Consider the following 57,671-nt stretch of genomic DNA (forward strand, 5'->3'; position numbering starts at 1 on the left):
ATGTACAAAGAATTCAGCAATTGCACCCATTTTTGTACCGATTGCTTTACTCTCTAAAAATTCAAGTGCTCTTTTTTTCACTGTCTCTACATTACTTCCACTTGCACCTTCGCAAATATTAACAAAATGTTCATTAATAAAATCGATAAGTTCAAGACTATATTCTTTCACATCTACTACATGTATTTCAAAATAATTATCTATAACCTTCTTTGAATGGAATAGAATGGACTTTTCACTCATCTTTAATTCACACCTTAAATTATAGGACTTTATTATTGATTACAAACTAATATGTTTTATAACCCTTTCTTAATTAATTTCTACATAATTGATAATTTTTCCTTTTTAGAAAGAAAATTCATGTAATTTATTACTATTTACGGGCCTAAATGTGTAACTAATCTTCCTGAAAATAAATTTAATATTTTTTAGTAGTTTAATCGTATATAGTTATTTTCGTTTCACAGTAGGTAATATTAACTTTTAACTATATATTTCCCAGGATATTACTTGCATTGTTAATGCCCAGTGCTGTACTGAAGAAGAATGAAACATTAACACTGCACACAAGATGAGTGGTGGTTAATGGGGACCGATGGGTGGCAGGGTTAGAAGCTGTCCAGAGCGGTACGAGGATGAAGTACCCATTGCTGTCCTGAAAATTCAGAAAAATACAGCATTAATAAACGTTTACTATATTTTCAGGTTATTAGTTGAACGGAATCGACAAAGTACCTTTTAACCCGACGATTTTATGTGAAATTAAACGTCCTGGACAGCTGAAATTTACCTTGTCTTAAAGAAATATAAAAGGATAGAAAACACAAAAATTAAATAAATGAAGAGGTAGCCCAAACCTCTTCACCATAAATAATATAGAGTTCTCTTCTAAAAGTGTTGTGAAATAACTAGCTGATCTTTTAAATTATACGATATTTCTTGTGTAGATTTGGCCAAAATAGGTGCACTAGGAAAATCATCCTCAGAAAAATTTATCGTTGGATAATAATGATTCAAAATAAATCTTATAAATGTGTTAAAACATATGGGCTTAATGGTATTCATCCTTGACTTTGGATGTTGAGTATGAATATGTGCTTTAGGATGATTGGGTGTATCATTGCTTAAATCAAAGTCAACTCTTATTGGGGATCTCATTCTCAAATTTTCTCGATCTTCAATATACAGTTTAACAATTTCAAAAGGAGAAAATTCTCCGTCGTCTTCAAAATCAACGTAAACTGGGCACGGCCACCAAAGTAAATTTTGAGAAATTAATTTATTATGTTCAAATGTAAACGAAAATCGTATTATGGAGTAATCATTCATTAGTATATGATAAGCTCCATGCTCTAATAGAGTAAGGTATTGAGAAATCTTTAAAAAAGCATTACTACTTACCTCTCTTCCACCTTTATGGTTAAACCATGATAATATTGTTTTATCCATTCCTTGATCATAATCCACTTTAACTGGATTATAGAATTTTATTAATTTTAGATTTAGTAGAACCTCGAGAGAATTTTCAATTTGTTCTTTTATAGATAAGACGTTTTTATTCACTGTCTTCCTCAATGTCTTTTCTAGACTTTAATGTATTTATCAATGCTTCAAGTTCAGGAACTGTACTAGGATCTACTATACCTTTTTCAACTAACTCAATAATTTCAGAAAGGTTAAGCGCAGCTTGGTTAATTATTTTCTTCTCTTCTTCTGACCTATCTCCATGAATCAACTGCATTCGTTCTAACTCCTCAAGAGTCGGTATTTTAAATACTAATTTATAATCGCGATGAATACATTTATTAACTTCGCTTTCAATAATTTTCATATTATTTCCTACTCCACAAATCTTTACCCAAGCTCTCGAACGTGTTATGGCTGTAAAAAGAGTATTTCTTAATTTAATCATTTCGGTCCCAGTTGCACAGTGTTCAGAGTTAACAATATATACTTTTGGAGCTTCGTTACCTTTTGCACGAAAAATATTAGCGCAAGTCACGATATCATCTACTCTAAATGTGTCTCTATCTGTGGTAACACCTGCTAGAAGTGACTCTATGTTTTTAGCTAAGAGATATTTTCTAAAATCCATATACTCACTTCTCGAATAATATGCATCGGGAAAAATAACGAGAATATCATCATAATCTAACTCTTCATTCTGAATATCATTTTCGATTTGTTGTGCAACCCAATAGTATTGTTCCTGAACGTTGCTAAAAGATTTAACTTCTATTGCTTCAGAGGCCCCTACTAGTTCATCAAAATAACTCGGTGACGATTCATCTTTTCTTTTTAACGACACTTCTTTCCCATATTCCAACAATCCAGAAACTTTTCTATATCCAATATCATCCCATAACTTTAAATCTTTAAAAAGTTGCACTAAGCCACCAGTCCGATAAATACCAAATCCTAAAGCATGAGCAAGAGTTAAAGTCCATCTGGAATTTCTATAACATATTGGTAAGACAATATCTTGTTGTGCACTATTTTCTGCACTATCTAAAGTTACTAACGGCGCACCTTGTTTATCTACACCAAATAATTCCTTTACTTCAGGCATACCATCATTTGTTAAGTTTTGCAATTCATCATAGGCAAACACAATTCTTTTTGGGTCTTTTGTAATTCTATAACAAATTTTAAAGAAGCTTTTTGGCATATCCTGAGCCTCATCTATCAGGACTGCATCATAATATGGAGTATATGTGTCATTCATACTCTGAAGCAACTCATTACAAATACCTTCAAAAGAACCCTCTCTACCGTATTTAGTTTTTGCTGCATTAAAGGTGACAGGCACCATATTTAATGTCCTAGATGTTACGGAATAAACCCCCTCCTCATTTGCTGTCCCCCAGGCATGTAATATATGTAATTTTTTAAAATTGGGTTCATGTCCTAAATATTCAAAAGAGAAGTTTCTTATCATATTGCGAAATTGTTGTCCAAGTGCACGAGTATAAAATGTAACAGCAATTTCCCATTCTGGATGCTGCGCGTGAAGATATGCTGCTTTTAAAGCTAAAACTACTGTTTTACCAGACCCAGCTAAACCTCTTACTCGTTGAGGGCCTTCCGGAACTTCAAAAGCAGCTTTCTTTTGCCATTGATCAAGATTTGCGATTTCTTTCTCAATTATTTTAATTTTATGACCTAATGAATTCTCCTTAGTAACATTTTCTCTCTCTTTCTTAGGCTTCATTGTGGAAACTTTTTGTAATGCTTCTTGTAATCTTGCATATAGGTTAGAGTCAAAACCATCTAAACGATCAATTACGTCTTTAATGTTAGTTGAATCTGCAAATAAATACTCATTTCCGTCTCTAGAGCTCGGAATTTCTGTTGCATCTTTTAATGGAAAGAATGTAATTACGTTAGGCTCGAATGCAAGCCTTCTACCTCTCCTTAGAGAATTATATTGCATTAATGTACTTTCTAATTGGAAAAACATCTGATCATATTGATCATATACTTCTTCTTTATCATGCGTTGCAAAAATAAAAGCAATTAATCCAAACTGTTCAGAAACTAACATAGCATCTACAGTAATAACTTTTGAATCAGCAGCTTTTAGTAAATACCCTAAGAAAAGTGTTCCATTTATATTACTTTCATTTAAATCTTCTATTAACAAGTCCGTAGCCTGTCTATTGCGTACAATACCTCTGACTATATCTAACTCCATACAATAAGCTCCTTCCATTGGATAAAATTTAAGTACTACTTTTCTTTTAACTCATTCAATTTTAATTATATCTAAATTTTTATTGGTGAGGTATTTTATTTTATGGTTATAATAACATAAATAAATCTATTGATAGCCATATCTGTTTTGCCATGAAATCCCAAACCAATACTTCCTGTTTCAGTTTACAGTGTTAAAAAGGGATAAAAAAAGATCCATAACATGTTCTTATAAAACCTTAATCCACCCGAATATTTCATCCAAATTAATACTGAATTTGCAATCACCGTATATTCAAAGAACCGGATAATAGCAGTGAGTTGAATTATACGCTTTACTGTAACCAAACCTCCATTTCTCCCTAAAAAGCCCCCACTAAAATTCAGACATTTTCAATCATTAATTTCAACTTACTAATTAGACTGCTAAACCCGTCCTTGAATTCTCGTTCGCCCCATATCGTCTGCCAATATCAATTCGCCCTAACCTCCAAATTTAGCCCCACTCATGCTCGAACTTCTTCTTATATGCTATCTTCTAGTACTCCTCAATTACATCCGAACCATTTTAAAACCACCAGACTTACGCATTCTTTAGGGACAGAATCGCAAATAAACCGGTGATGCAACGGTTTGTGACGTTTATTTTCACTTTTTTAATTTTAGTTTTAAATATCACAGTCCCTCCACTGCTCCGTACTCCACCATTTCAAATACGTAATAACATTCTCCATAATTACTCTCTACTATCACCGCCTCTTTTTTTATCCAGTCCCGCAAATCTTAGAATTACAAACATACAAATGGACCGACTGTCCTCCGTTTTTTCAAAACAGCTCAAATACAACGAGGAGACCAAGCCTCTTCCTCTTGGCCTTTAACCTTATACGATTTGATGACGAGCTGGAAATGCCGTAGCCTTTATGCTCCTACTAGAAAGCAACATTTAGGTTTGGCACCCCCGGTCGCATTTACCTAAAAATGAAAAACCCTCGGCCAAGTATCTTTACTTTTATAAATGTGCTCTAATATACCTGTTATTGGAATCTATATAAGATACAGAAAATCTTTATTCTTAACACATGAACCCAAGTGAGAATGAGAAAAATGAATTTACCGAAAAATAAAGAGATATGGATTTTGATTTTACTCCTCCCACTCTTCCACCATCCTGTCAAACTCCCCCTTAAACTTCCTGTTCACCACACCATAGAAATAAGCGATTGGCTTCCTAACCCGCCCTTTTTTCAATGCCCGCACAATCTGCCGAAACCCTGACAAACCTACCTCCAACATAACCTCAGGCTCCTGGTCAAACACTTTCTTATACGCGGCGATTTTCACCATCTTCCAGTATTCCTCAATCACAGCTGCCGAATCATAAAAGCACTTCGCAAGGCTCACGAATTTCTTAGGAACAAATTCACACGTAAATTTGTGATCCAACGGTTCGTTACGTTTATTATCTTTTTCTTTTGTTTTAGTTTTAAAAGAAGAATAAGTTTTATGGTGGTTCAATTGTTCCTGGTTGGGTAGTTCATCGTTCCCATACGTACCAGACACAACAACGTCACTACCATACTCCGCCTTAGTTTCCTCCACAACACCTACACGATAACCCGCCTTTTCTTCCTTCACTTCCACCGCCGACGAAACAACCAACCCCTCCTCTCCCCCATACCGCTGAAACACATACAAATTACTCGACTGGCCGCCCTTCTCCCGCTCCAGCTCAAATACACAGAGCATCCCAATCTCCTTCGCCTTCACAACCATCCGCTTAAACGTTGACCGGGAAATCCCATTGCCAGCGTACTCCTCATGAATCGCCTTCAGAAACGTACCAATCCTCCCGGTCGCAACACCCGTCACCTTCACCGCATAGCGAAGTAGGCGGCTGAGGCCAACCCTCTCCCCCTTCGTAAACCTCTCGCCATACACATCTAGCCAGCACCGCACATGCTCATTAAACTCACTAACACTCCCGAAATGGGAAAACTCGCGGAAACTCTCAACAGAACCAATCTTCATCATGGGACACTTCTCCTTCAAAATGGGGTAAATTGCGGGGCACTTCTTAAAGACCTTACGGGGAAAGATAAAGTGGGAATGAAAATAGAAGGCGGGAGCTTTCTGTAGCCTGGCAATCACACATCTAAACTATGTCAGCTCCCTGCTCTCAGTTAAAGCATCTTCGTGGAACTATGGAGATCCGTAAGTTCAAGACCAAATTTCGTTTTTACATAGCCGGTTTTATACATTTGTTTTACTAAGAGCCATGGGGCAATATCAAGTTCAAGCCGTCGTTCATTTATAAAGGTAATTTGGGATTTATTCGGGTTATCTGGGTGAGGGGTAATACAGAAGATCTGGGAGTAGAAAAGCCAGTGGCAGTCATACTGTTTCGGTGAATGAGTGGGAAATGCGTATATATCCTTCTCACGGTTAACAGGGATCGGCACCTTGCGCCTGATATCCAGCTGGCACATAACCGCCCGCCGCCTACCATTATAATCAGCACCACCGGAAATACAGGCCGACTCAATCAGCTTCATCGGCTTCGCTTTTACATAAATTGTTTTCGAGCCTTCCATCACTACAGACTGATAGTCAATATGGTAAACCGGCAGGATCGCCAAAGTCTGCCCATTAATTCGATAGTTTTCCAGAATAATTTCGTTCATTGAAACAGCTCCTTATTGGTGGGATGGGTAGTGAATGGGAATGTATATGGGTGAAACATGAGGCAAACAAGAGGTTGAAGTTCTAGCAAAGGAGCGGGAGAGGCTTCCCTACTCCTTGTCTATGTTCTTTTTTTCGTTATATAAATCATCCAGCGGCTTAATTATTGTTGTTGGCTTAACATCAAGCCCTTTTGATAAATCATAAAGAGTACTTGTAGTAAAACCGGATCTGCCCTTTTCAATATCAATGAGCTGACGGTAAGTAAAATTTGCGCGAAATGCTAACTCCTCCTGGGAAAAGTCTTTATCATTTCTTAGATTACGAATATGTCTCCCTAAAACTACGTTTATTTCTTCTGCTAATTTATCATCCTTCAACAGCTATGCTCCTTTTTACAAACATTATCTATTCGCAAAAAGGTTTGCACCATGAAGAAAAGTTCACATTTTTACAGTATATGTAAAATAATCTTAGTTTTTTTAAAAATTTTAAAGGAACTATATTGTCTCTTGCAGAATTTCTTCTTTGAAAAATTACGGAAGATCCATTTTTTAAAGCTGTAAAATAAAATAACTCCTGCACTTTCTTGTTTTACTTCTTAAATTAATTTCTTTAAACTAGTGGTTGAGAAAGTAAAAGATATTAATTGTGGGAGGAACAAATGAACAAAGCAGTAAAAGTAGTAGCAGCCATCATAGAAAATGACGAAAATGAAATTTTATGTGCCTTAAGGTCACCTGAAATGAGCATACCAAACATGTGGGAGTTCCCAGGCGGGAAGGTTGAAAAAGACGAAGATATTTATGAAGCATTAAGAAGAGAAATTAAAGAAGAAATGGATTGTGAAATACATACTGAAGAAGTCTTTAATGATAATACTCATGATTATGAAAATTTCACCATCAATTTAATTGCTATTAAGGCAAAATTAGTGAGGGGTACGCCAACGGCTACTGAGCATTCAAAGCTGATTTGGTTCAAACGAGAGAACCTTAAATCTTTAGTCTGGGCACCGGCCGATATACCGGCTGTTGAACAATTAGTTAATGAAAAATAGTCTTCATGAACCTTAATAAAAAAGCCTGCTTCTGATCCGAAAATAATTTATTATCAGATGCACAGCTTATATCGTATATAGTAACGTCGTAAACCTTACTATTACTTGTTAGTGCATTTTCTCATTTCTTCTATTGAAGAACTGAGTATCCCGTTTCATCTTTGGGAGGACAGAGACGGTTCTGTTCTACACCTTCGATTAGATGAAATTTTAGAAGCAGAGAACCGTCACATGCATAATTAAATTTCTTCTTTCGCCATAAATTTAAAATGATTTAATCAAAATAATGTTTTTAGTTCTCCCATAAATTATTCTTTATAAATTCATTTCTTTATTACGAACCACTTCGACCAACATAGCATTATATTCTTTAAAATCCCTTCCATGATGACAACGTCTATGACAATTTGGACATATTGCCCCAACAGATTCAGGGTGGTCAGGTCCACCATCAGACAACCTTCTTAAATGATGAACTTCAAGAAAGGGTTGTCCCTCTTTTGTATAAAAAGGTGCTTCAGTATCACAGGCCTCACAAATGCCCTTTGCCCTTTTTAAAGCATATAACTTAATCGCCTTACTTCTTTTCACAGACTTTGTTACTCTTTCTGTTACTGTGACTTCTTCTTCGGCAGAGTCAACGGCTTTTTTTCTAAGTTCACTTAATGAATCATTATTAATTTCACCATTTATCTCTTCCTCGACTCCTTCTGTTAACTCTTCAGTTCTAACTAATTCAAATACTATCGTCTCTCTCATATGACCTAAACGATCTGTAGAACGCCTATTGTGGTAACCTATGCAAGTCATATTGTCTATAAACTCTACATGGCCTGTCTTTACATATTCAAATAGATAAATATCCTTACCGTTTTCAACATGATCACGAATGGCTTTATTACCTTTATTAAAATTCATATCTCCTTCTTGCCCTTCTCCGGTATAATAAAAAACACCATTATCTTGCCATCCGTCTTTATAACCATATTCTTCACCACTATCTCCAGTGAAAATCATTATAAATGGAAAGCTCCTCGGAGTACTTATACCACTTTGATTTTGTCCACCATATTTCTCATGTATACTTCTTCGTCTGTAAACTTTTCCTGGTTTAAACATTCTTATCTCTCCCTTTTATTTTATTCCAATGATATAACTTAATTTTACTAACAACCATAAATACACGCAGAATTTAAATAAAAACATAAAGCTCTAATTACAAAAAAAATGTCAAATTGTATTTGCTTGTTCTAAAGGCGTAAGCCCACATTTCTTTAAAAATTGAAACGTTTCTTCCAATGGGGGAACTGGTGGTACGAATATAATTAGACCATCTCTTCCCCTGGATAGAAGTACACGATAACTATTTAACCTTAATTGTTTTGTATTTTTTGCACCTTTTGTACTTACCTTTGCTTCCCATACTTCATTTTCTCTAATTAAGTCGGCATCCCAACAAACTATTGGCAAATCAAGCTCTAACCCTTGACAAGAAAACTCTGTAGCAACTTGGTTAAAACTACAACATGAATCCCTAGAGTTTGGTGGTTCATTAAACCACTTACCTTCATGCATCCTTTTTGTTGAATTAAAATCATTGTATACACCAAATGAAGGTAACATTCTACTTTTGGAAGAAGCAAGAAGACCATAACGCTTATACTCTTTACCTTCATACCTATCAACCAAGTACCTTTTAGCATCGTTTAATTCTGTTGTTATGTACATAGGGTATCCTTGCTTTTGAATCTTTTCTGATAGTTGGCAAGCAAAGTTGCTATTGCCATCCAAGACAGCGCCAATCCAGGATTGGACATCTTCTGCTATATGTGTTCTTAAGGAGGCTGATAGGTTTAGTAATGGATTAACTTCATGTTCTACCCCTCTAAATTGATCTACCACATGTTCTGGACAATGTACTTTCCAATTGTTATCTGATTTTATTAACGCATCAAACCACTGTCCTAGGCCGCCTTCTTCCCCTAAATGTATTTCCTGTCCCTCACCAACTAACCCTATTACCACCGACCAATTATTAATTGAATCTGCAGTGGATATAATTAATTCTGGTTCAGATTTGAAAATATTATAACGATTATTTATTCTCTCTTTATCCCATGCTCTTTGAGCTTCATCAAAAATAATAATATTTTCCTTTGGAATTTCACGTTGATGTATTGCATGGTGAGCAACATAGTTTTTTAATGGTTTAACATAAACATCTGATTGTAAGGCATATTGTAATACCTTTACCAATGGACCATTTCCAGACAGAAAAATCGCTTTCTGGTTTTCACTTTCTTCTCTACCATATTCATGTGAGAACTGGAGCCCAACTAATGTTTTTCCTGCACCTGGGACCCCTGTAATTAACACTAAATTCCGCTCGTTTTTTTGTTTGGAATCCTCAGCGATCCTATGTAATTCTTGTAACGTTTGTGGAATACCCGCACTATGTGCCCGTTTAATTTGTGGTAAGTCTTTTTCTATAAAAATTGTTTGTGCTGCTTGAATAATACTTGGTAATGGAGCATACTCCGAGTTGATCCATTCTTTAATATTAATTTGTGGAGTGTTGATCTGAAGAATGTCAAAATATTTATGTAAGTCATTGGGGTTTAACACAAGCATCCTGTTCGCCTTATGTGAACTTCTAGTCATTTTAGTTGGTAATAATACAGAAATAACCTGTTTCGACTGAGAGATTTTATGATAGTGTTGGAGATTTCGTGAGTACTCAAAAAGCTGATCAAGATCAGCTTGAGAATAATTGTGCTTTCGTTTGAACTCTATAACTATAACGGCATCACCAGTAAGAAGGATAACATCTGGCCTTCTCCCCCCTTCTCGCGGGAGTTCATATTCAAATATTAGTCCACAATGTTTCAAGTATCTATTGTTAGTCTTGTTTACTTCCCTCTGTAATACATCATAACAGTCTACCCAAGAATCTTTCTGTTCCTCACTGACAGTAAAGCGTGTATTTCTTTTTAATTCATTTAACCATTCTTTTGCGTCAGCAGATAGAAACTGCTCAATAGTACCTTTCCACGAAACAGACAATGAAAAGCCTCCTCTTTTTCTTCTTATATATATTGTATAATATATGTGATATTTTTGGTAAAATATAGATATAAAATAACACATAGGAGTTATTTATGAATACTTTTATAGTAGGAACAGGAGAAGAACTTCCTGTACTTTTTTGTTCAGACTTGCCTGCAGCATTCTTACATATAATGGTTTTGCTTTAATAAATGTCCTTATGTCCCTTTTTCAGTACGAACACACTAAGCATACTGAACAATTGCCGCCTGATCGATCATTAACTTAAGCAAAATAGTACTTAATTTTATTTGTTTATGTTTAAAAAAGTAATTCTTCTAGAAATTTATAGGTTATCAAGTAATCAATACCCTTTAATTGTAATAATTAGGAGGAAGAAGTATGAGGCAAATGTTATATTACCCTAAAATTATTCTACCTGTCGATTGGATGAAGAAGACGATGTTATATAGTGATAAAATTGCATCTATACACCCAATGAATGTAAGCGGAATTATAAAAGATAAGGAAGAAGAAATGGCCCTAGCTAATATGGAATATCTTGAATCAGAAGGAATATATGAGTATATACGTCCTGAAGATTTAGATTGGAAAATATTCAAAAACCTATTAAAGGATTTACAAAGTATTATGGATCAAGATAATTCTTTAAAATATGCTAGGGAAAATTTTAGGAAACAACATAATATTTATGAAATTTTTAGAAGTAAAATGAGTGAGGATATAACACGTTATTTATTTGAAAATGATCTTGCTAGGATAAACAAAGAAAATTTAAATTCAATCATAGTGGAAGGTAATGTAGGATTGTTGTATATGAGTTTATTAGCCCAACATACAACAAGTGAAAAAAGAGACTATACAACATCAACCAATAAAATTGAATACCAAAATATTCTTTTTGAAAGAAGTGATTCACTCTATAAAGACTATAATTTAAATTTAGTTATTGAGAACTTACCCACACCTTCTTCTACCACTTCTTTAGAGGATATTATAGCGTTTAAGAAAGAAAGAAGAGACGAATTATTATTATTTAGAAGATATATTAACGATTGGGTTGATAAAATTAATTCTAACCCCTCAAATATTAATAGGTATAAGGATGATTATGAGTTACATCTTAAAGATGTTTGTAAGCTAATGGGAGAATATAAAATCCCTATCCAATGGAGCACATTAGAAATAACTATTCCTACTCTTGCTACCTCAATAGCCCATTATGTTAACGAGAATAATTTTGACATTTACTCTCCTATCTCTGCAATATCTTCATTAGGAATTAATTATGTTAGGAGTAAATTTATGAAAGAATCAATTACCAATAAAGATCCGTTAACATATATACAATATTTAAAACAAGAATTATAAACTATATTATGCTATAGCCTTAAATATAGCGGGCACTGCCGGGGCCCTCTATAAAAAATCGGCCTTCTAAAAGTTGTTGACTCTATTTGAAATAAGTATACGTTTAATTGTTAACCCATTTCAATATTATCTTGTATTTTATACACAATGAATTATTAATTATTCAGTATTGCTAATCTATTGATAATCGCTTTTATCTTCTGCAACTTTGATACCTCGATACTCTTTTTTACGATGGCAATAAACGTGCTCTTAGTTTTGGATCACTTGCAAAAACGTAGAGGCCGTTTATTCCTCTCTTCAATAGAACATTAATAGAATTTAAGATGATTTTTTCCTTAATATATTTAGGGTCTTTAAATTCATCTTTACCTCTAAAGGCTTCTGTATCCTTATAATTCTCCGTAATTATTTTCAATTCGTTATTATCCTCATCATAACTTACTGATGGCCCTAATATTACCCCTACATAATTCAAATCAAAACCTTGTATAGTATAAATGGAACCAACTTCGTTTATAGTATCTTTTCTTTAAGCCCAGCTTGTATCTCCCTCGGTAGTATTCCATGGCAATTTATAGTGATCTTCTTCTATGTAGTATGTCTTTCCATCCTTTTTATGAATATAGTCAAAAGTTGATACCATTCTTGCTAAGCCGAATTCCTTATTTTTCTGACGTATTTCCTTATACATTTTAGCGGCAGAATCAAAGATTTTAAATTTAAATTCTTCCTCACTAGGGAGAGGTAAAATCCTTTTTTCAATAAACTGATCTATCCAATGAATCATCTCATGACTTGCACGCATGCGAAGTTGATTTTTTAATACATATTCTTCTGAAGGAGTTCCTTTTAAGATATTATTTAGTTTATCGATATCCCAGTAGCTTTTCATTTTTAATACTTGTTTGTCATCAAATACCAAGATAACAATTTTACTATATTTCATAATTTCTTCAAGATGATTGTTCTCTTCAAAATTATTAAAGCGGTCTGGTTTGGTTAGCAATAAATGAGCTTCGTCTACAAGAACAATATCAGCCTTTTTGTTTGATTTTTTTCGCTTGTTAATAAAAGATGTAGGTTTGTCAAAATTATTCTTTTTAAGTGCTTTTACTTTTCCTGCAATTTTTTGGTATGTTTTTAACATTTCGTTATGGTTTACTAATATATAATTATTATTATTATGAAGATCTGAGGATTTCTCTGTTGCTAGTTCTTTAAGTCGATTAAAGACCGCGCTTAACACCACACTTTTACCTGTACCTGCTTCCCCTTTAATAAGGAAAACAAATGGTTTTTCATCTTTAATACGTGTTTGACAAACGTCAATAATTTTATCTTTTAAATCAATTTGATCAGCTGAAAGCTCTTTAAATGGGGATAATTTAAATATATCTTTATTTTCTATAACTTCTCTTGAGTGCGTCACGTAGTCCTTTAACTTTAACTGATCCCATATTTCATTAAATAACTCTTCATTATAAAACGGTTTTTCGTAATAATTATGGCTAACACTATTTGCTGTTTGGCTCTTATTTTGGAGCTTATAGCGTTCATCAGCTAAAAAATAATTTATAAGTTTAGTTTCAATATTATATGTTGCTGAACGATTGAATTTTTCATGAATGATTAATGTCAATTTATCTAATGATTTTCTTTCTGGATTTTTCAAATGATTTTTCATACGATTTCTAACTGCTACCGTTTCTCCAATATAAACAATAGTATTGCTATTTATAAAATACACTATAGGATAATTAGAATATGGTTGACTATATAGAGAGTCTATTGAGGTCTTATTAAAAGCCATTGATTTTATTTCTAAAGTCTTCAATTTGAAATTACCTTTCATATAAATTTCTTTTACTTTTTCTATTAAAAGAATTTTACCATATTTATGAATCTAATTACATTTTATTCCAATTAATAGAACTTTTTTAAATATAATATATGCGTACATGCACTTTTGATGATCTCTTATATATTACCTATTTATTTATTTTTTCTTACTTCCTTCACCTCTCCGCCTTCTACTATATAAATGTAAACCTTATCTAATATATCCCCTAATGCCTCCTCCTCATATTCAGTAAATTCAAATTGAGGATCATTAGTTAATATAATAAACCGCTCTTCGCCATTAAACCGCTCACTAGAAAAATCAACTAGGCCAAGATTGTTATATTGTTTCACATTCATACGACCATTCGCACGCTCGTATTTTATAATAGCTTCGGTGTAATCACTGGCTATGACTCGCTTACATTTTCCTTGAGATAATATTTGTAATGACAAAATCTTTTTAGGAGGTTTTAAGGACACATTCCTTTGACGATTTACTAATTCTAGTCTTTCTTCTTTCTTATTATCTATTTCAATTAATTTAGAATTCATCTGATTGATAAGGGCAGTGTTTCGATTATCTACATTTTCTTGCTGATAGCTATCTAACCTATTCAACGTTTCTCGATATTGATGATTAAAGGACTTCTCCAGAAAGATATGTAATTTATTTAACTGTGACTCTCTTTTAGATGCAATTTCATCACGGATTTCCATAGCGTTACTAATAATATCATTTAAGAGCTCTTTTTTATTATTTGCGTTTAATTGAGTTACTTCATCTAATAATTGATGATAAAAAATCCAATTAGGATCCAAAGTAATAATGTCACCAGACTTCCTCTGCGCTAAATGAATCAATTGGTTTTCTAAGGTTTTCCCAGTTCCATCAGTAACGCTAATTTCATAGATTTCTACATATATATTTTCAGGTATGTTTGTTGACACTTTATAATGTGACCATGATTGCCCTTTCATTTTTTGATCTATTAATTTCATCGCGGTAATAAAGAGAGGATGACTCTCCGAAATCAAAGGGGTTTGTTCTGTTGCCTTTTTTATTGAGTTTGTAAAATGGTAACTCCCTTCGTGATATTCATTATAATCACCCATTTGTTCACGAATAAATTTAGGCAATCTTTCAATCCGAAAGACTTTTTTATCTTTTGATTTGGCTATCCTTACTTTTTTCTTGTTAAGAACATGAGTTGTGAAGTTTGTGTAAGACATAGGTGGCACACGGTTAACGATTAAGTTTTCCTTTTGTTTCTTTAAAGCTGATAAGTCAAGATCCTCTTCTGCCATTCTTTCTTCCTTAAGTAATTCAAGTAATTTTTCATGTTCGTTTGTAAGTGTCTTATCCATATTTTCAAGAATTTCATCTAATCTTTCTCTCTCGATTATCGCCTTTTGCATTATTTCTGCTAAACTGTCGTAATTATCTTCTATAATTTCCCCCATAAAATCATAAACTAGGTCACTTCCTAAATCTGTACGCATCTGTTCAATTTTATCGAGAAGTTTAGCCATGACACTACCTTCCCTTGTATTCTTAGCTACTAGATTAAACACAAATACTTCGTTCATTTGACCAATTCTATGAATGCGCCCCATACGCTGTTCTAACTTATTTGGATTCCAGGGAATATCATAATTTATCATTTGATTACAGAATTGAAGATTAATAGATTCTCCTCCAGCGTCGGTAGCCAGCATAATTTGGCAATTATTTCGAAACAACTCAACTTGTTGCCGACGTTTTTCCATAGAAGAACCACCTATAATTTTTGCAACAATACTAACCCTTTTTAATAGTTTCTCTTCTAGATAATTTAATGTGTCTATTGACTCTGTAAATATAATGATTTTTTCATTCTGTTGAAGGAGTCCATTAAGACCGAATAGTGTTTCTTCTAATTCTTGATATTTCTTCTCGACTTCATAAAATTTTATATGTTCGGCTTGTTTGATAAGTCCTTTTAAAACAAGAATTTCTTTCTTTAATTCTTTTAAATTTATCTCATCTGTAGATAGTTCAAGCTTTCTTTCCACTTCTTCCTGATATTCGTTGCCCTCTTCTAAATAATGCTCTGTTTCTATCCTTTTCAATTTATTTAAATACCTTTTACGTTCTGTCTCTGTTTGTTTATATAAACTAACTAAACGTGCATACCTTCTTTTTAATGATAAATAAATTGCATCAAGAGATGAACTTAATCTTCTTTGTAGGAGCATCATTGCGAATGCTGTACTTTCGCTTCCATTATTTATTGCCTTGTTAAAATATTGACTTACATAATTTGTTACTGACTCATACAGATCTAATTCGCCTTCAGTTAATTCGAATTGGATCGTTTTTGTAGTACGCTTAGGAAAAATAGGGCTCCCATCAAAGTTCTTCAGATTCTCCTTTAAACGCCGAATGATAAATGGATTTGATTTTTCTCTAATGCTCTCATTAACAGAACTACTATTAAATACGTCCTCATCAATTAATTTCATCAAATGGCGGAAGTTTTCTGAATCACCTTTATGTGGCGTAGCAGTTAGTAATAAAACATGAGATGCTTTTTGGAGTATAAATTCCCCTAGTTGGTAAAGCTTAGTTCGAAATACTTTTTTCTTTGCTGTTCCTTGAGTGTATGCAGCCATTTTATGAGCTTCGTCAACAATAATTAAATCATAATTGGCTTCTTGAATTAACGGTCGAACATCATCCCGAATAGCCCAATACATAGAAGTAAGTACAAAAGGATGTTTGATAAATGGATTTTTCCTACCATATTCCTTCAATATTGTTCGGTTTACAATATGAAAATTGATAGAGAATTTTTGTTCTAATTCTTCTTGCCATTGTTTTAACACCAATGGTGGGACGAGGATTAATATTCTTTGTGAATTAAACCTTGAAATTAGTTCCTTCATCAACATTCCTGCCATGATAGTTTTTCCTGCACCTGGATCATCTGCTAGTAAAAAGCGAATTTGTGGGACTTGAAGCATTCGTCCGTAAACAGCCTCTATTTGATGAGGTAAAGGCATGATATTCTCATTTTCCAGTGCCCTTGAATTTGAGAACTTTAAATTGTTTTTTAACATTCTATACTGTATATAGTTTTGTAAATCCTCAGTATTAACATTATTTTGTTCATTATCCTCTACGCGATAAAGTTTTTTCATTTTCTCTTGTTCTATCAATAACTCATAATACTTGTTAGTTTCCTCTCCTATGGCTTCTATAATAAAATATTCTGCTATTGGATCACATTTTTTAATTTTTACCGGTTCTGGAAAAAAAGAACTAGAAATAACATCACCTATATCCATATAATTGTCCCCCAACTATGTAAAAATTATAAAAAGGTATTTATATTAAAGAAAACCTTATTCATAAGAATAAGGCAGTTTATATTTTTTCAACGATTAAATTCTCAACTCCTTGGTTGTAAATGGAAAAACTATTTTTCCGCTTCTTTAACTGTTGGAGATTTAGTTTGTACTGAAACGGAAAAAATAAAGGATGATTCGTAGCCATGTCTACATAGATTGTATCACTCTCTAACACAGTCAAAAGCGTATCAAGTAATAAAGCATGCAGTAGTGGATTATCTATATATACTTTTTGATTTTCCATATATGTTTTATTATTCCCAGGAATAATAATTTTCCAAGCTTTCATACTCATCAAAACTGCACTTGTTGCTACTTCAACTCTTCTCCTATCGCCATAGGATTCTTTCATTCGTTTACTAATAGATGTACTTGATATATTTTCCTGTACTTGAAATAATCTCCCGAATTCTGTTGCTACATCTTTAAAAAACGGATAAGCAACAATGGTCATACACCAATGGACAAATAAACGTTCTTCTTTAGTAAATTCATTAAAGTTTTTTAATACCTCTTCTCTAACTAATATCAACTCATCAGGAACGTTTACCCATATCTTCATCAACATTGTTATCGCATTTTTACGTGATTTAGCCCCTGTAATATCTTCGCGTAAGAACCCGTCGAGTATGGCGTACATCTCGGTTTTGGTGTTTTTTTTTGATTGCTTAGCTGTATAGTCTAAATGATGTATTAAAACTTTTTGATCAAAACCCACTGGTTTGGTCAATTCAACCCACTTCCCTTAATTGGTTCAACTTTTACAAATGGTACTAAGACCTCTTCAATACTTATTCCTCCGTGGGACAGTACTTTAGAGTCTTCGGGTACATACGCCTTTCCGTATGGAGCTAATAAAACGTGAAAATCTTCTGGCAACCCAATATTAGGCCACTTCAATGAAGGTATATTTGTAGCAGAGTTTTTATAAATAGTATAGTCATCGTAGATACGTACACGTTCACCTGTTTGATCTACTAAAACTCCTTCTTGAATCCGTCCTACACCGCTAGCACTAGTATTACCATGGTCTGAAGTTATATAAATAGTAAAGCCTGCGCTCTGTAAGTCCAGTAAAAAATTCTCTAAATAATCGGAGTCTAACCATAAATTTAAATTAGTATAAACACCTTTTTCACCCAAAACTGAGTGGTGAATAAATTGATCAATAATATCAATAACAGCTCCGTAAACCTTAGTAGCTTTTCTGGATAATCCTTTTATTTTGCTACTATCATAAGTTTCAACACCTAGTCCTTTTTGGTACGTTACATATTGTTTCAGAATACCTTGATCTTCCCAAAAAGCTTTCCACCATTTTTCTTCTGCAGATGTGGTGGAAATATGTTTACTAAAAGTTAATGGCATTTTCCCTGAAAAGATGGCCTGCCGGGAAACAGATGTTAAGGTGGGGACCCAAGCGAAAACACCATTCTCAGTAAATGAAAAACCTTTTTCCTTTAAGTGATTCCTCACTAACATCCAGTCAGGAAAGCTCATTCCATCTAAAACTAACAAAGCAACTTTTTCATTTTTACTTTTTTCTTTATTTATTACATAAGGTATATGATGTACAAATTTTGGTTTAGGAGATGGAGGTAAACTTGTTAAAGAGTGATAATACTTCACTATCCATTCTTGAAAAGATTGGTTAACTTTTTTGAAAAGTTGCTCTGTATCTCTACCAACACGAATAGATGTATGCTTATATTCAGATAGGTATTCAATTATATTAATCCAATCCGTATACCTTTTAGCATCCAACAGTTTAGCTTCAATTTCATCGAATAAGTATGATAATTTCTTATCTCCATCTTCTTCTCCTTTTTCTTCTATACCAGTTCTCATCCAATCTGGAAACAAAGAAGTCTCTACATGTTCTACTTTCTTAATAATACCCTCCATAAATAGATCACTCATCATTCTTCGAACATCACCGTCAGCAAGTGGACTATTATAAATTACAGTAGACGAATCGCAAATTTGGCCATTCTTAATTTTGGAATACTCTTTTACTAGATCACTCCATTGTTGTTCGATATATTTATAAAAGAAGGAAGAAGATCGAATCATTTTCTTTAATGGTAGCTGTCTAAATATATCAATTTTACTCCATTCATCATAAAGAAAGTTTTGTACTACATTTGGAACTTCTTGATCTTTATAATGAATGGATAGGAGTGCTTTATATAACTCCACTTCCCGATCTATAATGTCATAAGGAATTTTATATAAATTTCTGATTAAGAAAGATAATGTTTCTTGGGCAGAGGAAGGCCCGGAATATAAAGAATGGAGGCGATCTAATTCATCAAATTCCTCACTACTTATCTGGCGGATAACTATAGCTGAAAATTTAGGATATAATGAGTGAATATCTAATTTAATTTTTAATGCTTTTTTCTCAAATTCATAAGGTAAGAAGATGTCCTCATTGGCTATCAACAAAATTTTAAATTTACCTTCCTGCTCACGGAACTTTAGTTCATACAAAAAGCGAAATGAGATAGAATCCTCGTATCTTAGTACTTCATAACCCTGATAAGGTAAACTATTCAAAATATGCTCATCGTTCAACAGTAAATCAAAGTCCTGAACAAAGAGAAAGGAACAATCTTGATTTTTAAACTTGCCAATAATTACATCTCGCCATTTGGACATCTTCTTTCCCCCCTTACAAACCTAAATGCGTACAAGCATTATCATAGTACATTAATAGTTTATCGTCTTCTTGAATAACTTTTTCCGGAATGCGTTCTCCTATATTAACAATTGTTTCAAAATTCTTTTCTTTATATGCCTTCTTAAAACCAGCACGAATTGATTCAGTACGAAAATGTTTTAACTTCTTATTATTCCCTTCTAAATCTTTTAGGTAGCCATCAAATTCTCGTAACAAGGACCTTTCCCGAAGTTTTTCTAAGTCTGCTTGTTTATTTGGATCAGGAACATACCATCGGTGCATTGCTCTTGCAATCAGTTTTGTGTCGCTAGGTTCTAAATTACGTAAATCTTTATAATTTTTTCTCAAGTATGTGAAAATTTGGCTTGGAACATGACCATTTCCGTCATATCTTAAAAAATTCTGATTTAAAAGATCGTCTAGTTCAGGAAGGATTTCATGTTTTGCTATATGCTGCAGTTCCTTTATGAAATTAGGGTGGATATCCTGACGTGTTTGTGGTTTTTTTAACAACTGCTGTCGTATCCATTCTATAGCACTGTTCTCATCAGAAACAAATAGACTGGTTTGAGTAAACTCTCTAACTAAGATCCTCTTTTTATCATATTCAGCTATTTGACTTTCCAAAAATGCCATACCATCTCTCATAGGAAATTTTTGTGATACCCCTTGTTGGAATTCTGCAGAAGATAATGGAACCGGCAATCCATTTTGCACATAAAAGGCTACCATACGATCAAAAAGAACACGAGGAGTTCTTTCTTGAATTACTTCTGCTTTCCCTGTATATCCACTAAACACAGGTAATTGCTCTAAGTGTTGTGCAATAAAAATCCAGGTCGATTCATTTAAACTTTCTTGTTTTTTTATCTTTATTAAACTTTCCTTTTTTGGTTTATATGCAGAAATTACAAGATCTTGTTTTACTGCTGTTGAAGTAGTAATAGCTTTAAAACTGCCTTTCTTCTTATCAAGAGAGGAGACGTTGGCTATTACAAAGCCTGATTCAGTTATAGAATTTTGTATTACATTCCAAACCTCGGCTTTAGTGTTAGAAAATTCAACTGTTAACCATCTTCCTGGTTTAAGCACTCTATAAGCTTCACTAAAACATTTAGAAATAAGTCCTTTATATTCATTTAATAATTTCTTCTGATATTTGTTAACAATAGCTTCTTCCTTATTATTGGTATGGACTTTTAACCAAGCTTCCCAAATATAATTTAATTCAGAGTACATTAAGTTTCCACCAAATGGTGGGTCGAGAAAAATATAGTCTATTGAATCTGACTTGATAAAAGATAAATTTGTAGAAGAATTGATTGATTGGATTACTCCTTGTGTTGATAAAGCCCAGTTCTTGCTTTGTTGAGTTTTTAATGATTTTTCAATTTGTATTAACATATTTAATTCTTTAACTAATGAAGGAATATAATAGGTTCCTGATAAAGGGCCACCACCAGCTCCCCATTTTCCACTTTGATAAGTTAACCCATACATTTTTGTTATACGAGTAGCGACTCGGGTTACAACTTTACTTAAGTTTCTAATATCCCCTTGTTCAATAAAAGTTCCTAAAACTAATAAGTTTCTATTAGTATAAAATTTATGAATATGTGTGAGGCCTGCCTTTTTAGGTCGTAGTGTTTCCTCACCATCTGGTAATTCATCAATTGGTATTGAATTTATTGGTTCAAGAGTGTTAATTATCTTAATTAATTGTCTATCGAATTCATCGGGCTTTTTTATATAGCGCTTTTTATTATAAGTATAATTTATTAAAACTGGTTCTTGTTTAATTTGTCTAGTTATTTTATTCAAGTAGGGATCATATTCTTCAATATATGATTTATCTATCAAATTCTTTGATAAAAGCACCCCACAATTTGGACAGTCAAAATTATCATTAATAACGCCAGTTTCTTCATTTACAGCTTCATTCCAGTAAACTATTTCAGATAGACATTCCCGGCAAATGAAAACATCAGACCAGGCCACAAAATTAGTGGTTCCAACAACAGAATCTAATTTATTTAAAGCATGTGAACCTTTTTCAAGGTTTGTTACATTTGAAATCACTTTCTTAGCGGCACTAATCTCATTGTCCGAAGCATCATGTAAGGTTTTAAACATCCAATTAGTCTTGTTAGCAGTTTCTTTTAAAGTATCCATTAAATATTTTAATTCTAACTTAGTATCCTGCATATTAAAGTTATAGGAGATATATGAGGATGCAGCTGAAAGGTCATTTAATATAACTTTTCTTTCTCCAATAGTCGAAAAGGGAACTCTACTAATTGTTCCATCAATATTTTCTATTTTAGTTAATATCTCACTGTCCTTTACTTCATAACCAAGTTCCAATAATTCCTTCTCTGAAGAACAAAATTGTGCAGCTACCCCGGTCATTCCAGTACCGGAAAAACTATCCAATATTATATCGCCAGGTTCAGTATAATTGAGAATATAACGCATGATTGCCTTATGAGGCACTTTTGTAGGGTAGGGATGAAATTTATAACTTTTGTCATACTTTCCTTCAGAAACATTTGCTATAAAAGGTTTCCGATTATATTCTTCATTTAGACCTCTACCATTCTTATCCTTTTTTTCTTTCTCCCACTCCTCAATATAATCTTTTATCCAAGGATTTGGGCATGCAGTGTAATAAGGAGGGTCAGATAAGGCAATGATGTCTTCGTCTTCTCCGATTGGAAATCCTTCTATTTTCTTTAGTTCAGGCAATTTTTTTCTTAATTCTTCCCTGAAGTATTCTCTTCTCTCTTCCTCATTGTTAAAGGTTATTCCCAAGCAGACAGCAGGTTTGTTATCTGCTTGAGAGTCTTCATTCATAAAGGAAAGTTGGGTTGATTCTTTTTCCATTATTATCCCCCTCTTATTTCTTAACGGTTATTCGAACTCGGTTTTCATCATTATGCCCAACCATTGCTCGCAAAAGTTTTTCGAAATTCCCCTTTGCTTCTTGGACTGTAATTGGATTACCATCACCTACCACCTTTATTAATTGCTCAATATCAATTCTTTCTTGGTGGATTCCCTTTAAAACGATATTTATAGCGTTTATAAGTTCAATTGAAATAGGCAAATTAAATTGTTTCTGATCTATAAACGATATAATAAGTAGTTTTTGTCTATCATCTAACAACTCAATACTTTCTTTTACCTCTGGATCATTGAAGTTTGTTAACAATGTTTCCGTCCACCTAGTAAGGATAATTTCTAATTCCTCTTCCAGGTCTTCGAGAGATATTTTATCTCTGTTTAATTCCTCCCTAGGATTAAAGTGACAATTAGTACATTCAGGTTGGTGCTCTAATCCTTCAGCAGTTAAATAATAACAATCCTTTAATGATTTTATTTTTTCACGCCATTGATCAAAAACATTACTGGACTTAAAAAGTTCTATCTTTGTTGCCAACATATTTATTGCTTCATATCTATTATCCTGAAGCAAAGAGGCCTTTTTACGATTTTCAGTAGCATTGAGCCTACTATCTTGATGTAACTGAAGATAATGGTTAATATATTCTCTTTTCAACCTTTCTAATTCAGCGATCTCATTTGAGCAATTTTCATCATTTTTTAATGCGACACTTAAATTGTCTAATGCTATATCAACTTCATTTATCCAATCCTTACTTGGTGAAACGATGTACCTCGCTTTTGTTAAATAATCAGCAATCTTCGTATATTCAACAACTCTTTTTTGTAAATTCTCAAGCTTATTTAAAGTTTTTAAATGTTGTTTTTCCGCTTCAATTCTTTCTAAGCCATACTTAAGATTTACCATTTTTGCACGGGTATTATATACCTTAATTCCTTGTAAAAATTCATTTAGACTATTTAACTCTGATTTGTATGCTTCTGTTTCTTCAGCATTAAATAGAGGCCCGTCCCATTTTTGGAACTTGGTATTAAAGTTATTTAACATTTCCACTGTACGATTTGTTTCTTCACTTGCTTTTGAGATGATTTGTTTAATCCCCCGTTCAACTAAATCAGGGTCTGAAAAATCTACCTTAAAGCCCTCAAATATGTTTATTAGTTCCTGGATTTCAAGGATCGGAAGTCCACTTGGCTTCTTAATGTGGCTAAAATAGGTTATTTCTTCGATTGGTAATTGAACAAATTCTGAAAAATTCATTGCTTCATATGTTTTTCCGCCGATAGTAACGACTATTTCACCACTTTGAATTAATGCCCCAATTACAACTACAAGTAATTCAGGCTCCATTTTAAACTTCTTAGTAACTCGTTGATCCGGTGTACCTTGAACCGTATTTATCACTTCAATTAATTCGTTTTGATTTAATACCTGGCCTTTTTCTTTGTCATTTAATAAGTCAACTACCCACTTTGCATAACCGGAATTTCTTGTTGTCGGGTTTCCAGTTTGGTCTAATAAAACCAAGCCATCAAGAATTGCTTCCCCTTGTAGTTTTTTTCTACCATTTAAATAATCTAACGCATCTTTTACATACGTATGCATATTACCTTTCGTCAAATATGAACGTTCAATTTTTCTGAAACTTGGATAATCCCCATATTTCTCTTCAAAGTATTGAGAAAGCAAATCATGAGATACAGAATCAATTAGATCAACCAACGTATCTGGATTTTGTGGTAAAAATAGGCCATGATCCAAAACACCGGCTTCTTTACCTCTATATATAACTTCATATGCGTCTACAAAATGATCCTTTATCCACTTCACTAATTTCTTTTGGTACTCAGTAATTTTGGGTTTATATAAACTTTTATTTGTTGTTGTGTCATTATACATAACGGTAGCTCCGCCATACAACCGAAGTAATTTAATAAACTCATCGTTTTTCTTACTTAAACGGAAGAAAACTTCATCTTCTTTTTCTTCATTTTTATATTTTGGCTCCTCAAATGCTTGCAGCATATAAATATAAAAATCACGTTCTGGCTGGGCTGTTGATCGTTCGTTAGGTGCACCAAAAAATAAGTAACCTTGACGTTTGACACGTTTTTCCATCCAAGGTATTTCATGTAACCAAATTTTATAACCATGGACATACGTGTTGTCGGACACTTCGGTTGCCATTTTTAATACATCGAAATAATAACTATCCAATTGGTTATTACTTAGCATTTCTCCCCGTTGGCTAATTAATTCATCTACAGGAACAGCTTCATCAATATTAATAAAATATTGCCCGTTCTCTTCATTTAGAGATATGAATTGAAAACTTGCAGCATTTCGTAGATCTTTCATTGCCGAATCGATTGTTGTTTTTAACATATCAGCAACTTCGTCATCGAAGTCTAATAATGTAGAATTACTAATAAAAAGTTTATCCCTCATTGCTCCCGATGTAAGTCCAATTGGAGTGTTAAGATCCTCTGTTGTTAAACGAAAGACCGCTAATGCATGTACCATCTGTTCTGCCATTGGCTTATATAAACTTTTCACCCCAGTTTGAATGGTACCTTTTAAGGTGTTTACTTTGTCCATTATCATTTTGACTCTATCGTTTGAGCGTAAGGAAGAATCTTCGATAATATAATTCCAATATCGATCAAAAGAAATAAATCCTGTTTCATAGTCTGGTACGTCTTTTGTAATCAACTTTCTAATTTCGTCACTAATCGTTTTTAATGCAACACGTTTTTCAGCAATATTAACTCTTTCAAACATTTCAAGATAGCTAGGATGGATAGGAAACATATTTACATAGGTATCAATTTCCTCAGCTAGCCCGTTGTACATCTTCGTAAATTTACTTAAATGTTCTCGGATTAGTGCCTTTTGTTCTTCATTTTTTTTCAATAAGCGCTCGGAAACAACAAAGGCAATATCTTCACGAACAATCCTAGTTTCTTTAAAGCGTTCTTTTACTCTTCTTAAGGAATCTGCTACAAAGCTAAAATGAGGATTATCAAAAAGCATCTCCTGTACTCCAGAGATAAATCGAAAACGTGATTGACTACATACTTCCCCAACTTCTCGTAGAAAACCGAGGTCTAAAGTTAGCTCTTGTTCTTTTCGACTTCTTAAATAATCTAACAGTTCATCTATAACTAAAAGCAAGCCTTGATCTGGATATTCCTCGTTAAATAACTCCATCATTTCATATAACATATCTTTATTGTTTGTTACCTGGTTTGCAGGAGGAAAAGAGTATTCAATACCCATTCTTTCTAACCCTTTTTCTAAATGATGGCAAATAATATCACGTAGAGACATTGTAACTGCACCAAACTCTGCACGAATAACTTGGAATTTCCCTTCTACTTCTTTAGCTTTTTCGGAAACCTTCTCGTATCGTAGGTACTGACTAGAATTTGGTAACTCAGCTATAGTTGATACGACACTCATTAAATGAGATTTACCAGACCCGTAGTTTCCAACAATTAACATACCACGATTATCTACCATACGATCAAATTGGAGATTCTCAAATATGTCATAAATTAATTTATCCTCCATATGTTCTGATACAACATAGGATTCTAATAAAGCAATAGCTCGATCTTTATTATCTGCTTCCCTTAATTGGATAACTGATTCAATCGGCTCAAATGATATTAAGTCTTGATAACGAAGCATGTTAAACACCCCACATAATTTTAATTATTTATAAATCACACCTTCAAAGTCGCTACTAACAAAATACTCCGGGTGCCCGTACTCTGCATATATAAGTTGACCGTCTATATACCTACCTGGCCAATCTACAAGGAGTCTATACGATTTACTTAAGTTTTCTAACAACCTCACTGGATTAATTTTCAATTGAGGATCAAATAAAATATCAATATGCTGCAATATGTATATTTTCTCCTCATCTGCAAATGCATTCCTAAGTATATCTTCCATGAACATTGGGTATTTGTGTTTTGGAATACTTATTAAGCTCTCACTGATAACACTGTTAACATTTATTTTTTCCATCTCATCCAATATAGGTATACTCGCACTGAATGAACTATCAGTGCCAGCTAAGTAAATCAATTTATGATACCATTTCCTCATTTCCTTTATATTTTTATTCAAGCTATTTATATTCAAAATACCAACATCCTTCATTAAATTCTAAAATGTAAACAGCTATATTTCAATATTATTATACTTCCATTTTCGCCTGATAAACTCCTTTAATTCTACATCATTAATCAATAATATATTAATATAATTTAATGAACAAGTTAAAAAGGTGTAGCCCATAATAACTACACCTTAATCATTAAATTTTGAAGAAACCGGAATTTTCACCAGGGTTTATATTTAACAAAAGTCTTCGATCTAAAAGCTGGTTTCCCCATTCGCACGATGTTTCAGAAACGTAGGAGCAAGAATGGCAGGCAGCACCATTAGCAGTTGTATTATACTTAAATTCTCCTTCTGAACAATTAGGATCAGAAGAACAATACATCATTCTTTCTATTGCCCGAATAAAAATAGGATATAAATTTTCGGATGAAGCTTGTTCAATTAACCCACCAAGACTCCCTTCTGAATCACCAGACGCGGTATATATTAATACACCGTACATTATATCATTGCAATAGATTCTTTCTTTAAGTGCGGTGGTAGAATATCCCGAATACGCAGCCAATTCTTTAATTAAAGCATGACTAAACGTATGAAGAAGTACGTGCCTACTTTTAATAGGTAATGCCTTATATCCCATTTGATCCCTTTGTCGATTATATCTTAAAATTGCTTGTTCGGTAATTTTTTCATTCGGAGTAGTTGTTTCCCAATCTTTTAGTGTATTCTCGTTAAACCGGAAAAATATCCCTTCTCCAATGTTCCGTATTCCAGGAAGCCAATTTGTATTATTTTTCATAATAGGAAGCAGATCTTTTTGTTCACTAATTTCAAAGCGATCTAGATAATCGATTCGCGTGAAACCCTGAAGGACTTGGATCTCAGGGAGTGATTCAACCTTATGAATGGCAGAAAAATATTCTGTCATCTTATCATGTACATCTACTCTTACTGACTTATATCCAGATAGTAATGAATCATCATTATCTCCTGCAATAAGGGTGTTCCATTCTTGTTTACGAATTGATTCATAAGTTATTTCTTCGTCAAATTCTCCGTCAATTATTTTTTCTACTTTGTCTTTGTCCGAGTGATCGATTCCTAAGATAGTCAATTGCATTAAGAACATATCATCATTTAATTCTCGTGCCTTTACCAAGGCAGTTTCATTCTCCCTTACTAGTTCAAGAAATGGATCGCTATGTTGTTCAGTAAGTGGTATTTGTAAGAAACTAGTTACAGCTGGTGAATAAATATTAGACGCTCCCCGAAGGTACGTCTCCATAACTTCAGTACAAGATTCTCTATCCCCTATCCAAGGGCGTTCACCTGAACACTCTCTTAGGACAGATTGAAGTATTCCTTTTTTCATTATTGACCCTAATGATTGCTCTTCTTTACATTTAACACACTTAACACTTAAATCTGATAGAGAACCACTATCACCATGTCGTATAAATTTTAATATAGGTGTATTACTTGTACATGCTTTATCCTTATGAACCCATTCGATATACGGGAAATCCTGAATGTGGCCTTGGTTACAGGCAACTACAAATCTGCTTGGATATAATTCAACTTCCTCTCCATTTTGCTTACAAAAATGACAATATTGGTTTTTGAAATTTGTCATCATACTACATTTAGGGCATATCTTCCAATTAGGGAATTCCCGTGCTCTAATTTTAATGGAGTCCGGCCTTTCATTTAATAACTTAATATAGTCTATACCAATTGCACGAGTAATACGCTCATCTTTTTCATGCGGTGTGTACTTCGTATCCCATAAATCTGTTGCCATAACCATGACACTTTGATCCATCATATCAACTATGGACCCAGGTCCATAATGATAGACTAGTTGTGATGGCCTTAGCAACCCCATTTCTTTACTCATCTTTTAACCTCATCTCTTCCACCAAAATCTCACCTTCTACGTTTCGTAATGAGTTCATCGCAGGTTTTGAATCTTTAGTTTTAGGTTTCTCAGGAAATTGTCGTAACAAATGATCCTTGCAATATTTATCTTTTCGATAACTAAGTTGTTCCTTATATTTATCAGCCATTTCTTCCCACCAGTTAATGAAATCTTCCAACGTTACTTCTGCTTCATTCTCAGTCCACTTGTTAGTTTGATTAATCCTAGTTAGGAAACGGTCTCTCAACTCTTTTACTTCGAGGGTGAACCTGAACTTATTAGCACTTCTTTCGTTACTTATATTTATTAATGATTGTCTAAGGTAACCTATAAAAGCTCCCGTTAAGCCTTTTTTTCGGCTTCCTACAGAAAATGGAGTAACGCTCATTGTCTCTACGTGGCGGTAAAGAGCTTGATGATAGGCTTTAAAACGTTCAAAATGGGATAAATCACGGGAACGCATTGAATTAAATATAGTAAGTACTAGCCCAGGATATTCACGACCAATACGACTAGTTGCTTGGATATATTCTGATGTTGTTTTTGGTTGACCATGCATAACCATTATTCCTAACCTATTAACGTCAACTCCTACCGAAATCATGTTGGTTGCTAAAACAGCATCTAGAGCTCCCTGGTCCTGCATGTTTTTTTCCATCTTTGAAAGTAATTCGGGTATTTCTTTAGCCTTTTTTCTGCTGGTCATTTCTTCTACATGCAAATCATGAGAAAACTCTTTTTTACTGTCAATCATATCCAACCTAGTAGGAATTTCATCTTTGAACGTTGTTAACATTCCTGATAATTCTTTTACTGTATTAAAATAACCTAGCATAGTCCAATAAGGATCTAAAGTTTCTGAATTAGAAGAACGGGTGATCGCTGTTAAAGCAGCGTAAGTTTGAATAGATTGTATTTTTCCACTCACTCCTGGTGCACATATTCCTAAATATAAGCGACCTGGCTCTTTTTTAGTATCTATAGTACTCGAAACAAAATTTTCATCTGCTTTTTGTACTGCTAAAGGAAATTGAGTAACATTTCTTCCATATAAAGCTCTAACCTGTTCCTCTGCACCACGTATAGTTGCTGTAGATGCAATAATTTTAGGTCCAGTACCATTTTTTTGGCAAAGTAAATCTACTGCTACTTCATATAAACCAGTAAGAGAACCCAGCGGTCCGGATATTAAATGAAGTTCGTCTTGGATGATTAACTCAGGTGGTGTTAATCGATCTATTCTCTGCCAACCTCGTTTTGTCTCTTTATTTTCATAAGTAAAACCCTTTTCTGGATGGTAAAAATTTTTGAGGCCAAATAATTCATACATATTATTTTTCCATGGAAGTTGTGCAACTTTGTCCACTGTACCAATTAGTAGAGTCGGTACTTTTTTGTAAATTTCTTCATCAACTGTATAAACCGGAAGCCCTTCTGCATAAAACTCACAGTAAGAATAGTTACATTTAATTTTTTGAGTTTCCTCGGTGATTTCATAGTCTTCTGCTGATAAACTTGTACCACACCATGGACAGTGAGTGAGCTGCATTGGATTCCCTTTTAAAACTTCTTTACCTTGTTTTATTTCTTCCAACTTTTCACTAGCTTCTTTAAGACTATTAGGTGATGAATCACTCCCAATCCATAACCCGATACTAAAAGGGACAGTACCGTATAAATGAGGTTTTTCCGATCTTATAAATTCTGCTGCACAAATTAGTGCTGTTGCACGTTGAAATTGTTGTGTAGTTAGTAAACGAAGAGTATATCTCATAAAGATAGTTACACCTGCATATTCTTCAACATTAAAGACGTCAGATGATAGTCTTCTAAATGCCATTAAGTATGCTGTCACCCCTAAATATGCTTCTGTTTTTCCGCCGCCTGTTGGAAACCATATTAAATCTACTATGTCTCTATCTTGATGATTTTTATTAGACACACCAGAAATACTCATGAGGATAAACATGATTTGGAATAGTCTCCATTCCCCATCATTCACCGGCCTAACTCTTTTTCCAGAGGATCGATACTCTAATGCAACCTTTGTTTGTGCACGCTGTAACATCATACATCTATTCGCAAATTGGAATGCTTTTTTACCGATACAATCCTCTGACTTTGTAATATAAAAAATTCCTTCCTCAATTCTTTTTATTATTTCTCTTATCTTTTTTATATTTTCTTCTGCTTCTTTTTTTAGATGTGGCTCTAATTCTACAACTACTTTCTCTTGAAGCTTTAACCAACTTTTATATTCAACAGGAATAATCGATAAATAGTCATATAATTCTTTGGCAGACATCCTGCTTAAACTTTTCATTGAAAAGGTGTGTGTTTCAAATTTTCTATGCTTTATTGATGGTAACTCATAAAAAGGCAACCATGTTGATTCAATGGTCACTTGTTTTGAATCGTCCTTCCAATCCACTCCCACACCATGGCCGATTGCTAACTCTTTGCTATCTCTGTATAACAATTCATCAGAAATATTAAATCTGTCAGATTTAGATGTAAATAAAGCCATATACTCCTTAGAAAAGGATACCCTTAACTTTGTTTGGAACATAATTTCTTCTTGCTTTGGATAGGTATCTTCTCGTTCGTATGAGTTATATAAAAATATACTTACATGGTAAATACCTTCTCTTTCTATTACAGAATATTTAATCCTTGCTGGTTCAGAATTATTGTTTTTATTCGTTAATATTTTAGTCCTGTTATTTTTTAATTCTATATCCCAATATTCATGAAACTGCTTACGCCGATGTGAATCACCATGATACATACCCCATTCTGCATCAATCCTAATAGAACCCAATTTCTTCATTTTAAAACTAAACCCTAAGCTAGATGGACGAAAAACATCACGATAGCTGAGGTGCTCATCCGCTTTCTCCTCTTGAGTTAATTGGTTGGTCTGAATGTCAAATTCTTCTTCATTTACTACGTTAGAAGACGAACCAAATGGAACAAGTTTTCCAGTTAAATAAAGCTGCATAGGTCTTCTTCTTTTACCTAATTCCTCATCATTAAAAAAAGGGCCAACTAAAAACTTCTCTAGCTTATTTGTGATTTCTTTTCTTGTTTGTCGATAGCCTTCTTTATTTGTATTTATCTTTATTAACGATACTTTTTCATCGGTAAGCTGAAATATATGTGGAAAATCGTTTGCTACTCTTTCTAGCGTTCTACGGGTCCATGTGCTGTCTATCTCTTTGTAATCATTTAACGAAGCAACTCCATCGGCTTTTGTTTCTAGATAGGCCCTTAATTTTTCAGCACCTGGTTTCATAGTGCCCTGTTTCATACCATCACTCCGTCCATTTCATTTATTGCTTTCACTTGCCATTCATTAATAAATCTAGCATAGGCTAAAGGCTTCCCATGACGTTTCATATTCTGAGAAAAGTCCACAATATAACAATGTTTTGTTCCTCCAAATTTAGCACCACGTAAACCACGACCCACCATTTGTTCGTATAGAATAATACTGGAGGTTGGACGGCAAATTAGAATGTGATCTGTTTTCGGAGCGTCAAATCCTGTTGTCAGTACTCCATAATTAAAAAGAAATTCTATTTCTCCTTTCTTAAAAGCTTCAATATGTATTTTCCGTATTTGTTTCGGTGTTTCGGCTGTTATTACGGCAGATTTTCGACCAACAGAATTCATTACCATTGCTAAAAATTCCGCATGATCAACTGTGCAAGCATAAACTAATGCCGAACTACCTTGGGAAAGTGACATCATATACTCTATAATATGGAAATTTCTTTCTTGGTTCTCAGCAAGAACTCTTAAAAATTCCGAATTTAAATCTCCTGTTTCTTCATCTATCATATAGTCAGCCACTTCGACTTCTTCACCTTGTTCATGTAATAAAAAGATAGGCTCTGCTAAAAAACCTTCTTCTCTAAAATACAACATAGGATTATTCTCATACTCTTCTTTCTTTGGTATTGTAGGATGTATTAAATAAGCTTCAAACTGATTCACTAAATCAACTGTTTCGTCATTACTTCTACCTGGAGTAGCGGTCAAGCCACATATAGGGAATAACTTCTCACCAACTAATTCCCTTGCTTTATCAAAAACTAATTTATAACTATTAGCTGTTGCATGATGTGCCTCATCAATTATGACAGCACCACAATGTTTTAGTATTTCTTCAATAATGGGGTCTTTATTTTTAATCCGTGTATATAGCTGTTGGATACTAGCTATAACTGCTCCACCAACCAGGTTTTCCTCCTGAATTTTCTTTCCTCCAAAATATCTATATATCCTTAAGGCTTCAGTAAATTCTTTATCTTGCCACATATCCGTAATACAGGAAATAGCTTGTTCACAGAGTTCCTCTCCTTGAGCTATCCATAAAAGGTATTTACCTTCTGAAAATCTCGGTTGCATCCATTCTATAAAGCTTTCAACTGCTACTCTTGTTTTTCCACCACCTGTTGGCAATGTTACTACACATCTAGCTTTATCCTCTTCTTCATTGAGTACCCTTAACATCTTGTTTTTTACTTCGAGCTGATATTCAACTAGAGGTGGTAGGCTTTTCTTAGGTTCAATATCTTGAAAAGGTACTGCGCTTTGATCTTTTGGTATAGAAATGCCTGAAAAAACAAGTGGAAAACCTAAAGCTTGAGTAAAATCTCTAGCCCATTTTCCTCCCATAGTCCACTTTTTACTAGCTAACGCATTTGGCATATATGAGGGGGACTTAATATTTTTACCACTAATTTGGTTGCGATCATACAATTCAATTAGTTCCTTGTCGCCTAATTGCCTTAGTAATATTGCTCTTAATTCGCGAACAACAGAATTACTACCTGCGAATAAATATGGACCTTTGTTAATTACAATCAATCTAGCTAATTTGTAAACGTCCATTTCACCTTCTTCTAAATTTAATAACATATATGTTAAATCCTCATAATTCTCGTTACCAATAAACTTCGCCAAAAAATTTTTATCAACACCATATTGCTCAATTAATAACTGTACAGTTAGTCTAATATCCCTCTCTGTAGGAAATGCATTCATTTTCTCTGCTCCTTAATATGTATTACTACCTAGTTCTATTGTAACAAAATACACTTCTTTAATAGCTAGTTTTTAACACAGTTAAAATGTGGGACATTATTACAGGTCCTTAGTTTTCTTTTCGAAATAATTATGTAATCTATAATCGCAGATCTCTTTCGTCCACTCAAAAAGCTTTTCCTTATGCTCTTCAATAACATTAAACTCTAGCTGGAAAACACCATTTTCAAATGAGATCAACCCCTTCGAACTCCTGCTCCATTTTGTCATCGGCATTTTTGATATTAAATTAGTGACTTTCTCTTCGTCATACTCCCACAATCTCTTCCCCTGCTTGTCAGAGAAGTCGATTCGCTTCCGGTATTCTTTTTCTGTTAAATAGTTATGGAAATAGGAAGCTGCTTCTTCTGGGGTGACTGGATCTATCCAATTATCGACACCACGGCTCAGCATGTATGAGAGCACAACCATTTTATAACTCTTCGACATTCCTGTACTTTCCACTTCTTTAAGCCAGGCTTCATATTTTTTGAAGACTTCTTCTTCATGCTGGTCAAGTTCTCCTGCCCAGTATAGAAAACCGGCATATGACTTGAACTGGTCTTTATATTCTTTTGTCTTTGCGTTTCCGTGTAAATGGAGTTCCAGGTAAGTTGGCCTTCTCCCCAGTTCCTGTTTTAACCGGAGATATTCCTCTCTTAACATCTCTCTTCTTGGCTGTCGTTTTCTCCGCAGTTCTATTATCAGGTCAATAACTTCCGTTTCAAATTCAGCAATGCAGTTTGCCGGCACTTCTGGGACATAAGCACCGTTCTTTTTCCTTTCTTCTTCTGTCCGTGTATCCAGCAGGCTCAGTTTATTATCTGCATTGCGGTAGTTGCCTATTAGATCAATGACTGTACAAAAGTTTTTGCCTTCATAAAGGCGAAGGCCTCGGCCTATTTGCTGGGTAAAAATAGTCAATGATTCAGTAGGCCGTACAAATAGCATTGTATCAAGAGCTGGAATGTCAGTACCTTCATTAAAAAGATCCACCGTAAAGATAATCTCCAGGTCTCCTTTTTCAATAAACTGGATGGCTTCTGACCTCGTGTACTCTCCACCCTGGGAGTGGAGAGCCGTTGCGTTAATTCCTTGGGTTTTAAAGTAATCAGCAAGAAATTGCGCCTGTTTTATAGAGGAACAAAATGCAAGCGTCCTTGTCTGCTTATGTTCCTGCCATTTAGTGAATATTTTCTCAGCCATCTCATCCTTCAGCTGGGCTGCAAGGAGCTCTTCCTGATCATATTGCGTGCCAAGCCAGGTGATCTGGTAATAATCCGTTTCATCATACACACCTATATAGTGGAAAGGTGCCAGCCAGTCCTTTTGTATCGCCTCGATAAAATGAAGCTGGTAAGCCACGTTACCACCACATAGACCATATACATCCTTTCCGTCCATCCGGTCAGGTGTTGCAGTAATACCAAGGAGAAACTCCGGCTGGAAAAAATCAAGCACCCGTTTATATGTATTTGCAGCTGCGTGGTGGAATTCATCCACTACAATGAGATCAAAACTGTTTTTTTCAAAACTGGAAAGATGCCTTTCATTCGCTAGAGTAAAAATAGAAGCAAAAACAAAATCTGTGTCCCCTTCTTTTTCCGTCCCGTTATACAGGCCGGCGGAGCGGTCTGGCATAATATGTTGGAATGATTCCTTTGCCTGCTTTAGTATTTCTTCTCTGTGAGCAACAAAGAGAACACGTTTAAAGTTTTTAGCAAAAAATCCAGCCAGGTAGGTCTTCCCCAGTCCGGTAGCCATGACTACCATCGCCTTGTCATAGTCTTCTTCTCTCACTGTCTCCAAAGCTTCAAGCGCTTCCAGCTGTGCTTCACGGGGCGTAATTGTGTCATAACTGCCTTTGTCTTCTATCACCACTGTTCCTTCACTGTCTTTTGCTGGCTTATTCGGTAGCATCATTTCGATTTCTTCCGCTTTCGTCCAGGTACGGATCAGCTCAGGGTTTTCCCTGTGGTAAGTATTATATAATTCCTCATACTCCCGGATCGTTTCTTTATTAACTGGGATTGTCTGCTCGTGGAGGTATAATTTTAGAAACTCATTTAAAGCTTTTTCATATGTATTGACGGAAGCCTCTGATTCCATGGACAGATTCCATTCCACTCCGTATGTAAGGCCAGATCTTGAGAGGTTGGAGGATCCAATAACCAGAGCTCCCTCATTTTCTTCATACTGGAACATGTAAGCCTTCGGGTGAAATGATCTGCCATTGCTTTTAAAAAGGCGGACTTCCATTTTTTCATCCAGTGAGATAAGTTTCCTCAGAGCTTCCGGCTGCGTGACAAATAAGTAATCTCCCGTGCAAATCTTTACTTCAGCACCTCGGCTAAGAGCCTCCTTAAGAGGCCCGGCAAGAACATCCACCCCGGATTTCATTACAAAAGAAGTAAGTATGTATATAGAAGACGAACGACTGATAGATTTCTTCAGTTCTTCAACCAGTGATTCTGTAATAAGGTTAACTTTGCTCATAGCTTCCCGCTCCCAAATATTGTCTATAGGTTTAGTTTACCATACAGGGAGCTTTGTCGAAAGACAGTTTACAAAAGGAAGACCTTATGAGGACAAGCCTCATAAGGTTTAATACTTCTGCTTTTCCGGAATAACTCCCCGTACTCCGCCCGCTGGGTTCTCCATATCTCCCTCATACCTCGGGATCAAATGGACATGAACATGGAAAATCGTCTGTCCCATTGTCTCGCCGCAATTGATACCAATTAGGGTTGTATTTAATAAAGTAAATTAGATAATATTTAAGCAGGATATTAGTGCTGTTTGTGGAAGATAATTATTATAAGGGGGGTGGAAATAAATGGATTGGATTAATATTGAAAAGTTAAGAAAATATTCAGCGCAAGAAAGCTATAAAAACCAATTCTACATAAGGGTCGAAAGGTTAATTGAATATCTTCAAGAGAGTACCCTTATCAATAATATATTGGAGGAAGAGCATTTATTTTATCCAAAGTATTTGTGGCAAGAAGATAACGACTTAGAATTATACTTTTTTACCAAAGAACACATTGTATTATGTAGTTTAGATTCAAATCAGAAGCTATTTATCATTAAGAGATTTACTAGGGATATATCCAAGATTGAAATAACAAACTATGATGCTAACCATCGTGATATACAACTCATTATAACCTTTGTTAACAAGGACGAAATAATTCTCCAAAGTAATGACACAAACGAACATTGGAAATTTAAATACTTTAAAAAGATACAAGAGCTATATAACTTTATTAACTAGGCATCCATTAGGGTGCTTTTTCATATAAATGCATTAAACTATTAAAAAAAATACATATTCCATCATAAAAATAAAATTCTTCTCCATAATTGATTGAAGAAGAATTATTTTAGTCTATTAATTAAAATAATGTTTTAGTTGTCTTTTCCATATTTCTTCCACTATCCCGTTTGCATTAGTAGGATGAGAACCAAACATATTCATTGTCATTTTAAGTATTAATTGATTATTCTTATTTACTTCACATATAATATTTTCGTTCATAGCATTATCGTTAGAAATATCAATCATTTTCCCAAAGTGCAAGCTTATCCCTCTTCCAAACAGGCCACCAATCCACATTTTTATCCCGGTAACTTCCACTCCATTTTTATATAGTTTATAGAAAACTTTTAAGCTCGATATTTCTTCAACTACGTAATCAAATGATTGATCTTTCAATTTTACTTGATTAAAAAGCTGTATAAGTAACGTTTTAATTTCCATAAATTTATGTTGTAGAAATTTATCTTTGTCCAGATCGGTAACTTTCCTACCTATATCTATTACACTATCGCTAAAAGGGTTTTTAACTTCTACGTCTCTAGCTGTTTTAGGTTTCAAGTCAGGAACCGGTCCTAAAGGCGCTTCTTCGTACAACGGTACATTATATATTCTATATACTAATTCCTCATATTTTTCTTCAAAATTCATATCATTTGAAAAATCAATAGCGTAATAACCTTTGAAATGAAAAGGGACTACTTCATTAAAATTAACCGAATCACGTTTAATAAAAATAAGTTTATCACTATTCTCTTGTAATAGTGATAATAAAGACATGTTTTCAAACCCCACTCCGCCTTCAAAGTTGTCAGCTTTCTTTGAATACTTTTCAGTTAAAACAATAATTGTAAAGTCACTATCACGTACTCTCTCTATCATCATTTGAGGTAAGTGGGTGGTACTTGTTTGTGTTAAAAATTGATCGTATGTTGCCTCAACTCCACTCTCTTTCCTTAATTTATTTACTAGGTTTCTAACCCATATTTGATGTTTTTCACTGTCCCAACTATAACTAATAAATACTGACTTTCTATCCCTCAATATTTTCACCTCTTAACCTTTAAAATAATTAACTTTAATAAAGAATCACTCCCAAATATTGACTATGATCTTAGTTTACCATACTAGCAAATTTGTCGAAAGACGGGTCTATAGAAGAAAAACCTTATGAGGGCAAGCCTCATAAGGTTTAATACTTCTGCTTTTCCGGTATTACTCCCCGTACTCCTCCGGCTGGGTTCTTCATATCTCCCTCATACCTTGGGATCAGGTGGACATGTACGTGAAAGATCGTCTGTCCCGCTGTCTCGCCGCAGTTAATTCCAACATTGTATCCTTCAGGTCTGTATTTTTCATCAAGTAGCGATTTCCCCTTCTCTAACAGCTCGTTAAATGCCTCACGTTCTTCTAATGTGGTGTCAAAGAAATCACTCACATGGCGTTTAGGAATGATTAGCAGGTGGCCTTTACTTACTGGGTATTTGTCAAAGATGGCGAATGCCAGGTCGTTTTCTAAAAATTTTTCATCGATTGTGCAGAATGGGCAATTCTCAATAATCACTATTAGTACCTCCATTGCTGTATCAGTTATATAAATATTAGTGTGTTGCTGGTGTTCTATACTGAGAAATATTTAAAACTTGAAATATCCTCTAACAGTTTCTGATTTGCCGGATCTTCATATAAGTTTTTCATTGCTTGTAATACTTCCTCTGAATCCTCCCAATTCCTGATCACCTTAGCATCTGAGAATAAACGAGTATACTTAGCTGTGGGAAGCTTTGACCTGCTGGTAATGGAGTAATTAAGCTCCTCCAGCCTTTCGATAATTTTAAGTCGTTGTTCTGGTTGCAAGGGACCCAATTCTAATGTTAGCTTCAATCGGTCATCCTTTAACCTGTCAAACCAATACGTAAACGTACTATCGTGCCACCACCATTTTTCTCGCGTATTTCCATAGATCTCTTCCAATTCACGGAATACCGGTAAAACAAATGATACCTGATATGTTTTAAAACGATAGGCATTTGCATTAATGTCATAGAACTTGCTGAACCTTTCAAATGGAGTCTCAGGATACTCCCCCTCTCTTTGTTGTTTTGGTATCTGGGTCTGAGGTTTATGTATTTCCTCACTTTCTTCCATTTGTTCAATTGCAAGAGCAATATGTTTAAAAAGGCTGTTTATATCAGGGTCATTATAAAGAGTTTTCATACCATTTACTATTTCTTGCTTATTTGCCCAATCCGTAATATTAATAGTATTTGTATAAATTTTTGTAAACTTTTTTCCTTCCAGCTTACCGCTTGATTGGAAAGAAACTCCCTGGCGCTCTAGTTCAGTTAATAACCTGTATCTGTTTTTAAAAGGTATTGGACCCACTTCAACATTTATCTTCAAAAGTTCATTCCATGTTCGGTTAAACCAGATGATTAAACCATTACCAAGCCAGTAGCCTTCCCCTGGGTTACCAATAACCTCTTCAAAGTCCGACCAATCCGGTAAAATAAAATTAGGTGAAGACACATGTGCACTGTATACCTCTTCAGGAATTTCTTCTATTTTGACAAAATCAAGAAAAGCTTCTCTGATAAGATTGCTTCCTTTCTTAAATACATAATCAATTGTTTCTTTATTTTTTGCATAAAGCTGATTTATCAGTTCCTTTTCTGTGTTATGGAAGCCTTCTAACTGTTTACTTAATTCCATGTACCTTGGCTTACTGTGCAATTCCGGATGCTGACTAACGTAAAGCAAATCAATAGCATAACGGTTCATACGATAGACATTCAAAGCAAGTTCAACAGCTTCCTCATCTTCCACCAGCTCTTCCTGTAATATCGCCGTGTAATATTTTAAGAAGTCATAAATATTATCAGCAATAGCATCCTTATGCAGTTCAACGTATTGAGTTATGATTTCCAGAATATCTTTATAATCTAAAATAAAATAATCCTGGTAGGAAGGTTCGTCAGTGGAAAGGGTAAGGAAGACCGGAATAATCTCATAACCTGAATACTCATTTTTCACATAGGATAGATAATCTTCCAGCTGCCCCTTTGATTCCCCGGCATAAAACTTGTTTTCTATAATGACAATTAAGTTTTGAGATGGGATTTTTAATAAAAGATCGATTGATCGATTCGTACTGGTTCTGACTTCCCGCTTTACTTGCGTATCCCAAAACGAACGATGCAAATGTAATAATACGTCAACATTGGTTATTTTCTCTTCATTTTCAGTCTTTGTCACCAATCGTGATAAGACCTTTTTCACAAAAAAATCACCTAACTGATGATTTTCATTAGGGTCCAGCAACCATCCAAGAAAATTAGAATGTCTAATCTCGAATCGGTCAACCTTTAATACTTTAAATGGATTAAAACGCTTAAATTTCTGATTCAGCTGCTCGAATTCTTTTGTATGGTCAAGATGTGCGATTGATTGTAATGAGTAATCCATTTTTTTATTCCCCTAAATGTTCAAATTTAATGATAACTTAATAATTTAATAATACGCTTAATAATATCATTTACCTTTATATTAATTTCCTCTTTATCCAACCCCCTGTCAAGCTGCAGGCTCCATTGATGGATAGTAAAGGGGCTGTTCTTTATTTGATCGGTCCGTTCTCTTCCGCCGGCATATAGTAAAATACCGTGTTCTGTCTGGCGGGCAGTTAAATAAGCAAGCATTTGAAATACATTGCTGTTTATCGAGGAATCATCTCTCCTTGAGATATATTTTAAATCCAGGATCACTTCCCGGCCGTCTCTGGACTTTATTATTACATCCGGGATGATTTTGATTTTGCCACCTTCTGCGAGTGAATCGTGTTTTTGCAGGGTGACTTCGACGCCATGCTTGCTTAGTTCCTGTACGAGCTTTTTACCTATATACATCTCGAACAGTTCATTCATATCCAGAAGGAAGGAACTGCTTTTTTGTCCTCCCAGCTCAAAGGTTAGTGCGGTTGCCTTCCAGTACAGTAACGCCCATTGGAACGCCGGCTTGTAGTGGGCGTTTAATCTCGTGACAGGAAGCAGGTTAATATTTCTTACTTGTTCGTCAGGTTCAGGACTGCTCTTTAAGCTTCTCCCATCAATCTCCCTGCCGAATATATTTTTAAGTTCCCTGAGATCCCTTGGAACTGAGGAATCCCCATATCCTCTCTTAAGCATATCCATTAATGCACATGTAATCAGAAAGTTTTCTTTCACATTTTCCGTCAGTTCATCATAGCGGCAGTCAAATTGGTAATCGTGTTTCAGCCAGCGCTTGAATGTCTTTTCAGCATGTAGCTGTCCCCTCACTGCAGGCAATGGGCTTTCTTCTGTTACATAACCTTTTTTAATTCCTCTTGAATAAATTCGTTTACATTCATGAAGAAAGAATTTGACAATCCACTCAAGATCTCCAAAATCGGTTTCATAGCTTACTTCCGTTTCACTCCACCTGACAGTAGATAAATCATAAGCCGTGGCAAGCCATTCCCATATTACCGGCAGCTCCACTTTAGGAGATATTTTAAAAAGGTAATTATTGCAGCGAAAGGCACCGACGATGGAGCCTGCCCGGAGTGTATACTTGTTATCTCCTGCAGTATGCTGTACTTGCACGGCAGCAGAATATTTATTTTTCAGGGAAGCTGCAATTTCTTCCGGCAAAAAGATATTGTTCAGTTTTTCATACTCTGTCAGGCGGATTACCTTTTCCTCATTCATCCTCTTCCACACCAGTTTCTAGAAGAGACGCAAGCTGGAACTGTTCCAGTCTCTGTCTGTCATGGACAAAACACTCTTCAAGATAAGGCATAATCTGATATTTCCAGATTCTCTTTAGTTTTGCCATCGTAAGCTCCTGTCCGATAAAATAACTGTGCCCGATTGAAATGTCGGGGTCATCAATCATTTCATTAACCTTGTTTACTAAATCAGCGACCCACGCCATCTCCGGTTCATTATCCAATAGATAATTTTTTAGCACACTCTCTGTCTCTTTTGTTGAAAAAGGAATGAACTGAAACCTTCGTCTCAGAGCAAAGTCAATTTGCGCCAGGGACCGGTCCGTCGTATTCATCGTACCTATTAAATAAATGTTATCAGGAACGATCAGCTTCTTTTTTGAATATGGAAGAGGCACCGGGGTATTTCTGTACTCTAAAGCATAAAGAAGTTCCCCGAACACTTTCGCTGTGTTTGCTCTGTTGATTTCGTCAATAATCAGAATGTATGATTTCTCCTGGTTTTCAGGCTTTCGTGCTTCATCACATAGCATAGAGAAAATCCCCGGCTCTACTTTTACGGAAAGCTGCTGGTTCTCCTCCCCAGTTAACTCAGGTCTTAGTCCTTCTATGAATTCCTCGTATGTATAGGACGGGTGAAACTGAATTAATTTTACATGCTGCTCATGCTGGGTTAAAATTTTTGCAAGCCGCTGGGCAATAAAGGTTTTACCGGTTCCAGGAGGACCATAAAAGATAACCTGGCGTTTTTCACTCAAAAGCTCGAGCCATTCCTCCATACTATCTTTGCTTACATACGTCTCCCTTACCGCATCATCAATCGTATAAGGCTTACGGACACCGCTCCTTTATTGCAGGTAGCCTCTCAGTTCGTTAAGGAATTTCACATCATCCAGGGCATCGACGGATTTTCCTCTTAGCAGATCGCCTTCTTCGTTTTCTATGCGGAGGTCGGCGTTGTATGTTTCCTCGCTCTCCCAGATAATAAGCAGGCCCGCAACATCCTCTTTCGATTCGCCGCTGTATTGCCAGATCAGGCTTCCCGTGTATTCTTCTTCAAGTCCAGTTTCTTCCGGGTCGGCTGTTTTCATTTGAGAAAACTTATAGCCTTCTTCAAAAAGCACATCTCTAATCTGAAGAGCAAATTCATCGTTTATAATTGGATCTTTATCATCGTCCTCCGCATTATTCTCAGCCTCGATACTGGACGCTACATAATAGAGGAAACTACTGAGGGACATCATATCCGCCATATATTTTTCTCCCCGGTATTTCTGCATATCTTCAAGCAGCTCGTACAGCTTATCAACAAAATGATTATATTTATGGTGTTCTGCAGCCTGGGTGTCTGTTGCCAGACTGTAGCCTAAATATTCAAGGCCGTCACGGCTTGCCTTATAATAAATAGGATACTTCTCCATTCCCTGAATCCCCCAGAAAAAGCTGAGGAAGAAAGTCATGTACCTGGTATTTGGGCATCTTTTTGGGGGAAAACCTTGTTCTATCGCCCGCTTTTTTAGAGATTTTATATACTCGCCAAAACGGCCCAGCTTCTCCCTTGTCCAGTTGAAGTCTCCCTCTTCATGATCCGAGATTTGAATGCCAGCGAGAATTTCTGTTGTTAACTCTTCAATCGTCTCTGTGTACTCGGCCATATTGTAAAGCTGATTAAAAAACATCTGCCCGGAAAAGCCGCTGAACCCCCACAAATTCACACGGTTACCTTCAAATTCCACTTTTGCTTTTGTCTTCTGGTCGAGAATTTTCTTAAATTCACCTAGATTGATTGTACCGTTTCTCAGTTCAACAAGCTCAGTGAAATTTGATATAAAGGCTTCCCTTTCATATAAAATAAAATGCTCTCTGAACCTTGCAGCTTCATCCTTTTCATAGAGCTGGAGCCAGTCTTCCAGAGTCCTCGTTTTGTATGTTCCCGCCTCATCTTTTACACCGCCGGGCTGCTCCCAACCCGTTTCGAGGAGGGAGACCAGTTTATTAATCTCTTCGTTTGAAGTAAGCATGACATCTGTTTTCCCGTTTCCTGTTTTTATACCAGCCTTTTTCACTTCAGCCATATTAATTTTGTTCGATAAAACAACATGAATATGCTTGTACCTTTTCCTCGGGGCGGAAACGAGAATTCTCCTGCTACCGGAATAATAGATCATCCGTCCAAACCCGCGGTCAGGTGTCGGGCTGTCGGCACTATTATCGACTATTTCCTTTTCGAACAGCCTTTCCTCCAAATACCTCATCAGCATCTCTGTTTCTTTATTCGCGTTATAAATCTTTTTTGTCTCCGACTCGTTCCAGCGGACGCCTTTATTAACCAATGCAGTCACCTCGTTTATATTTATTAGAGCGTATCTCTTATGATTTTACGTTCAAATTTCCAATTGTTAGTTACCGCATAAATTCGAAAAGTATGATGAGATTATTCAGATTCAAAGTACTATTAGGTTCAGTAATACGAATTAAGAGATTACTTACAACTTTCGACATTAAGCATGCTATTCCTGCACTTATAATGAAGAAGGAGAACAGCATGCCGCCGTTCTCCTTCCCTGTGTATTAGTGGACTCAGTAATTTCTTTTCTCTTTACAGGGCCTAATGGACAGTGTACCAAACTCTAGATGTCTTTCCGATTTTGAATAATTCTACTGGATTAGCAATGTACATATATCCATATTCTTCCTATTGCAAGAAAAGAACTTTATATGAGTGACTTAAGTTATACTTATTTCAGCACCATAACTATTAATTTCATTTGTTTTAATGTTTTCTATTATTTCAACATTTATTAGCGGGGTAAATTTTTCATTCAATTGGTCCAAAGCAACTTTTGATCGTTGATGCTTATTACTGATTCTCTTGGCTTCGACTACTTTTAAGAAAAAGTCTCGATTATATGGTGTGAAAATTATCCCGTCTAGCTCACAAACGGATTGTTTATTTTCATCAATAAATTTCAATGATCCTGTATATATAACATAAAGACCTCTATAAGTTATTTTCTCTAAAGCCTTAATAACAGTAAAAATTTCGTGCATCCCATCCTTATTTTCAGGAAATCTTCTTTTAAATTGAGATAAATGCTCTTCCACTTTCTTAACCGCATTTGTATTGCCATTCGATATAATTAGGGCATCTGATAAACCTTCATAATTAAACTCACAAAAGTAATCTTCCTTTAGAATATTTCTAAACAAATACGTTATCACCTTTTTAGTAACTACTTCTGTAAATTCTCCATTATTCACTTCGCTTTTTGCGAACCTTTTGAATCGAAAATAATCACCTAAAGCGTTATAAATTATTTTTAAACAATTTTTTACTTTTATATTATTTGAAATTTTCTTATCTAAGGCATACACTGTTCTATATTTTAAGTAATCAGGTGAAAACCCTATACCAATATGACATTTAGAACCTAAGTAGTTAATTTTATCAAGTTCTTCTTTAAATATATCTTCAGGAAATCCTTTTCTGTCTTTAACAAAGTAAGTAATACTTAATGTAGTATCTTTATCCCATGGCAATGTATTATAAGAAAAGTTTTCTTCTTTATTGAATGGTGAATCTTCATTCATTAAAATACCTTGTATTAATTTTAAAGAATTATTTTGTGAACGATTTTCTTCTAAATAATTATCTAATTTGTTTGCTAAATCTAAACTTCTTTTTGAACCTATTAGAATAGCATTATTCTCTAAATATAATGTATCCTCTAGCAAGCTATTCATACGATTGAATACTTCCATTAATCCTGATATTTTTTTTTCGATTTCATCTATAAATAGCTCTCTGTTAAATAAAACGCTCTTTAAGTCGATAGATATAGGTATATGCGAGAAATGACTATCCATAACAATATAAGAAACTCTTCTAACTTTTGTGTGTAAATCAATATAATAATTGGGATTATTTGATAATATGTTATTTAATATCAATTCACATATTTCTCTACACTCATCATACTCGCTTTTCCTTGATAAAATAAATAATGTGTTCAACCAATGGATCTTTTGAAAATCATTTGTATCTAAAATAACATCGAATAGTTTTTTACTTTCTTTTTTTAAACCATTTTTAAATAACGTTTTTACATTTGCTTTATTTAGCTTTAAATAATGGTACCATACTTTGTTACTTGAAAATGTATCTTTGGAGTAACCCATGTTTCCTAGGATTACTGTTAATTGTAATAGTTCTGTTCCCGTGATCTTTTTTTTCTTATAATTCGTCCCATCATCAACAAAGAATTTCCAATAATCTTTTTTACTATTTAAACCCATTTTTCCGTGATCTTTTAAAAAATTTATTAACATTACTTGAAGTAATACATATTCAAATCGAGTATAATGGGCACCATTATGAATATATCTTATTGCACCTAATTGATTAATGCCTTTAAGTTTATTAATTATTTTTAAATTAGAATCTTCTAGTAATTCACAGGCTGTCCCATATATTTCAGGATTGATAATCCCAATACCATTTATATTATATTCATAATTGGTTATCAAAAAAGAATCCCCCTTAAGAATGTGGACCGCTTCTATTTAATGATGTACCAAGAAATTATCGTATTCCTATACTGATTCTTTCCATCCTCATACTTTTATATTGCAGTGAATCGGCAGATATTTTTTTTCAGTAACCTCTTTAAAGTACTCCCCTTTAACGGGCATAATTCTATCTTTGTCTAGTGGACTTTCAAAGTATTATTATTAATTAAACCTGTCCTACCTGCAATGATCCCATCAAAATACTCCGTAAACTCACTCTTCCCTGAGTAGCTTATACACAAGTATTCCTTCGCTCTTGTCATTCCGATGTACATGAGGGAGGCTTCTCTTTCTTTGTCTTCTTCCAATGGGAATGGCATGTTGTCGGCGCCGACGATGAATACTGCCTGGAAGTCCAGTCCTTTGCTGCTGTCAATTGTGCTGATTTTTACGGTTTCCTCTTCTTTTTCGAAGTCCCGTTTTGACTTCGAGTTCTCAGTAAGCCAGTAATAGCCGATGCCTTCTTTATTCAGTGCCCGTGTCAGCACATCTACATAATTCATCTTGTATGTTTTCTTTACTCGGTAGAGGATAAGCATTTCTGACAGCGGAACCTTCTTTTGTTCGTGCAGCTTCCTTATTTGTCTTGCTACTATCTTTGCTTCCCGAAAAAAATTTTCCGTTTTAAGGATGGCGGGTTCTGCTCCTTTTCTTCTCGTGCTCTGTGGAGCGATGATTTCCCCTTCATGCTCCCGACTCACTACTTTATTTTTCAGTGAGGAATGCTTCTGGTAAAAATCCCAGGCAAACTTCACAATTTGGGCTGTGTTGCGGTAGTTAATATTTAATATCTTCGAACGCCCCTGGAAACTCAAGCCTGTATCCTGCACGTATGTACGCTTTCTTTTATAAATGGACTGTGCCCTGTCTTCCACTAGCAGCAGTGACTTCGTTTCCGGGTTCAGCAGCTGGCTTACAAGCTGGAACCACTGGGGCTCAAAATCCTGGCCTTCATCTATTAAAATAGCATCATAGGTTGGCATAATCGCTTCGTTGTTTTCCAGCTTCTCCAATAATACCGGTATATTTTGTTCGGAAGTTTTCAAATCATTTTTCAGCCAGGAATGGAAATTACGTACTTCAATATTGTGTTTCTTGTTCTTGGTTTCCTCGGTGAAATCGAAGTCAAACAAACTGTCAGGCTCCGTCATCATATGATAAATCATTTGTTCAATACTTCTGGAAAGGGAGATATTATAGCAAAGAACAAGGATCTTCCAGTCGGGGTGTTCTTTCGCGAGCATTTTTGCCCGACTTCCTAAGATAAGTGTCTTCCCGCTGCCTGCTACTCCACGGATAAGCCGGTTCTTATCACCGATTTGTTTTGCTAGGTTTTCCTGGTGGAGATCCATCGCTTTCAGGTCATGCAGGGACAGAAGAAGCTGGTCCTGATACGGCACGGGCTGCTTATATTCCGCACTGATCCGTACTTCAGGGAATAAATGATATCTGATAGCGTCCATTTCATTTTTCGAGAGAGGCTCCCTTAACCGGAACGGGACCTTGAACATATTCATTATTTTCTCGATCAGATTTTCTTCAGAGAAAGATTCTTTTTCCGGATCTATCTCGTCTCTAGTAAAACAAAGATGAGGCTCCACAACAGAATATAAGCCTTCCTGTATGAAGTCTTTCTGCTGCAGGCGGGTGAACACAGTGCCGCATCCATATGGGAACTTTAAGTAAAACTTGTATTTCCCGTCCAGATGAATCAGGTTCTTATCCTTCTTTAATATATCTACTATAAGGTACATATACTCCTGAGCCTGGCGCATCGGGCTCTTCGTTTTCGTCTGCTCGCCTGAGGAAGTGACCAGCGTCCACTCGTCCTGGTTAATTTGGAAAAGCGTGTTTTTCGTATAATCCTTCACTTCAAGCACTAATAACCCAAGGTCAGGGGCGATGATCACAAAATCAGGCCGTCTCCCATGTACCTCAGGTTCATAATAAACAATATAGTCATCCGGTAAGTAAGTTTTCAGTGTACGAAACAGCAGCCTTTCCCCAACAGTGGCACTCGAACGGATCGTCTCAGGTATTGTATATGCCATAATATCCTCCATAAAACAAGCGTTTCCCTCATTATACAACAGAATTGGATGAATTTTCATATTTTTCCTGTTGATTGTCATATCGACAAATTCTGAGTAGTGCCTGGTACTTGTCGAATACTTAACTTTCCCTTGTTACACCGTACCTGTCCCCTTGTTCAAAGAAAAAACCTGTCCAAAATTCATTTGAACAAGTTTTCCTTAATTCTGGTTTTCAAACTCAAACCTGAAGATCCTTAAGCCATAATTAAACCCAATACCAGATAGCCGGCTATACCTAAAACAAATGGTACGATAATGAGTAATAAAGATGTTCTTGCATAATCCATATTTTTTATGCCTACGGCTGCACATGTTACTGTTACTGCATCACCATAAAAGCATGCATGGCTTCCAAAGGCTGTAGCTGCTGCGACAGTTCCTATTGCTAAATATGGGTCTACTCCCATTGCGAGAGCGATTGGCAATATAATTGGAAATGAAATCGCTGCGACTCCCCAGAAGCTTCCTGTAGCAAAGGCTAAAATTGAAATGACTATAAACGTCACTACAGGGAATAAGGCGGGACTGAGTATTGGCGTTACTTGATCAATTACATATGGAGTCAGGCCTAAGTCATCATTAAATTTCTGCAGTACAAAAGCCGAAAGGACGAGCATTGTGACATAAAGCATATCTTTAAACCCGCCTATAATATTGTCTGCTAATTGGCCAAATGTCATTAACCGCTGAACGAAAAGCATCACAAACGCTACTACTATTGCTATAATCACACCGAGAACTATATCCGATGAATATATAGTTATTCCGATTAAAGCCAGCAGCGGAACAATAAAATTCCAGGCACTGGATTTTTCTGTTGTGGCGGCAATTTCCTCTTCTTCTTCCCCTGCTTTAAAATCTTCTGGTAATACCCTGCCTGCAGCAGCTCTCGTTTCTGCTGTTTTCATTGGTCCGAAAAATGGAATGATACCAAAAATAAAAAATGGAACTATCAGTACCGCTATCCAGGCATAAAGCATATATGGGATTGAATTAACATATGCCATAAAGCCTGATACACCAGCAACTACACCTACTTCTTCTATCTGAGCAGCGTATAGAATCGCCCAGGTGGAAAATGGCACTAAAATACAGATAGCTGCACCAGTGGAGTTTACGATGAACGCCAGAAACTCTCTGGAAACTTTGAATTTATCTGTTATATTCTGCATTGCCACACCGACACTCAAAGAATTGAGATAATCGTCTACAAAAATCAGGATCCCAAACAGCCAGGTAAGTAACAATGATTTGTTTCTTGATTTAGCCACCTTGGCGCCGATGTCTGTAAACCCTAATGCAGAGCCCGAGTTCTTAAGAATCCTTATCATTGCTCCAAACATACCAAACATTATAATATAGTAAGCTGAATCTCCAATCTCAGTAAGGGTATAATCAAACCATGTATTCCAAAAGTCCCCTCCTGCTAAAATGATTGCAGCGACAAAGGTTCCCAGTATCAGGGACTCCGTTGCTTTTTTCGTTATAATAGCAGCTATTATAACTACTGCTACTGGTATGAGGCTTATTATTCCGTATGTTTCCGCTACCTCCATAATTCCACCCCTTTTTATTGATATTTGTAAATATTCTGAATTTTTGGCTGAAAAAAAAAAAATTACTGTCCGTTCTCTCTCTTTCTTTCTCCATCCATATTACTTTACTGGTATGATTCCTGCTCCTGTCCTACTTTTCTCATACACTACCTTTCCGTCCATCATCGTCAATATAACTTTAGCTGAAAGGATTTCTTCCGGTGGTATGTTAAACAGATTTCTGTCCAGGACGGCAATGTCCGCAAGCTTCCCTTCCTCCAGTGTTCCAAGTTCATGTTCCCGGAACGATCCGTAAGCTGAGCCATTAGTATATGCTTTTAACGTTTCAGAAATAGTAATACACTCGTCCTGATTCCATACATTTTCCGGGTCCATAGTAATATCAGTCCTCGTTATTGCATTGAAAATTCCTAACATAGGGTTTAGTGGAACCACAGGGAAATCTGAGCCAAATGCCAGCCTTGCTCCTGCCTTTTTCAACGTGTTAATTGGAAAAGCAAGCTCTTCCCGATCTTTGCCTATCCTTGCTGTGTAGACACTTTTTTCTGCAGCAGATAAATGATACGGCTGCATGGAGGCGATTACCCCCAGCTCATGAAAGCGCTTTATATCTTCTTTATGAATAACCTCTATATGTTCAATTGTATGCCGGGAATCCCGAACTCCATTTTGTTTCCGTGCCTCTTCATAAGCATCTAATGCTAAGCGGACAGCTCCGTCGCCTATTGCATGTAAACGTACTCTGAAACCTTCCCGGTCTGCATCCACAATCCATTTATTTAGCCTGTCCGGAGGAAATGCCGTAGTTCCACGTGTTTCCCGTTTATCGGAATATGGTTCCAGCAAGGAGGCTGTTCTGCTTCCCAGTACTCCGTCAACAAATTGTTTCAGCCCTGAAAACTGTATTTTTTCTGTAAAATAGGTTTCTTTTATATGCCTTGCTTTTTCTAAATCACCGTTTAATGGAGGTGAGAAATGTACACGTGCCGTTAATTCCCCATTTTCCTCCATTTGTTTTAAGATTGGAAACTCATCCAGACTTTCACGTTGGGGCATATAAACATCATTTACAGAGGTAACACCGGAAGCGGCAGCCGCCTGAAAGAAATTTCTCAGCAGGGTAACCTTCTTATCCTCTGAATAGGAACTAAACGCCCCTTCATACATTAAGATCATTGCATGTTCATAAGCAATTCCTGTTAATTCCCCTGTACTGTCCTTTGCAAATTCACCGAATGGCGGATCCTCGGTATGTTTAGTAATTCCCATCATCTCCAGTGCCTTACTATTCACCCATGCATGATGGCACTCCACGTGGCTCAGGATCACAGGCCTGTCTTTTACAACCATGTCTAAGGAGAAACGATGAGGCAGCTTTGGGTTCCCCCAATTTTCATTATCCCACGCAAATCCTAAGATCCATTCTTCTTCCGGACGGTTTTCTGCAAATGTCCTGACCATTTCCAATGCTTCTTCCTGTGACTTAGCATCCAGTAAATTCACACTGTCCATTTCTATACTGCCCATCATCAGGTGAATATGAAAATCATGCAACCCTGGCATAATTAATTGATCTCCAAAATCATATACTTTCGTTTCGGTCCCGATGAAAGACGATATTTCGTCTTTAGGCCCCACCGCTTTGATCCTGTTCCCCTTAATGGCAATGGAGGCTGCCTCTGGTTCTTTTTTAAGACCTGTAAATACAGTATTACTCATCAAAATAACGTCTGCTTCCCAATCTCTCCTCATAAAGAGGCCTCCCTTCTTTTGTTTCATAGCAATTTATCCGAACTACGTTTTAACGCTATATCTTTTTCATAAATGCTTCCAGTGAACTGTCTACTATAGAAATAATTCTTTCAACCTCTTCTTTTGTAACAATTAAAGGAGGTGCAATAGCTACTGTATTCATTCCTGGCTCGAAGTCAAATGGCCGGATTAACAAATCCCGCTGATAACATTCCTCTACCAGGGAAGCAGCTGCTTTCACAGAATCATCAAACGGCAGTCCGGATTGTGGATCCTTCATTAAGTCAAACCCTGCCAGCAGGCCTTTCACCCTTGTTTTTGTAAAAAATTCATACTTACCTTCCAGATATTTAAGTCCCTCTTCCAGGACTTCCCCCATTTTTTCCGCGTGGTCAACGAGGTTATCTCTCAAAAGTATCTCAATATTTTTCAAACCTACAGCACAGGCAGTCGGGTGGCCGCTGTAAGTAAATCCGTGTGCCAGCATGCCGTCAAACTCGGAGATTGCATTCTTTATATCTTCACGCATGACAACCCCTCCCAGTTGAGCGTAACCACTTGTGATCCCCTTAGCTACAGACATGAAGTCGGGAACGACATTCCAGTGATCCACGCCAAACATCTTGCCGGTTCTGCCAAAGCCGCAAATTACTTCATCGGCAATGAAATGTATCTCATTCTCATCACATAATCTTCTCAGTGCCTCCAAGTATCCTTCAGGAGGCATATGTACCCCGCCTGCTCCTTGTATCGGCTCAACGATGACTGCGGCGATTTTTTCCTTTCCTTCTTTTTCAATAATATGCCGGATGCTTTCTTCGTATCTGGGATGATTATTATCTCCAAGCTCACATTCTGTCAGATATGGTTCTGCATTAACAATATCAGGGTCTTGGGAGCCTGAAAAATTCCGGTAAACTTCTATCCCTGTTGCCCTTTGTGCAGCCACTGTTACCCCGTGGTATCCCCTTCTCAGTGAGATGATCTTCCTTTTTTCTTTGTAACCTTTTAACTGCCAGTAAAACCTGGATAACTTAAAAGCTGTATCATTCGATTCTGAACCACCCGACGTGTAAAAAATAGTGTTTAAATCACCAGGAGTTAAAGAGGCGATTTTTTCAGCAAGAAGGACTGTCGGTTCATTTGCGTAGCCATAAAACCCTGTTGTATATGCAGAATCAGACATTTGCTTATAAGAAGCTTCTGCCAGTTCTTTATTTCCGTGGCCCAGATTTACATTCCACAGCATGGAAACTCCGTCGATGTATGTTCTTCCTTTCAAATCATTCAGATAAATTCCTTGTCCTCCTGAAAAAATAATCTTAGGTCCTGATTCTGCCTGAGCTTTAGGATTAGTAGAAGGGTGCAGTACATGTTTACGGTCTAATTGAGATAACTCATTCCATAATGTTTCCGGACTTTTCGGATTAGTAATTTGTTTGTTACTCATAGTAAGAAGACACTCCTTTTTAGAAGAAATTAAACCGCCACCGGCCTCGTTTTCCTGTTTCCACACAGATAACCTGGTGCCTCGACTCTGCGTTTACCGGGGGCGGTTCCGTACTCGCATGACCTGGCTTTTTTTACTCTGTCCCTATCTTCTGAAACTTATAATCTTTGTTATACCATTCCATCCACGTCGCATAGTAGAGGGAAGCGTCATCCCCTTCGAGGTAATTAGGGATAACGTCCTTTAGTTGAAAACCATTATTTATCTGAAAAGTAAGTACCGGATCATAAATCTCTTTATCTGCTACTTTTTGTACGTATTCCTGCGCTGACATTTGATCAGCAAACTTATAAAAATATGGTATCCGTCCGCCGAGAATAATACTTTTTAAATTGAAGTCCTGACAAATTTTCTTACGGGCGTTATAAAGCTTTCTCCCTAGTTTAAGACTCCTGTAATCAGGATGAACAGATACCTCTACACCGTATAAATTAATACCGTCCGGTCTATGGTTGCGGATATAACCGTTGTCACAAAGAACCTTATAATTATTTTTATCCAGATACTCTTCGTAATTAAGAATCAGGCTTGAACAGGAGCCGACTATTTTTCCTTTATACTCTACGCAGAGTTGCCCCTCCGGAAAGATATCCACCTGGCTTTTAAAATGCTCCTGTTTGAAGGATATATCAGGACCAAAACTGTTTATGGACAGTTCAGCAACTTCTTCCACGTCGTCCTGCGTAATATTCCTGATGACAATTTCCTTCTCTAAATCGGGCAGTTCGGTCTTTGCCATTAATAACTCTCCTCTCTTTTATTATTCTCTCTTGAGGGAAGCGACGGAAACAAATTTCTCTTCCAGATACTCAAGAATGCCTGATCTTCCCCCTTCTTTGCCCATTCCGCTTTCTTTGACTCCCCCAAACGGAGCTTGGGGAACAATTGGCGCAGGGTCGTTAATGCCTACTATCCCATACTCCAGGTCCTGGATCAGGCGGTTGCTTCTTCCTAAATCATTTGTAAAACAATAAGCAGCAAGCCCGTAGCTATCATGGTTTGCCAGATTAATAACTTCTTCTTCGTCAGTAAACGTGAAGATGGGAGCTACTGGACCGAACGTTTCCTCTTTGGAAATTTTCATTTTTTCATTAGCGAAATTAATTACGGTAGGTTCAAAGAAGTTGCCTTTCTCTCCGGTTCTGTTTCCGCCGCAAAGAATTTTCCCTTCATTGGCAACTGCGTCTTTTACATGGCTCTCGACTTTTTCAACAGCCTCTGGAGTAATTAATGGACCAACATCTGTCCCTTTTTCCATCCCGTTGCCTACTCTGAGCTCGGAAACCTTTTCAGACAGCTTTTGACCAAAACTATCAGCAATGCTTTCATGCACATAAATTCTGTTCGTGCTGATACATGTTTGTCCTGCATTTTTAAACTTTGTTAAAAGGACGCCTGTAACGGCTGTGTCAATATCCGCATCTTCAAAAACGAGGAATGGCGCGTGCCCGCCCAGCTCCATGGAAACCTTCTTCACTGTTGCAGCTGATTTTTTCAAAAGCAGTTTACCAACTGCTGTCGATCCTGTAAAAGTAAGTTTTCGTACGACAGGGCTTTCCGTCATTACATCACCGATTTCTTCTGCCGGCCCGATGACTAAATTAACAACACCTGCAGGCAGCTCTGCTTCATGGAAGCACTCAAACACTTTAATTGCAGATAATGGTGTGGACGGTGCAGGCTTTAATACGACCGTGCAGCCTGCGGCAATTGCCGGCGCGATTTTTCGTGTAATCATAGAAGCCGGGAAGTTCCATGGAGTGATAGCTGCCGTTACACCAACTGGCTGTCTATGTACTGTTAACTGTTTATCCGGATGGGATGCAGGAAGAATATCTCCGTATACCCGGCTCGCCTCTTCTCCGTACCATTCCACATAAGCAATCGCACCGAGTACTTCACCTTTTGCATCTGCGAGGGGTTTTCCCATTTCCATCGTAATCGTTTCAGCAATCTCATTTACCTTCGATTTCATAATAGCCGCAACTTTTTTTAAGTATTTCCCCCGCTTTGGACCTGGCACCTTTCTCCATTTCTTAAAAGCTGCTTCAGCAGCATAGATTGCTTCCTCTGTTTCTGTTTTGCCTCCTGAAGCAACTGAGCTAATAAGCTCTCCTGTTGCCGGATTAAAAATATCAATTGTTTCTCCTGAATTAGATTTTTTCCATTCACCATTGATATAAAGCATTCTTATTCCCCCTTAAATTTCTTCAAATGAATCTTCCGTCGGGTGCCCTGTGCTCAGATACATTCTTCTTTCCGTGAGGTTCATAATAATAGAAAAAACGGTGACCATCCGGCGGTGTTCCGGAGCATTTAAGTTTTCATAATGATTAATCGAATTCGGTTCATTAAATCTGTCAGATAACCACCGCTTAAAAGAAGTTTCATTTATTTCTTCATTTCTGGCTGATGCCGTGTGAAAAATGAGCTGCTCTGCACGCCTTTTGCGAATCATGGAATCTTCGAAAGCAAATTCATTCATATCTTTTAAATTCTTCTTTATTTCCTCTGAACATATGTGGTTCGTGTGGACTGCTTTTCCGTCAGTTCCGCCTATCATATCGATGCCAAACGGGGATGTTTCCACATTAGTCGCCATCCCAGCTCCTCCGTCATCATAGCCAATCATAATATTTCCGGCAGAAGCGATCTGGCCTCCCTTTAATTTAGAAACTGCTTCATGAAGGGAAGACGAATTAAGTACGCTTCTTAACCCTAAGTGGACAGGAACTTCATCTGATTTTTTGTCTGTCAGTAAAGCGTTGAAGCAGAGCCCTACACCTGCTGAATTAAACCCGATTTTTCCGATTATCCCTCCTTCCGTCACCATTGTGATGACCGGCTTATCTTCCTGATGAATTTCGAGAAGAAGAAGGCTTTCTTTTTGGGAAGCTTTCCAGTCCCAGTTTTGTCCGATGATTGTATGCTCGGAAACTGGTGCCGTTACTGCAATAGAAGTACAGCCGTCTGAAAAAGAAGCGCCTTTATAATTCGCCAGCGCGATTTCACTCCTTGCGTTCAAAGCAAGAATATCTTCAAAATCTACACCAGCTCCTTCTGCGACGCCCTCCATTTCTTCAATGAATTCCATATTATAGTTTTCGATTGCTTTCAGGTGAACTAACCCTGCTTCCTTCGCCTCTGGCCAGTTGATTCCTTTATATCCATGAAAAAGCTTTTCATATGTTTCCAGGCTCTGATGTACTTCTTTTTTTCCATCAGCTCCATGGGTTCTGCCAATTTCCCTTGGAGAACCACGCAAAACGAGCTTTTTAACCATCAAAACTGCTCCTTCCTGTTTACGTTTCTCTCTGATTTATAGATGTTTCCGCTCAAAAGCTGAGATAGATTCGTCGATAATATTAATCATAAGCTCCACTTCCTGCTTGTTGATAATAAGCGGAGGGGCGATCGCAACAATATTTCTTCCAACATTTGATACTAACGGCCTTAAAATGAGTTTTCTGTTAAAGCACTCTTCAACTACTTCTGTTGCAGGAAGAATCGACTGGTCAAACGGCACCATTTCATCCCTGTCTGCATAAAGCTCAAATCCTGACAGCAAACCAAGTGCTCTTGATTTTGTAAATGTTGGATGTTTGTCTTCTAAATACTTAAATCCTGCTTTCAGTTCACTTTCCATATTTTTTACATTAGCAACAACCTGGTCACGCTCAAGAATTTCAATGTTCTTTAACGCTACAGCACATGCTGTTGGATGGCCGCTGTATGTGAAACCATGTGCTAAAACATCTTCGTACTGGACGATCGTGTCTCGTATTTCATCCTTGATCAATACACCGCCTAATTGGGAATAGCCGCTGGAAACCCCTTTCGCAACACTCATTAAATCAGGTACCACTCCCCAGTTATCCACCCCAAACATTTTGCCTGTTCTGCCAAAGCCGCAGATTACTTCATCCGCTAAAAACAAGATATTAAATTCATCACATAGCTTCCTTACTGCCTGCAAGTAACCTTCCGGCGGCATATGCACTCCACCGGAACCTTGAACCGGCTCCACAATAACTGCGGCAATAGTTTCCGCCCCTTCTCTTTCAACGAGAGCACGAATACTGTTTTTGTAATTCGGATCTTTCTTATCTCCTTCCTCACACTTTGTGAGATGAGGAACAGCATGGAAAACTTCTGAAATACCTGACCCGGAAAACGAATGAAACGCCGGGATCGCTGTAGCAGTTTGCGCTGCGATTGTTACCCCGTGATAGGATTGTTTTAATGCAATAATTTTCTTTTTCTCCGGCTGTCCTTTTAAAT

The 57,671-nt window shown here is 36.0% G+C and carries 37 protein-coding genes and 1 pseudogene (2 of these 38 running past the window's edge); 3 read left to right on the top strand and 35 right to left on the bottom strand.

Annotated features, from left to right (window positions below; translation table 11 throughout):
- From BK582_RS17715 to BK582_RS17740, 6 genes are all read right to left on the bottom strand, one after another.
- Nucleotides 1–243, bottom strand: the 5' portion of a protein-coding gene (locus BK582_RS17715; protein WP_078596318.1) for a hypothetical protein. Its footprint begins 528 nt before the window's first position; only the first 243 of its 771 coding nucleotides appear in the window; its start codon is at nt 241–243; the stop codon falls past the left edge of the window.
- Between the two features lie 648 nt (nt 244–891).
- The gene (locus tag BK582_RS17720; protein WP_078596319.1) at nt 892–1,566 is read right to left on the bottom strand and encodes a DUF2290 domain-containing protein; all 675 of its coding nucleotides are present in this window, start codon (nt 1,564–1,566) and stop codon (nt 892–894) included.
- Nucleotides 1,559–3,697, bottom strand: a complete 2,139-nt coding sequence (locus BK582_RS17725) for a DEAD/DEAH box helicase (protein ID WP_078596320.1) — start codon at nt 3,695–3,697, stop codon at nt 1,559–1,561. Before BK582_RS17725 ends, BK582_RS17720 begins: the two co-directional genes overlap by 8 nt.
- Nucleotides 3,698–4,842: 1,145 nt before the next feature.
- Complete coding sequence (locus tag BK582_RS17730) at nt 4,843–5,730, bottom strand: hypothetical protein (protein ID WP_078596321.1); 888 nt, start codon at nt 5,728–5,730, stop codon at nt 4,843–4,845.
- A 149-nt stretch (nt 5,731–5,879) separates the two neighbouring features.
- Nucleotides 5,880–6,380, bottom strand: a complete 501-nt coding sequence (locus tag BK582_RS17735; protein WP_078596322.1) for a competence protein ComK — start codon at nt 6,378–6,380, stop codon at nt 5,880–5,882.
- Between the two features lie 108 nt (nt 6,381–6,488).
- Nucleotides 6,489–6,758, bottom strand: coding sequence for a helix-turn-helix domain-containing protein (locus BK582_RS17740; RefSeq protein WP_169911105.1), 270 nt, complete (start codon nt 6,756–6,758; stop codon nt 6,489–6,491).
- A 284-nt stretch (nt 6,759–7,042) separates the two neighbouring features.
- Here BK582_RS17740 and BK582_RS17745 point away from each other — a divergent pair, with 284 nt between their 5' ends.
- The gene (locus BK582_RS17745; protein WP_078596324.1) at nt 7,043–7,438 is read left to right on the top strand and encodes a (deoxy)nucleoside triphosphate pyrophosphohydrolase; all 396 of its coding nucleotides are present in this window, start codon (nt 7,043–7,045) and stop codon (nt 7,436–7,438) included.
- 315 nt (nt 7,439–7,753) lie between these two features.
- Here the strand turns inward: BK582_RS17745 and BK582_RS17750 are convergent, their stop codons facing one another.
- Both BK582_RS17750 and BK582_RS17755 read right to left on the bottom strand, forming a co-directional pair.
- Entirely contained in the window at nt 7,754–8,557 is an 804-nt protein-coding gene (locus BK582_RS17750) for an HNH endonuclease (protein ID WP_078596325.1), read from the bottom strand.
- A 111-nt stretch (nt 8,558–8,668) separates the two neighbouring features.
- Nucleotides 8,669–10,501 (bottom strand): DNA/RNA helicase domain-containing protein, encoded by a 1,833-nt coding sequence (locus BK582_RS17755; protein ID WP_169911107.1) that lies wholly within the window; start codon nt 10,499–10,501, stop codon nt 8,669–8,671.
- A 384-nt stretch (nt 10,502–10,885) separates the two neighbouring features.
- Here BK582_RS17755 and BK582_RS17760 point away from each other — a divergent pair, with 384 nt between their 5' ends.
- Nucleotides 10,886–11,875 (top strand): DUF6236 family protein, encoded by a 990-nt coding sequence (locus BK582_RS17760; RefSeq protein ID WP_078596327.1) that lies wholly within the window; start codon nt 10,886–10,888, stop codon nt 11,873–11,875.
- Nucleotides 11,876–12,104: 229 nt separating this feature from the next.
- Here the strand turns inward: BK582_RS17760 and BK582_RS17765 are convergent.
- The 12 genes and pseudogenes from BK582_RS17765 to BK582_RS28335 all read right to left on the bottom strand — a co-directional run bounded on the left by BK582_RS17765 (nt 12,105) and on the right by BK582_RS28335 (nt 36,586).
- Nucleotides 12,105–13,730 (bottom strand): annotated as a pseudogene (locus BK582_RS17765) (DUF2075 domain-containing protein).
- A 140-nt stretch (nt 13,731–13,870) separates the two neighbouring features.
- Nucleotides 13,871–17,047 carry a DEAD/DEAH box helicase gene (locus BK582_RS17770; protein ID WP_078596328.1) on the bottom strand — a complete coding sequence of 1,059 codons (3,177 nt, stop codon included), beginning with the start codon at nt 17,045–17,047 and terminating at the stop codon, nt 13,871–13,873.
- A 79-nt stretch (nt 17,048–17,126) separates the two neighbouring features.
- On the bottom strand, nt 17,127–17,828 hold the full coding sequence (locus BK582_RS17775; RefSeq protein WP_244895422.1) for a hypothetical protein: 702 nt from the start codon (nt 17,826–17,828) through the stop codon (nt 17,127–17,129).
- Between the two features lie 8 nt (nt 17,829–17,836).
- Complete coding sequence (gene pglZ, locus BK582_RS17780) at nt 17,837–19,771, bottom strand: BREX-3 system phosphatase PglZ (protein ID WP_078596330.1); 1,935 nt, start codon at nt 19,769–19,771, stop codon at nt 17,837–17,839.
- A 13-nt stretch (nt 19,772–19,784) separates the two neighbouring features.
- A complete protein-coding gene (locus tag BK582_RS17785; protein WP_078596331.1) occupies nt 19,785–22,676 on the bottom strand; it encodes a DNA methyltransferase in 2,892 nt (963 codons plus the stop codon).
- A 13-nt stretch (nt 22,677–22,689) separates the two neighbouring features.
- Nucleotides 22,690–26,391, bottom strand: coding sequence for a DUF6079 family protein (locus BK582_RS17790; RefSeq protein ID WP_078596332.1), 3,702 nt, complete (start codon nt 26,389–26,391; stop codon nt 22,690–22,692).
- 24 nt (nt 26,392–26,415) lie between these two features.
- Nucleotides 26,416–26,871, bottom strand: coding sequence for a BREX-3 system P-loop-containing protein BrxF (gene brxF / locus BK582_RS17795; RefSeq protein ID WP_139368265.1), 456 nt, complete (start codon nt 26,869–26,871; stop codon nt 26,416–26,418).
- Between the two features lie 157 nt (nt 26,872–27,028).
- Nucleotides 27,029–28,732 (bottom strand): DUF1998 domain-containing protein, encoded by a 1,704-nt coding sequence (gene drmB / locus BK582_RS17800; protein ID WP_078596334.1) that lies wholly within the window; start codon nt 28,730–28,732, stop codon nt 27,029–27,031.
- The gene (gene drmA / locus BK582_RS17805) at nt 28,725–32,048 is read right to left on the bottom strand and encodes a DISARM system helicase DrmA (RefSeq protein ID WP_078598093.1); all 3,324 of its coding nucleotides are present in this window, start codon (nt 32,046–32,048) and stop codon (nt 28,725–28,727) included. The genes drmB and drmA overlap by 8 nt, the downstream gene beginning before the upstream one ends.
- Nucleotides 32,049–32,059: 11 nt before the next feature.
- Nucleotides 32,060–33,805 (bottom strand): DEAD/DEAH box helicase, encoded by a 1,746-nt coding sequence (locus BK582_RS17810; protein ID WP_078596335.1) that lies wholly within the window; start codon nt 33,803–33,805, stop codon nt 32,060–32,062.
- A 99-nt stretch (nt 33,806–33,904) separates the two neighbouring features.
- Nucleotides 33,905–36,340 (bottom strand): DEAD/DEAH box helicase family protein, encoded by a 2,436-nt coding sequence (locus BK582_RS17815; protein WP_078596336.1) that lies wholly within the window; start codon nt 36,338–36,340, stop codon nt 33,905–33,907.
- A 108-nt stretch (nt 36,341–36,448) separates the two neighbouring features.
- Nucleotides 36,449–36,586 (bottom strand): HIT family protein, encoded by a 138-nt coding sequence (locus tag BK582_RS28335; protein ID WP_420841250.1) that lies wholly within the window; start codon nt 36,584–36,586, stop codon nt 36,449–36,451.
- Between the two features lie 94 nt (nt 36,587–36,680).
- Here BK582_RS28335 and BK582_RS17825 point away from each other — a divergent pair, with 94 nt between their 5' ends.
- On the top strand, nt 36,681–37,121 hold the full coding sequence (locus BK582_RS17825; protein ID WP_078596338.1) for a DUF3908 family protein: 441 nt from the start codon (nt 36,681–36,683) through the stop codon (nt 37,119–37,121).
- A 117-nt stretch (nt 37,122–37,238) separates the two neighbouring features.
- Here BK582_RS17825 and BK582_RS17830 read toward each other — a convergent pair whose 3' ends face one another.
- The 15 genes from BK582_RS17830 to BK582_RS17900 all read right to left on the bottom strand — a co-directional run.
- Nucleotides 37,239–38,207 (bottom strand): toll/interleukin-1 receptor domain-containing protein, encoded by a 969-nt coding sequence (locus tag BK582_RS17830; protein ID WP_169911109.1) that lies wholly within the window; start codon nt 38,205–38,207, stop codon nt 37,239–37,241.
- 148 nt (nt 38,208–38,355) lie between these two features.
- The gene (locus BK582_RS17835; protein ID WP_244895423.1) at nt 38,356–38,727 is read right to left on the bottom strand and encodes an HIT family protein; all 372 of its coding nucleotides are present in this window, start codon (nt 38,725–38,727) and stop codon (nt 38,356–38,358) included.
- Between the two features lie 56 nt (nt 38,728–38,783).
- A complete protein-coding gene (locus BK582_RS17840) occupies nt 38,784–40,628 on the bottom strand; it encodes a PDDEXK-like family protein (RefSeq protein WP_078596340.1) in 1,845 nt (614 codons plus the stop codon).
- 26 nt (nt 40,629–40,654) lie between these two features.
- Entirely contained in the window at nt 40,655–41,890 is a 1,236-nt protein-coding gene (locus BK582_RS17845) for an McrC family protein (protein ID WP_078596341.1), read from the bottom strand.
- Nucleotides 41,883–42,731: an McrB family protein gene (locus tag BK582_RS17850; protein WP_338066849.1), complete on the bottom strand. Its 849-nt coding sequence runs from the start codon at nt 42,729–42,731 to the stop codon at nt 41,883–41,885. The genes BK582_RS17845 and BK582_RS17850 overlap by 8 nt, the downstream gene beginning before the upstream one ends.
- Before the next feature lie 27 nt (nt 42,732–42,758).
- A complete protein-coding gene (locus BK582_RS17855) occupies nt 42,759–44,243 on the bottom strand; it encodes a hypothetical protein (RefSeq protein WP_078596343.1) in 1,485 nt (494 codons plus the stop codon).
- A gap of 394 nt (nt 44,244–44,637) precedes the next feature.
- Nucleotides 44,638–46,437: a hypothetical protein gene (locus tag BK582_RS17860; protein ID WP_078596344.1), complete on the bottom strand. Its 1,800-nt coding sequence runs from the start codon at nt 46,435–46,437 to the stop codon at nt 44,638–44,640.
- A gap of 179 nt (nt 46,438–46,616) precedes the next feature.
- Nucleotides 46,617–48,530: a 3'-5' exonuclease gene (locus tag BK582_RS17865; RefSeq protein ID WP_078596345.1), complete on the bottom strand. Its 1,914-nt coding sequence runs from the start codon at nt 48,528–48,530 to the stop codon at nt 46,617–46,619.
- Nucleotides 48,531–48,766: 236 nt separating this feature from the next.
- Nucleotides 48,767–50,128: a Na+/H+ antiporter NhaC family protein gene (locus BK582_RS17870; protein WP_078596346.1), complete on the bottom strand. Its 1,362-nt coding sequence runs from the start codon at nt 50,126–50,128 to the stop codon at nt 48,767–48,769.
- A 99-nt stretch (nt 50,129–50,227) separates the two neighbouring features.
- Entirely contained in the window at nt 50,228–51,880 is a 1,653-nt protein-coding gene (locus BK582_RS17875; protein WP_078596347.1) for an amidohydrolase, read from the bottom strand.
- 55 nt (nt 51,881–51,935) lie between these two features.
- On the bottom strand, nt 51,936–53,330 hold the full coding sequence (locus BK582_RS17880) for an aminotransferase family protein (RefSeq protein ID WP_078596348.1): 1,395 nt from the start codon (nt 53,328–53,330) through the stop codon (nt 51,936–51,938).
- A 133-nt stretch (nt 53,331–53,463) separates the two neighbouring features.
- Nucleotides 53,464–54,129 (bottom strand): GNAT family N-acetyltransferase, encoded by a 666-nt coding sequence (locus BK582_RS17885; RefSeq protein WP_078596349.1) that lies wholly within the window; start codon nt 54,127–54,129, stop codon nt 53,464–53,466.
- Nucleotides 54,130–54,150: 21 nt separating this feature from the next.
- The gene (locus BK582_RS17890; protein ID WP_078596350.1) at nt 54,151–55,578 is read right to left on the bottom strand and encodes an NAD-dependent succinate-semialdehyde dehydrogenase; all 1,428 of its coding nucleotides are present in this window, start codon (nt 55,576–55,578) and stop codon (nt 54,151–54,153) included.
- Between the two features lie 12 nt (nt 55,579–55,590).
- Nucleotides 55,591–56,673, bottom strand: a complete 1,083-nt coding sequence (locus BK582_RS17895; protein WP_078596351.1) for a C45 family autoproteolytic acyltransferase/hydrolase — start codon at nt 56,671–56,673, stop codon at nt 55,591–55,593.
- Between the two features lie 36 nt (nt 56,674–56,709).
- Nucleotides 56,710–57,671 carry the 3' portion of an aminotransferase family protein gene (locus BK582_RS17900; RefSeq protein ID WP_078596352.1) on the bottom strand. Its footprint extends 424 nt past the window's final position, so only the last 962 of its 1,386 coding nucleotides appear in the window; the start codon falls outside the window, past its right edge — the gene reads right to left on this strand; its stop codon occupies nt 56,710–56,712.

The organism is Evansella clarkii, assembly GCF_002019695.1.
GTDB classification, from domain to species: Bacteria; Bacillota; Bacilli; order Bacillales; family Salisediminibacteriaceae; genus Evansella; species Evansella clarkii.

What these genes read in the sequence shown, in the direction of transcription:
- BK582_RS17825 (WP_078596338.1), top strand. Translation starts at nt 36,681, where the DNA reads ATGGATTGGATTAATATTGAAAAGTTAAGAAAATATTCAGCGCAAGAA.
- BK582_RS17880 (WP_078596348.1), bottom strand. Translation starts at nt 53,330, where the DNA reads ATGAGTAACAAACAAATTACTAATCCGAAAAGTCCGGAAACATTATGG.
- BK582_RS17870 (WP_078596346.1), bottom strand. Translation starts at nt 50,128, where the DNA reads ATGGAGGTAGCGGAAACATACGGAATAATAAGCCTCATACCAGTAGCA.
- BK582_RS17770 (WP_078596328.1), bottom strand. Translation starts at nt 17,047, where the DNA reads ATGGATATAGGTGATGTTATTTCTAGTTCTTTTTTTCCAGAACCGGTA.
- BK582_RS17885 (WP_078596349.1), bottom strand. Translation starts at nt 54,129, where the DNA reads ATGGCAAAGACCGAACTGCCCGATTTAGAGAAGGAAATTGTCATCAGG.
- drmA (WP_078598093.1), bottom strand. Translation starts at nt 32,048, where the DNA reads ATGAAACCAGGTGCTGAAAAATTAAGGGCCTATCTAGAAACAAAAGCC.
- BK582_RS17725 (WP_078596320.1), bottom strand. Translation starts at nt 3,697, where the DNA reads ATGGAGTTAGATATAGTCAGAGGTATTGTACGCAATAGACAGGCTACG.
- BK582_RS17815 (WP_078596336.1), bottom strand. Translation starts at nt 36,340, where the DNA reads ATGAGCAAAGTTAACCTTATTACAGAATCACTGGTTGAAGAACTGAAG.
- BK582_RS17890 (WP_078596350.1), bottom strand. Translation starts at nt 55,578, where the DNA reads ATGCTTTATATCAATGGTGAATGGAAAAAATCTAATTCAGGAGAAACA.
- BK582_RS17745 (WP_078596324.1), top strand. Translation starts at nt 7,043, where the DNA reads ATGAACAAAGCAGTAAAAGTAGTAGCAGCCATCATAGAAAATGACGAA.
- BK582_RS17875 (WP_078596347.1), bottom strand. Translation starts at nt 51,880, where the DNA reads ATGAGGAGAGATTGGGAAGCAGACGTTATTTTGATGAGTAATACTGTA.
- BK582_RS17895 (WP_078596351.1), bottom strand. Translation starts at nt 56,673, where the DNA reads ATGGTTAAAAAGCTCGTTTTGCGTGGTTCTCCAAGGGAAATTGGCAGA.
- brxF (WP_139368265.1), bottom strand. Translation starts at nt 26,871, where the DNA reads ATGAAGGATGTTGGTATTTTGAATATAAATAGCTTGAATAAAAATATA.
- BK582_RS17840 (WP_078596340.1), bottom strand. Translation starts at nt 40,628, where the DNA reads ATGGATTACTCATTACAATCAATCGCACATCTTGACCATACAAAAGAA.
- BK582_RS17785 (WP_078596331.1), bottom strand. Translation starts at nt 22,676, where the DNA reads ATGGAAAAAGAATCAACCCAACTTTCCTTTATGAATGAAGACTCTCAA.
- drmB (WP_078596334.1), bottom strand. Translation starts at nt 28,732, where the DNA reads ATGAGTAAAGAAATGGGGTTGCTAAGGCCATCACAACTAGTCTATCAT.
- BK582_RS17750 (WP_078596325.1), bottom strand. Translation starts at nt 8,557, where the DNA reads ATGTTTAAACCAGGAAAAGTTTACAGACGAAGAAGTATACATGAGAAA.
- BK582_RS17730 (WP_078596321.1), bottom strand. Translation starts at nt 5,730, where the DNA reads ATGATGAAGATTGGTTCTGTTGAGAGTTTCCGCGAGTTTTCCCATTTC.
- BK582_RS17760 (WP_078596327.1), top strand. Translation starts at nt 10,886, where the DNA reads ATGAGGCAAATGTTATATTACCCTAAAATTATTCTACCTGTCGATTGG.
- BK582_RS17735 (WP_078596322.1), bottom strand. Translation starts at nt 6,380, where the DNA reads ATGAACGAAATTATTCTGGAAAACTATCGAATTAATGGGCAGACTTTG.
- BK582_RS17845 (WP_078596341.1), bottom strand. Translation starts at nt 41,890, where the DNA reads ATGAATGAGGAAAAGGTAATCCGCCTGACAGAGTATGAAAAACTGAAC.
- pglZ (WP_078596330.1), bottom strand. Translation starts at nt 19,771, where the DNA reads ATGTCCAAATGGCGAGATGTAATTATTGGCAAGTTTAAAAATCAAGAT.
- BK582_RS17810 (WP_078596335.1), bottom strand. Translation starts at nt 33,805, where the DNA reads ATGAATGCATTTCCTACAGAGAGGGATATTAGACTAACTGTACAGTTA.
- BK582_RS17790 (WP_078596332.1), bottom strand. Translation starts at nt 26,391, where the DNA reads ATGCTTCGTTATCAAGACTTAATATCATTTGAGCCGATTGAATCAGTT.
- BK582_RS17865 (WP_078596345.1), bottom strand. Translation starts at nt 48,530, where the DNA reads ATGGCATATACAATACCTGAGACGATCCGTTCGAGTGCCACTGTTGGG.